Annotated in this window: 33 protein-coding genes and 1 pseudogene; 6 read left to right on the top strand and 28 right to left on the bottom strand. The window is 73.8% G+C overall.

The genetic code is table 11. From position 1 onward, the window contains the following. The first annotated feature begins 65 nt into the window (after nucleotides 1-65). Nucleotides 66-4793 carry an Lhr family ATP-dependent helicase gene (locus tag BIV57_RS14360; protein ID WP_245797666.1) on the top strand — a complete coding sequence of 1576 codons (4728 nt, stop codon included), beginning with the start codon at nucleotides 66-68 and terminating at the stop codon, nucleotides 4791-4793. An 81-nt stretch (nucleotides 4794-4874) separates the two neighbouring features. Here the strand turns inward: BIV57_RS14360 and BIV57_RS14355 are convergent, their stop codons facing one another. Continuing rightward, the gene (locus BIV57_RS14355) at nucleotides 4875-5849 is read right to left on the bottom strand and encodes an EamA family transporter (RefSeq protein WP_107409568.1); all 975 of its coding nucleotides are present in this window, start codon (nucleotides 5847-5849) and stop codon (nucleotides 4875-4877) included. Nucleotides 5850-5932: 83 nt separating this feature from the next. Here BIV57_RS14355 and BIV57_RS14350 point away from each other — a divergent pair, with 83 nt between their 5' ends. Then, a complete protein-coding gene (locus tag BIV57_RS14350) occupies nucleotides 5933-6895 on the top strand; it encodes a LysR family transcriptional regulator (protein ID WP_071657181.1) in 963 nt (320 codons plus the stop codon). A 55-nt stretch (nucleotides 6896-6950) separates the two neighbouring features. Here the strand turns inward: BIV57_RS14350 and BIV57_RS14345 are convergent, their stop codons facing one another. Together BIV57_RS14345 and BIV57_RS14340 are read right to left on the bottom strand one after the other, a co-directional pair. Continuing rightward, nucleotides 6951-7973 (bottom strand): LacI family DNA-binding transcriptional regulator, encoded by a 1023-nt coding sequence (locus BIV57_RS14345; protein ID WP_071657180.1) that lies wholly within the window; start codon nucleotides 7971-7973, stop codon nucleotides 6951-6953. 99 nt (nucleotides 7974-8072) lie between these two features. Further along, the gene (locus BIV57_RS14340; RefSeq protein ID WP_071657179.1) at nucleotides 8073-9341 is read right to left on the bottom strand and encodes a CynX/NimT family MFS transporter; all 1269 of its coding nucleotides are present in this window, start codon (nucleotides 9339-9341) and stop codon (nucleotides 8073-8075) included. Nucleotides 9342-9448: 107 nt separating this feature from the next. On the opposite strand from BIV57_RS14340, the gene BIV57_RS14335 reads away from it, so the two are divergent. Next, nucleotides 9449-10111, top strand: coding sequence for a FadR/GntR family transcriptional regulator (locus BIV57_RS14335; protein WP_071657178.1), 663 nt, complete (start codon nucleotides 9449-9451; stop codon nucleotides 10109-10111). Between the two features lie 164 nt (nucleotides 10112-10275). Here the strand turns inward: BIV57_RS14335 and BIV57_RS14330 are convergent. The 8 genes and pseudogenes from BIV57_RS14330 to BIV57_RS14295 form a co-directional block, all read right to left on the bottom strand. Further along, a pseudogene (locus BIV57_RS14330) lies at nucleotides 10276-10570 on the bottom strand (helix-turn-helix domain-containing protein); the annotation flags it as partial. A 211-nt stretch (nucleotides 10571-10781) separates the two neighbouring features. Continuing rightward, on the bottom strand, nucleotides 10782-11291 hold the full coding sequence (locus BIV57_RS14325) for a CinA family protein (protein ID WP_071657176.1): 510 nt from the start codon (nucleotides 11289-11291) through the stop codon (nucleotides 10782-10784). Continuing rightward, complete coding sequence (gene pgsA, locus BIV57_RS14320; protein WP_079170328.1) at nucleotides 11288-11914, bottom strand: CDP-diacylglycerol--glycerol-3-phosphate 3-phosphatidyltransferase; 627 nt, start codon at nucleotides 11912-11914, stop codon at nucleotides 11288-11290. Before pgsA ends, BIV57_RS14325 begins: the two co-directional genes overlap by 4 nt. Further along, entirely contained in the window at nucleotides 11911-13494 is a 1584-nt protein-coding gene (gene rimO, locus BIV57_RS14315; protein ID WP_071657175.1) for a 30S ribosomal protein S12 methylthiotransferase RimO, read from the bottom strand. Before rimO ends, pgsA begins: the two co-directional genes overlap by 4 nt. A 118-nt stretch (nucleotides 13495-13612) precedes the next feature. After that, nucleotides 13613-14464: a helix-turn-helix domain-containing protein gene (locus tag BIV57_RS14310; protein ID WP_071657174.1), complete on the bottom strand. Its 852-nt coding sequence runs from the start codon at nucleotides 14462-14464 to the stop codon at nucleotides 13613-13615. Nucleotides 14465-14634: 170 nt separating this feature from the next. Further along, nucleotides 14635-17484 (bottom strand): DNA translocase FtsK, encoded by a 2850-nt coding sequence (locus tag BIV57_RS14305; RefSeq protein ID WP_071657173.1) that lies wholly within the window; start codon nucleotides 17482-17484, stop codon nucleotides 14635-14637. 62 nt (nucleotides 17485-17546) lie between these two features. After that, on the bottom strand, nucleotides 17547-18200 hold the full coding sequence (locus BIV57_RS14300; RefSeq protein WP_071657172.1) for a response regulator: 654 nt from the start codon (nucleotides 18198-18200) through the stop codon (nucleotides 17547-17549). 179 nt (nucleotides 18201-18379) lie between these two features. Next, complete coding sequence (locus tag BIV57_RS14295; RefSeq protein WP_245797664.1) at nucleotides 18380-23824, bottom strand: HAMP domain-containing protein; 5445 nt, start codon at nucleotides 23822-23824, stop codon at nucleotides 18380-18382. Between the two features lie 457 nt (nucleotides 23825-24281). Between BIV57_RS14295 and BIV57_RS14290 the strand changes: the two genes are divergently transcribed. Both BIV57_RS14290 and BIV57_RS14285 read left to right on the top strand, forming a co-directional pair. Continuing rightward, nucleotides 24282-26948: a SpoIIE family protein phosphatase gene (locus BIV57_RS14290; protein ID WP_079170325.1), complete on the top strand. Its 2667-nt coding sequence runs from the start codon at nucleotides 24282-24284 to the stop codon at nucleotides 26946-26948. Between the two features lie 100 nt (nucleotides 26949-27048). Continuing rightward, on the top strand, nucleotides 27049-28527 hold the full coding sequence (locus tag BIV57_RS14285) for a sulfatase-like hydrolase/transferase (RefSeq protein ID WP_071657170.1): 1479 nt from the start codon (nucleotides 27049-27051) through the stop codon (nucleotides 28525-28527). A gap of 27 nt (nucleotides 28528-28554) precedes the next feature. Here BIV57_RS14285 and BIV57_RS14280 read toward each other — a convergent pair whose 3' ends face one another. The 6 genes from BIV57_RS14280 to BIV57_RS14255 form a co-directional block, all read right to left on the bottom strand. Then, the gene (locus tag BIV57_RS14280; protein ID WP_265736994.1) at nucleotides 28555-29508 is read right to left on the bottom strand and encodes a LacI family DNA-binding transcriptional regulator; all 954 of its coding nucleotides are present in this window, start codon (nucleotides 29506-29508) and stop codon (nucleotides 28555-28557) included. 91 nt (nucleotides 29509-29599) lie between these two features. Beyond that, the gene (locus BIV57_RS14275; RefSeq protein WP_336446406.1) at nucleotides 29600-31240 is read right to left on the bottom strand and encodes a glycoside hydrolase family 13 protein; all 1641 of its coding nucleotides are present in this window, start codon (nucleotides 31238-31240) and stop codon (nucleotides 29600-29602) included. 39 nt (nucleotides 31241-31279) lie between these two features. Continuing rightward, on the bottom strand, nucleotides 31280-32125 hold the full coding sequence (locus BIV57_RS14270; RefSeq protein WP_071657167.1) for a sugar ABC transporter permease: 846 nt from the start codon (nucleotides 32123-32125) through the stop codon (nucleotides 31280-31282). Then, entirely contained in the window at nucleotides 32122-33048 is a 927-nt protein-coding gene (locus tag BIV57_RS14265) for a carbohydrate ABC transporter permease (protein ID WP_071657166.1), read from the bottom strand. The genes BIV57_RS14270 and BIV57_RS14265 overlap by 4 nt, the downstream gene beginning before the upstream one ends. A 21-nt stretch (nucleotides 33049-33069) precedes the next feature. Further along, entirely contained in the window at nucleotides 33070-34362 is a 1293-nt protein-coding gene (locus BIV57_RS14260; RefSeq protein ID WP_071657165.1) for an extracellular solute-binding protein, read from the bottom strand. A 114-nt stretch (nucleotides 34363-34476) separates the two neighbouring features. After that, nucleotides 34477-36003: an alpha-amylase gene (locus tag BIV57_RS14255; RefSeq protein WP_071657164.1), complete on the bottom strand. Its 1527-nt coding sequence runs from the start codon at nucleotides 36001-36003 to the stop codon at nucleotides 34477-34479. A gap of 144 nt (nucleotides 36004-36147) precedes the next feature. Between BIV57_RS14255 and pulA the strand changes: the two genes are divergently transcribed. Beyond that, nucleotides 36148-38817, top strand: a complete 2670-nt coding sequence (gene pulA / locus BIV57_RS14250) for a pullulanase-type alpha-1,6-glucosidase (RefSeq protein ID WP_336446401.1) — start codon at nucleotides 36148-36150, stop codon at nucleotides 38815-38817. Here pulA and BIV57_RS14245 read toward each other — a convergent pair. The 11 genes from BIV57_RS14245 to BIV57_RS14195 form a co-directional block, all read right to left on the bottom strand. Next, nucleotides 38804-40270 carry an MFS transporter gene (locus BIV57_RS14245; protein ID WP_079170323.1) on the bottom strand — a complete coding sequence of 489 codons (1467 nt, stop codon included), beginning with the start codon at nucleotides 40268-40270 and terminating at the stop codon, nucleotides 38804-38806. The two genes, pulA and BIV57_RS14245, sit on opposite strands and share 14 nt — an antisense overlap. Before the next feature lie 14 nt (nucleotides 40271-40284). After that, nucleotides 40285-40473, bottom strand: a complete 189-nt coding sequence (dmpI, locus tag BIV57_RS14240) for a 4-oxalocrotonate tautomerase DmpI (protein WP_071657162.1) — start codon at nucleotides 40471-40473, stop codon at nucleotides 40285-40287. Nucleotides 40474-40663: 190 nt separating this feature from the next. Next, nucleotides 40664-41569, bottom strand: coding sequence for a LysR family transcriptional regulator (locus tag BIV57_RS14235; RefSeq protein WP_071657187.1), 906 nt, complete (start codon nucleotides 41567-41569; stop codon nucleotides 40664-40666). Between the two features lie 22 nt (nucleotides 41570-41591). Then, complete coding sequence (locus BIV57_RS14230) at nucleotides 41592-42941, bottom strand: nucleotide sugar dehydrogenase (RefSeq protein WP_079170322.1); 1350 nt, start codon at nucleotides 42939-42941, stop codon at nucleotides 41592-41594. Further along, nucleotides 42938-44053 carry a non-hydrolyzing UDP-N-acetylglucosamine 2-epimerase gene (gene wecB / locus BIV57_RS14225; RefSeq protein ID WP_071657161.1) on the bottom strand — a complete coding sequence of 372 codons (1116 nt, stop codon included), beginning with the start codon at nucleotides 44051-44053 and terminating at the stop codon, nucleotides 42938-42940. The genes BIV57_RS14230 and wecB overlap by 4 nt, the downstream gene beginning before the upstream one ends. Beyond that, entirely contained in the window at nucleotides 44050-45120 is a 1071-nt protein-coding gene (locus tag BIV57_RS14220) for a Gfo/Idh/MocA family protein (RefSeq protein WP_175548758.1), read from the bottom strand. Before BIV57_RS14220 ends, wecB begins: the two co-directional genes overlap by 4 nt. Beyond that, the gene (locus BIV57_RS14215; protein ID WP_079170321.1) at nucleotides 45117-46322 is read right to left on the bottom strand and encodes a DegT/DnrJ/EryC1/StrS family aminotransferase; all 1206 of its coding nucleotides are present in this window, start codon (nucleotides 46320-46322) and stop codon (nucleotides 45117-45119) included. The genes BIV57_RS14220 and BIV57_RS14215 overlap by 4 nt, the downstream gene beginning before the upstream one ends. Continuing rightward, nucleotides 46319-47572, bottom strand: coding sequence for a glycosyltransferase (locus BIV57_RS14210; RefSeq protein ID WP_071657160.1), 1254 nt, complete (start codon nucleotides 47570-47572; stop codon nucleotides 46319-46321). The genes BIV57_RS14215 and BIV57_RS14210 overlap by 4 nt, the downstream gene beginning before the upstream one ends. 1 nt (nucleotide 47573) lies before the next feature. Further along, nucleotides 47574-48455 (bottom strand): ABC transporter ATP-binding protein, encoded by an 882-nt coding sequence (locus BIV57_RS14205; protein WP_217651727.1) that lies wholly within the window; start codon nucleotides 48453-48455, stop codon nucleotides 47574-47576. Further along, nucleotides 48433-49314 (bottom strand): ABC transporter permease, encoded by an 882-nt coding sequence (locus tag BIV57_RS14200; protein ID WP_071657159.1) that lies wholly within the window; start codon nucleotides 49312-49314, stop codon nucleotides 48433-48435. The genes BIV57_RS14205 and BIV57_RS14200 overlap by 23 nt, the downstream gene beginning before the upstream one ends. Beyond that, entirely contained in the window at nucleotides 49311-49871 is a 561-nt protein-coding gene (locus BIV57_RS14195) for a hypothetical protein (protein WP_071657158.1), read from the bottom strand. The genes BIV57_RS14200 and BIV57_RS14195 overlap by 4 nt, the downstream gene beginning before the upstream one ends. Nucleotides 49872-49999: the final 128 nt, after the last annotated feature.

Raw genomic sequence — 49999 nt, 5'->3', positions numbered from 1 at the left:
GAGCGGGGGTGGCGGGCGCCGCACCGCGGCGGCGGGTGTCGTACCCACCCGGCACCATGGGAGGCGTGAACGCGACCGCCGCCGACGATCCCCTCGCAGGCTTCTCCGAACCGGCCCGCGCCTGGTTCACCCGCGCCTTCGCCGCCCCCACCGCGGCCCAGGCCGGCACCTGGCGCGCCGTCCGGGCCCGCTCGGACGTCCTGGTCGTCGCCCCCACCGGCTCCGGCAAGACCCTCGCCGCCTTCTTCGCCGCCCTCGACGAGCTCGCCACCACCCCGCCCCCGGCGGAGCGCCTCGCCCGCTGCCGCGTCCTCTACGTCTCCCCCCTGAAGGCCCTCGCCGTCGACGTGGAGCGCAACCTCCGCGGCCCCCTCGCCGGCCTCCGCCAGGAGTCGCTCCGCCTCGGCCTGCCCGAGCCCGAGGTGGAGGTCGGCATCCGGTCCGGCGACACCGCGCCGAAGGACCGGCGCCGCTTCCAGACGCATCCGCCCGACATCCTGATCACCACCCCCGAGTCGCTCTTCCTGCTGCTCACCTCCGCCGCCCGTGAGTCGCTGCGCGGCGTCGAGACGGTGATCCTCGACGAGGTGCACGCCGTCGCCGGCACCAAGCGCGGCGCGCACCTCGCCCTCTCCCTGGAGCGGCTCGACGAGCTGCTGCCGCGCCCGGCCCGCCGCATCGGGCTGTCCGCCACCGTCCGCCCGGTCGACGAGGTGGCCCGCTGGCTCTCCCCGCAGCGGCGGGTCGAGATCGTGCAGCCGCCCTCCGAGAAGCGGTTCGACCTCGCCGTCGAGGTCCCCGTCCAGGATCTGTCCGAGCTGGGCGGCTCCCCCGTCACCGACATCGCGCCCAACCCCGCCGACTCCGACGACCCTCGTGGCCGTGCCTCCATCTGGCCCCATGTCGAGGAGCGGGTCGTCGATCTGATCGAGGCGCACGACTCGACGATCGTCTTCGCCAACTCCCGCCGCCTCGCCGAGCGGCTCTGCAACCGGCTCAACGAGATCGTCCGCGAGCGCGCCGGCGAGACGCCGGATCCCGACCCCACGCACCTCACCCCCGCCGAGCTGATGGGCAACGCCGGGGAGGTGGCCGGCGCGCCGCCGGTGCTGGCCCGCGCCCACCACGGCTCGGTCTCCAAGGAGCAGCGCGCCGAGGTCGAGGAGGCGCTGAAGGCCGGCCGGCTGCCCGCCGTGGTCGCCACCTCCAGCCTGGAGCTGGGCATCGACATGGGCGCCGTCGACCTCGTCGTCCAGGTCGAGTCGCCGCCGTCGGTCGCCTCCGGCCTGCAGCGCGTCGGCCGCGCCGGGCACCAGGTCGGGGCCGTCTCGCGGGGCGTCGTCTTCCCCAAGTACCGGGGAGATCTCCTCCAGTCCGCCGTCGTCACCGAGCGGATGCGGGAGGGCGGCATCGAGGCGCTGCGGGTCCCCCGCAACCCGCTCGACGTGCTCGCCCAGCAGATCGTCGCGATGACGGCGATGGACGGCTGGGAGGTGCCGGCGCTGCTCGCGCTCGTCCGGCGCGCCGCGCCGTTCGCCGCGCTCCCCGAGTCGGCCTTCGAGTCGGTCCTCGACATGCTCGCCGGCCGCTACCCGTCCGACGCCTTCGCCGAGCTGCGCCCCCGCCTGGTGTGGGACCGGGTGGAGGGCACGGTCGCCGCGCGGCCCGGCGCGCAGCGCCTCGCCGTCACCTCCGGCGGCACCATCCCCGACCGCGGGCTCTTCGGGGTCTTCCTGGTCGGCGCCGACCCCAAGAAGGGGGGAGGACGCGTCGGGGAGCTCGACGAGGAGATGGTCTACGAGTCCCGCGTCGGGGACGTCTTCAGCCTGGGCACCTCCTCCTGGCGGATCGAGGACATCACCCACGACCGGGTGCTGGTCTCCCCCGCCCCCGGTGTGCCGGGCCGGCTGCCGTTCTGGCACGGCGACGCGCTGGGCCGCCCCCTCGAACTGGGCCGCGCGGTGGGCGCGTTCCTCCGCGAGATCGGCGGGCTCGGCGAGCCCGAGGCGCGGGCCCGCCTCACCGCCGCCGGCCTCGACACCTGGGCCGCCGACAACCTGCTCGCCTACGTCGGCGAGCAGCGCAAGGCCACCGGCCATGTCCCGGACGACCGCACCATCGTGGTGGAGCGCTTCCGCGACGAGCTGGGCGACTGGCGGGTCGTGGTGCACTCCCCCTTCGGCGCCCAGGTGCACGCGCCGTGGGCGCTGGCGCTCGGCGCCCGGCTGCAGGAGCGGCTGGGGATGGACGCGCAGGTCATGCACGCCGACGACGGCATCGTGCTGCGGCTGCCGGACGCCGACCTGATCGGCGATCAGGGCGGCTTCGGCGACCTCGACCTCGGCATCCCCGGGCTCGACGCCGATCTGCTGGCGGACGGCCCGCTGGCCGCGTCGCCGTCCCCGGCTCCGTCCCCACCGCCGACCGGCCCCTCGCCGAACGGTCCCTCGCCGAACGGCGACGAGGCCCCGGTCGACGCGGCCACCGTGCTCTTCGAGCCCGGCGAGGTCGAGCAACTGGTCACCGAGCAGGTCGGCTCCTCCGCGCTCTTCGCCTCCCGCTTCCGGGAGTGCGCCGCCCGCGCGCTGCTGCTGCCGCGCCGCCGCCCCGGCAAGCGCACCCCGCTGTGGCAGCAGCGCCGGCGCGCCTCCCAGCTGCTCCAGGTCGCCTCGGAGTTCGGCTCCTTCCCGATCATCATGGAGACGGTCCGCGAGTGCCTCCAGGACGTCTTCGACGTCCCCGGCCTCACCGAGCTGATGCGGGACGTCGAGCAGCGGCGGGTCCGCATCGTCGAGGTGACGACGCCCGAGCCGTCGCCCTTCGCCCAGTCGCTGCTCTTCGGCTATGTCGCGCAGTTCCTCTACGAGGGCGACACCCCGCTCGCCGAGCGCCGCGCCGCCGCCCTCTCGCTCGACTCCCGGCTGCTGGCCGAGCTGCTCGGCCAGGCCGAGCTGCGCGAGCTGCTCGACGCCGAGGTGCTGGAGCAGCTGGAGCGCGAGCTGCAGTGGCTCACCCCCGAGCGGCGGCTCAAGGACGCCGAGGGCATCGCCGACGCGCTGCGCGTGCTCGGCCCGCTGACCGGCGAGGAGTTGGCCGAGCGCGGCGCCGAGCCGGGCTGGGCCGAGAAGCTGGAGCACGCCCGGCGCGCCGTCCGGGTGCGGATCGCGGGCCGCGACCACTGGGCCGCGATCGAGGACTCCGGCCGGCTGCGGGACGCCCTGGGCACGCCACTCCCGGTGGGCGTCCCCGAGGCGTTCACCGAGCCGGTGCCCGATCCGCTCGGCGATCTGCTCACCCGGTTCGCCCGCACCCACGGCCCCTTCCCGGCCGAGCGGGCGGCGGCGCGGTTCGGGCTGGGCACCGCGGTGGCGTCCGGCGCGCTGCAGCGGCTGGCGACCACCGGACGGGTCGTCAGCGGCGAGTTCGCGCCCGGCGGCGCGGGCCTGGAGTGGTGCGACGCCGAGGTGCTGCGCCGGCTGCGGCGCCGCTCGCTGGCCGCGCTGCGCCACGAGGTGGAGCCGGTGCCGCCGCGGGCGCTCGCCGCGTTCCTGCCGCAGTGGCAGCACGTCGGCGCGGGGGCGCTGCGCGGGCTGGACGGCGTGGTCCGGGCGGTGGAGCAGCTGCAGGGCGCGGCGGTGCCGGCCTCGGCGCTGGAGAAGCTGGTGCTCCCGGCGCGGGTGCCGGGCTACCATCCGGCGCTGCTCGACGAGTTGACGGCCGCCGGCGAGGTGGTCTGGGCCGGGGCGGGCCCGCTGCCCGGCAAGGACGGCTGGGTGGCCCTCTACCCGGCGGACGCGGCCCCGCTGCTGCTTCCGGAGCCGCTGCCGCTGGAGCTGACGCCGGTGCACCGCGCGCTGCTGGAGGCGCTGCGGGGCGGGTACGGCCTCTTCTTCCGCCAGCTCGCGGGGCAGGTGGAAGACCGCGAGGCGCTGCCCGAGGCGCTGTGGGACCTCGCCTGGTCGGGCTATGTCACCAACGACACCCTGGGGCCGATGCGCGCCCTGCTGGGCTCGGGCCGCACGGCGGGGGCGACGGCGCACCGCGCACGGCGGGCGACGCCCCGGGCGCGCTACGGCGCGGGCACCGGATCCCGCCGTCCCGCGTCGTTCTCCGGTCCGCCGACGGTGGCGGGGCGCTGGTCGCTGCTGCCCCGGAGGGAGGCGGAGCCGACGGTGCGGGCGCACGCCCGGGCGCAGACGCTGCTCGACCGGCACGGCGTGGTGACGCGCGGCGCGGTCGGCGCGGAGCGGGTCCCGGGAGGTTTCGCGGGGGCGTACCGGGTGCTGTCGGCGTTCGAGGAGACGGGCCGCGCGCGGCGCGGATACGTCGTCGAGGGGCTGGGCGCGGCGCAGTTCGCGACGGACGGCGCGGTCGACCGGCTGCGCGCGGTCGCGGCGGCGCTGGAGCGGCGGTCCTCCGCGGGCGACGGGGCTGCCGAGGCGCTGGTGCTCGCGGCGGCCGACCCGGCGAACGCTTACGGCGCGGCGCTGGCGTGGCCGGAGGCGGCGGGGCACAAGCCGGGCCGCAAGGCGGGGGCGCTGGTGGTGCTGGTCGACGGCGAGCTGGTGCTCTACGTCGAGCGCGGCGGCAAGTCGCTGCTGTCCTGGTCGGAGGACGACTCGGTGGTGGGCGCCGCGGTGTCCGCTCTCGCGGGTGCGGCTCGGGCGGACGCGCTGGGCACGGTCACCGTCGAACGCGTCAACGGCGACCCGGCGTTGACGTCGCCGCTGGCCCCCGTCCTGGAGGCGGCCGGCTTCACGGCGACGCCGCGCGGCCTGCGGTTGCGTCCTTGACCGGGAGTCGCCGACGGCGCTTGCACCGGACGCACCCCGGATGCGGTGCCGGGGCTTTGGGGCGGCATCACCGAGCGAGCGTCAAGCGTTGACGCGGTCCGGCTCCGCCACGGACGTGGCCGCCGCCGGCCCGCCCGACGCCACCACCCGCGTCTCGCCGACCCCCAGCTCCTGGCGCGAGCCGGCCCGCGCCGCCCCGACCCCCGCCGCAACGATCAGCAGGATGCCGAGCGTCTGCCCGAGCCCGGGCAGCTGCGCCAGCACCACCGCGCCGACGATCGCCGCCACCGCCGGCTCCAGGCCGGCGAACGTCCCGTACACGGTCCGCGTCAGCCGCCGCAGCGCCTCCAGGTCCATCGCGTACGGCAGCAGCGGCATCAGCACCGCGATCCCCGCCGCCGAGGCGATCACCCACAGCTGCGGGTTGGCCACCACCGCCGGCGCGCCGAACGGCGCCGCCACGATCGCGCCCGAGACCATCGCCAGGGCCAGCCCGTTGACGCCGGAGAACCGCTCCCCCACCGCCTGGGTGGCCAGGATGTAGACGGCCCAGCAGCCCGCCGCCCCGGCGGCCCACAGCAGGCCGCCCAGGTCGCTCGCGCCGGACCACGGCTGAGTGAGCATCAGCAGCCCCGCCACCGCCGCCCCGAGCCACACCAGCTCGCGCCGCCGGTGCGCGGCCAGGACCGCGACCAGCAGCGGGCCGGTGAACTCGATCGCGGTCGCGGTCCCCATCGGGATCCGCGCCACCGCCTGCGAGTAGCAGAGCGTCATCCCCGCGCTGACCGCGCCCAGCAGCGCCGCGGCCGCCAGGTCCCGCCGGGTGGCGGTGCGCAGCTCGCGGCCGAGCTTCCGGAACGTGACGGCGACCAGCAGGATCGCCGCGAAGGAGATCCGCAGCCAGGCCGTGCCGGCGGGGCCCACCGCCGGGAACAGATGCACGGCGAGGGCCGAGCCCACCTGCAGGGTGAGCATCCCGGCGATCATGTACATGGCGCCGGAGGAGTTCCTGCTGCGGGGCAGGCGAAGCTGGGGGAAGTAGGTCAGGGGGGCCATGCATCTATTAGTGCCACGTGAATCAGTTTCCGTCCACGAGCCAAAAGTGGAGTGATCTTTCACTTCGGGTGGACAATGGAGGGATGCAGCCCGAGCACCACGGAGAGCTTGATCTGACCCGGCTCCGCCTGCTGGTGGAGCTGAGCCGGTTGGGCACCATGAGCGCGGTCGCCGAGGCGACCGGCTACCGCACCTCGGCGGTGTCCAAGCACCTGGCGGTGCTGGAGCGCGAGGTGGGCCGCAAGCTGCTGGTTCCGGACGGGCGGCGGGTCCGGCTCACTCCGGCGGGACGCCGGCTCGTCCAGCACGGCCTCGGCATCCTCGCCGCGGTGGACGCCGCCGAGGCCGAGCTGCGCGGCGACGCGGAGCCCGCCGGCCTGGTGCGGATCGGGGCGTTCGCCACCGGTGTGGAGACGGTGCTGGTGGCCGCGCTGCACTCGCTGGCGCAGGAGGTGCCGGGCGTGGAGGCGCACGTCTTCGAGCACGAGCCGGACGAGACGTACTCGCTGCTGCTGGACGGACGGGCGGAGGTCGGGCTGGTCTACGAGTACCGGCTGGCGCCGCGGACGCCGCCGGAGGGCGTGGAGGTCGAGCCGCTCTGGGAGGAGCCGTTCCTGCTGGCCGTCCCGGAGGGGCTGCCGGAGCGGGTCGGGCTCCCGGACGGCCCGCTGGAGGTGGGACGGCTGGCCGCGCTCGCGGACGTCGAGTGGATCGCCAACTCCCGCGGGACGGACGACGACGAGGTGGTGCAGCGGCTCTGCGCGCTGGCCGGTTTCACGCCGCGGATCGCGCACCGGGTGGACGCGCTGACGCTGGTGCAGTCGCTGGTGGGGGCCGGCCTGGGGATCGGCCTGCTGCCGCGGCTGTCGGCGCGGCCGGAGCGGGCGGGGGTGGAGCTCCGCGCGCTGGAGGGCGTCCCGGCGACCCGGCGGGCGCTGCTGGCGCACCGCCAGGGCCAGGGCGGCTGGCCGCCGATCGCCGCGGTCGAGGAGCACATCCGCAGGGCGGTGGAGCGCACGGTCGAGCTGGTGCTGAGCACGGACTGAGCGGGCCTGTTGGTGCCGCGGCCCGTAGTGCTTCACTCGCGCGGTTCCCCGCGCCTCACCCGGACGTCGAGCGCCGCACCACCAGCTCCGGCTCGTACACCACCCGCTGGTGGTGGTGCTCGGGCGCCGTCGCCGGGTCGGTCTCCTCGATCAGCAGCCGCGCGGCCGTGCGGCCGATCAGGCGGGCCGGCTGGCGCACCGAGGAGAGCGGCACCGCGGCCGCCGCCGCGAACTCGATGTCGTCGTAGCCGACGATCGCCATGTCGTCCGGCACCCGCACGCCCCGCTCCACCATCACCTGCAGCACCCCCAGCGCCAGCAGGTCGTTCGCGCAGAACACCGCCGTCGGCCAGGCCTGCGCCGCGCCGGAGAGCAGCGCGTGCGCCGCCGCCCGGCCCTCGGCCACCGTCAGCGCGCCGCGCTCCTCGACGCGCACCGCGTCCTCGTCCAGGCCCGCCTCCGCCGCCGCGGCCCGCGCCCCGCGCAGCCGGTCCGCGCACTGCGCCATCCGCAGCGGCCCGGTGACGTAGCCGATCCTGCGGTGCCCCAGCCCGAAGAGGTGCGCCGCCGCGAGCGAGCCGCCCGTCACGTCGTCGACCGACACCGAGCAGGCCCGGTCCGCCGGCACCAGCCGGTCGACCAGCACATGCGGGATGCCGTGCCGGGAGAACCCGGAGAGCACCGCGAGCGCCGCGTCCCCCTCCGTCGCCGGGGTGATCAGCACGCCGCGCACCCGCTGCTCCGCGAAGAGCGACAGATACGCGGCCTCCTCCTCCGGATCCTGGTCGCTGTTGCAGAACATCACGCCCAGGCCCTGCTCGCGGGCCTCCCGCTCGGCGCCGTGCGCGACGTCCACGAAGAACGGGTTGGTCATGTCGAGCACCAGCAGGGCGATCACCCTGCTCTGTCCGGCGCGCAGCTGACGGGCCGTCTCGCTGCGGACGTACCCCAACTCGCGGATCGCCGCCCGCACCCGCTCGCGGGTGCTCTCGGAGACCAGCGAGGGGCGGTTGACGACGTTGGAGACCGTGCCGATCGACACGCCCGCGCGCCGTGCCACGTCCTTGATGCTCACCATCGGCCGACTCCTTCACGTCCGGCGCGCCTCGCCCGGCAGCCGGAGTCTAACCGGGCCCGCCTGGATCGATTCAATGGTCCGGAGCAGCCGTGCGGAGCGCTACGCCAACTCGTCGTCCACATACCTGTTGCGGGCCGCGAGCAGCCCGAACACGCACTGCGGCAGCATCAGCGCGGCGAGCACGGCGAGCGGCACCCCCCAGCCGCCCGTCGCGGAGTAGAGCGCGCCCGTCAGCAGCGGCAGCGGCACCGAGATCAGGTAGCCGGTGCTCTGCGCGAAGGACGAGAGCCGGGCCACCCCTTCGCCGGTGCGCGCCCGCATCCCGATCATCATCAGGGCCAGCGGGAAGCAGGAGTTGAGCGCCCCCATCAGGATCGCCCACAGCAGCGGCGCCGAGGCCGGGGCGAAGGCGATCCCCGCGTACGCCGCCAGCCCGGCCGCGATCAGCACCACCACGATGGGGCGCTGGTCCTTCAGCCGCCCGGCCACCGCCGGGATCACGAACGACATCGGCACGCCGACCAGCTGGGTGATCGCCAGCAGGTTGCCGGACATGGTCGCCGAGACGTCGGCGTCCCGGAACATCTGCGGCATCCACCCCATCGAGGTGTAGGCCGCGCCGCCCTGGATGCCGAAGAAGGCCGCCACCCACCAGGCCGTGGGGCTGCGCCAGATGCCGGCGCCGGCCCGCTGCGCCGGCGCGGTCCGCGCCGCGGCGGGCGACGTCCCCCGGCCGCGCAGCGCCAGCACCGCCGCCCAGGCCGCCACCGCGAGCACCGCGAGGACCGCCCAGGCGGCCAGCGCCGGGCGCCAGCCGCCGCCGAGTGCCCGCTCCAGCGGGACGGCGGCCGCCGCGGCCAGCGCGGTGCCGCCGGCCAGCGACATCGAGTAGACGCCGGTCATCAGCGCGACCCGGTCCGGGAACTCGTCCTTCACCAGTGCGGGCAGCAGCACATTGGAGACCGCGATCCCGGCCATCGCCAGCATCGTCGAGGCGAGGAACGCGCCCGTCCCGCCGGAGAAGGCGCGCAGCACCAGCCCCGCGGCGAGCGCGGCCATCGCCGCCACCAGCACGGTGTTCCGCCCGATCCGCCGGGCGATCAGCGGGCCCAGGCTGCCGAAGACCGCGAAGCAGACCACCGGCAGCGAGGTGAGCAACCCCGCTATGGTGCCGCTCATGTGGAGGTCGTCGCGGATCTCGGCGAGCAGCGGCCCGGTGCCGGAGACGGCCGGGCGCAGGTTCAGGGCCACCAGCACCACGCCGACGCCGACCAGCCAGCCGGCCCGCCGGCGCGTGCCGCCGCGGTCCGCGCCGTGCGGCGCCGCGGTGTGCGCCGTGCTGCTGGTGGAGATGTCGGCCGATGCCATGAGTGGTCCTGCTCCTTCGCGTTCCGCCGGTGTCGCTGTCGCCCCGCTTCCGCGAGCCGAAGGCACCATCATAGAATCATGGGACGAATTGACGGAAGGAGCCGCCGATGCCGCTCAGCTCACCAGAGCGCTCCCGCCTGGCCGACCAGGTGATCGCGCAGCTGCGGGCGCAGATCACCTCCGGCGAGTGGCCGGTCGGCAGCCGGATCCCCACCGAGCCGGAGCTGGTGGAGCAGCTGGGAGTGGCCAGGAACACCATCCGCGAGGCAGTGCGGGCGCTGGCCCACGCGGGCCTGCTGGACATCCGTCAGGGTTCGGGCACCTACGTCCGCGCCACCAGTGAACTGGCCGGAATGATGCGGCTGCGGTTCGCCGGGGCCGAACGCGATGCCGTCGCCGAGCTGCGGCTCGTCCTGGAGGCGAGCGCCGCCCGGTTCGCGGCGGCGCGCCGCACCGAGCGCGAGGCGCGGCAGCTGCGGACGGCGCTGGAGCGCCGCGAGCGCGCCTGGGAGTCCGGCGACGCCGAGCTGTTCGTGGCCACCGACGCGGCGCTGCACCATGCGGTGGTCGCCGCCGCGCACAACGCTCCTCTGGAGCAGATGTACGCGGACCTCGGCGAGGTGCTGCGGGACTACCTCCGCAGGGAGACGGGCCCCGAGCTGCGGGAGGAGCACTACGCGGACCACGCCTCGCTGATCGACGCGATCGTGGCCGGCGACGGCGAGGCGGCGGCGCGGGCCGCGGCGACGGCCATGCGAATGGACGCCTGAGCGTCGCTCGGCCCGGACGCGAAGAACCCCGCGCCGGTCAAGGACGCGGGGTTCCGGCGCGGCCGGGGATCAGGCCGCGAAGACGTCGACGGGCTCGGGGCGGTCGGAGTCGTGGTGGGTGACGGACGGGATGGTGTCCAGCAGCGGCGTCCGCGGGACGGAGGCCCCGGGGCCGCGGACGGGCTCGCGCACCGGCTCGGTGGCGATGGCCTCGCTGCGGGCCAGCTCGGCGAGGGCGAAGTCGTCGCTGACCTCGCGCATCACCATCGACATGTTGACATCGAGTGCGTCGCAGATGGAGTTCAGCAGCTCAGAGGAGGCTTCCTTCTGGCCGCGCTCCACCTCGGAGAGGTAGCCGAGCGAGACGCGTGCCGCGGCGGAGACCTCGCGAAGGGTGCGGCCCTGGCGCTGTCGCTGCCGACGCAGCACGTCACCCAGCAGGCGACGGAGCAGAATCATCGGTGGCTCCTTCCCGAAGGCCGTCGTCTTCTCGTTGTCTGTGTGAATGCCCGTGAGGCGATGTCCACAGGTTTCACCGTACCCGGCCGAGCTCGATCGCGGACCTGGACCAAGGTCGTGTTCACTCTGGGCTGCAAGGCACCGCCTCGCAGCCGTTCACCCTCAATCATCCCCTCACTCCCGTTCCGAACAACATGACGAACCGATTCGGCTATTCCTGATTCGCTTGAGGTTCACGGGGGTTGACGAGGGCCACCGCGAGATCGAGGACCGCGGAGACGGTCGCGGCGCGGATCGCGGCCCGGTCGCCGGAGAGGGCCAGCTCCCGCACCCGGGCGCCTTCCGGGCCGTCCACGGCGACGAAGACGGTGCCCACCGGACGGCCGTCCTGCGGCTCGGGGCCGGCCACGCCGGTGGTGGCGAGGCCCACATCGGCGGCCATCACCCGGCGCACCCCGGCCGCCATCGCGGCCGCCACCCCGGGGTGGACGGCGCCCTCCCGGGCCAGCAGCGCGGCGTCCACGCCCAGCACCGCGGCCTTGCGGTCGGTGGCATAGGCGGTGACGGAGCCGCGGAAGGCGTGCGAGGCGCCCGGGACGGCGGTGAGCGCGGCGGCCACCAGCCCGCCGGTGAGCGACTCGGCGCAGGCCAGGGTGAGGCCCCGCTCCCGGGCGAGCCGGATCAGCTCGGCGGCCGGGTCGGCGCCGGCGGCGGCGGTCATGACGCCGCCCCGTCCGAGGCGCCCAGCCGGAGCATGCCGCGCAGGTAGTCGAGGCCGGTGAGGACGGTGAGGACCACCGCGACACCCATCACCCAGGCGCGGGCGGTGGCCAGCGGGCCGGTGAGGATCAAGGTGTACATCGCGATGGCCATGCCCTGGGCGAGGGTCTTGGCCTTGCCGCCCCGGTTCGCGGCGATCACCTTGCGCTTGCGGACGGCCATCCGGCCGAAGGTGATGCCGACCTCGCGGACCAGGATCACCACGGTGATCCACCAGGGCAGGTCGCCCACCGAGGAGAGCCCGATCAGCGCCGCCCCCACGATGGTCTTGTCGGCGATCGGGTCGGCGAGCTTGCCGAAGTCGGTGATGAGGTTGCGCTGGCGGGCCAGCTTGCCGTCCATCAGATCGGTGATCAGCGCCACGGAGAACGCGCAGAAGGCGAAGGACCGCCACACCGGGTCGTGCCCGCCGTTGTGCAGCAGCAGCGCCAGGTAGGCCGGCACCAGCACCAGCCGCACCATCGTCAGCACATTGGCGATGTTCCACAGCCCGACGGGCTCGACTCCGCCCTCGCGACCGTCCCGCTGCCCGCTCGTCCGACGGGCGTCCGTGGCCACGGTCATCCCCCGACCTTGAGTTCCGATGCTTCGGCGATCAGGTCGACGCCCTCGGTGCCGGTGACGACCGCGTCCACCAGGTCGCCCACCGCGAGGCCGGCGAGCACCTCGGCGGGGCCGGTGAGCAGCACGGCGCCGTCGGTCTCCGGGGCCTGGTGGGCGGCACGGCCCTCGATCCGGCCCTCCTCGCCGTCCTCGGCCGGCTCGATCGCCTCGACCAGGACGCGGACCTTCTCGCCGATCCGCTCCTCGGCGCGCTGCGCGGTGAGCTCCTCGGCGAGCCGGCCGATCCGGGCGGCGCGCTCGGCGACAACGTCGTCCGGCAGCTTGCGGTCCAGGCCGGCCGCCTCGGTGCCCTCCTCGTCGGAGTAGCCGAAGACGCCGATGGCGTCGAGGCGGGCGTTGGTCAGGAACCGCTCCAGCTCGGCGACGTCCGCCTCGGTCTCGCCGGGGAAGCCGACGATGAAGTTGGAGCGGACGCCGGCCTCGGGGGCCACCTCGCGGATGCGCTTCAGCAGGTCGAGGAAGGCGTCGGTGTCGCCGAAGCGGCGCATCCGGCGCAGCACGGGCCCGGAGGAGTGCTGGAAGGAGAGGTCGAAGTAGGGGGCGATCCCCGGGGTGGCGGCGAGCGCGGCGATCAGGTCGGGGCGCATCTCGGCGGGCTGCAGGTAGCTGAGGCGCACCCGCTCCACGCCGTCGAGCGCGGCGATCTCCGGCAGCAGCGTCTCCAGCAGCCGGATATCGCCGAGGTCCTTGCCGTAGGAGGTGTTGTTCTCGCTGACGAGGACGATCTCCCTGACGTCCTGCCCGGCCAGCCAGCGGGCCTCGTTGAGGACGTCGCTGGGGCGGCGGGAGAGGAAGGAGCCGCGGAAGGAGGGGATGGCGCAGAAGGAGCAGCGCCGGTCGCAGCCGGAGGCGAGCTTCACGGAGGCGACGGGGCCGGAGCCGAGGCGGCGGCGGAGCGCGCGCGGGCCCGAGGCGGGGGCGACGCCGTCCGGCAGGTCGTCGAGCTCAGGGGCGGACTTCAGCTCGCCGAGCTCGTCGGCGGCGGCGAGCTTGGCGCTGGCCGCCGCGGCGGGGTCGTGCACGGTGGCGGCCGCGGCGGCGTGGCCCGGGACCGCGGCGGCGCCGGGCGCGGCGGCGGCGTCCTGGCGGGCGGCCGGGGAGAGCGGCAGCAGCTTGCGGCGGTCGCGCGGGACGTGCGAGGTGTGCGCGCCGCCGGAGAGGATGGTCTGCAGGCGGTCGGCGATGTCGGCGTAGTCGTCGAAGCCGAGGACCGCGTCCGCCTCGGGGAGCGAGTCGGCGAGCTCCTTGCCGTAGCGCTCGGCCATGCAGCCGACGGCGACGACGGCCTGGGTGCGGCCGCCGTCCTCCTTCAGGTCGGCGGCCTCCAGGAGGGCGTCGACGGAGTCCTTCTTGGCGGACTCGACGAAGCCGCAGGTGTTGACGACGGCGACGTCGGCCTCGGCGGCGTCCTCGACGAGGCGCCAGCCGTCCGCCTCCAGACGCCCGGCCAGCTCCTCCGAGTCCACCTCGTTTCGGGCGCAGCCGAGGGTGACGAGGGCTACGGTGCGGGGTTCGGGCATGGCGTCAAGGTTACCGGGCGGGGAGGTCGCGATCGGTCGGCGCCCCGAAGGGGCGCGGGGAACCGCGCGAGCGACCGGAGGCGGCCGCGGGCCGGCCGGCCGCCGCGCCGAACGGCGGTCAGCCGAGTGTCGGGTTGCCCTTGGTGAAGTCGAGCCGCCGGATCTGGCCGGCGGAGCCGGCCGTGCCGAGCTCCTTGCCGTTGACGGTGAGCTTGACCGCGCCCGCGTTGCCGAGCATCACCTTGAGCTCGTCGGGGTCGGTGAAGGTCTTCGTCCGGCCGGAGTCGAGCACCTGGCGGTAGACGGTGTTGCCCTGGCTGTCCGTCACCTGGACCCAGCTCTTGTCGCTGTCGGAGGAGGTGAGCGTCACCGTGACGCGGTCCGCCGGGGCCGCGGCGACCGCGCTGCGGCTCGGCGTGGGGCTCGGCTTCGCCGGGTGGGAGGCCGGCCGCGCCGACGGGGTGCGGACCTGAGCGGCCTGCGTGCCGCTGCCGCCGGTCTTGCCGCCGTGGCCGTTGACGAGGCTGATGCCGACGAAGGCGACCACCGCGACGATCGCGGCGACCATCGCCGCCGCCCAGTTGGGACGGCGCCGCTCGGGGCGGATGCCCTCCTTCTCGAACAGCTGCATCGGCCCGGCGAGCGAGGGCGCCCCGCCGTGCTCGTCGTCGTACTGGGCGACCAGCGCGTCGCCGTCCGCGCCGACCGCGTGGGCGATGGCGCGGATGTGGCCGCGGGCGTAGACGCCGCCGCCGCAGAGCGAGTAGTCGTCCTGCTCGATGGCGAGGATCAGGGGTGCCCGGATGCTGGTGGCCTGCCCGACCTGGTCGACCGTGAGGCCGGCGTCCGCGCGGGCGCGGGCCAGGACGGTGCCGACGGAGGGTCTGGCGGTCGCGCCGCCGGGGGCCTCGGCGCCCTCGCGGGGCTCGCCGGGCCCGCTGCCGTTCTGGGGAGTGCTGCCCATGGTCACGGAAATGGGGCCTTTCGCCTGCAACCGCCTGCCTGGACAACCAGTGTAGGGGCCCCGGGGGACAGTGTTTCAACCCGGCGGAGGCCATCTGGTGGATCGTCAGCCGAGCGTTACGGAGGGGTTGTCGGGATGTGTCCCCCGTTGCCGGACGGACACGTTCCGACGGCCCGTCAGGCGCCCTGCAGCTCGGCGAGGACCCGGTCCAGCTCCTCGGGCTTGACGAGCACGTCGCGGGCCTTGGAGCCCTCGCTGGGGCCGACGATCTTGCGGGTCTCCATCAGGTCCATCAGCCGGCCGGCCTTGGCGAAGCCGACCCGCAGCTTGCGCTGCAGCATCGAGGTGGAGCCGAACTGGGTGGTGACGACCTGCTCGATGGCCTGCAGCAGCAGCTGCATGTCCTCGCCGATCTCCGGGTCGATGTCCCGCTGCGGCTTCTGCTCGACGACCACGTCGCTGCGGTAGTGCGGGGTGAGCTGCTTCTTGCAGTGCTCGACGACGTTCTGGATCTCTTCTTCGGAGATGTAGGCGCCCTGCAGCCGGGTCGGCTTGTTGGCGCCCATCGGGAGGAAGAGCCCGTCGCCCTTGCCGACCAGCTTCTCGGCGCCGGCCTGGTCGAGGATGACCCGGCTGTCGGCGAGCGAGGAGGTGGAGAAGGCGAGGCGGGAGGGGACGTTGGCCTTGATGAGGCCGGTGACGACGTCGACGCTGGGGCGCTGGGTGGCCAGGACCAGGTGGATTCCGGCCGCGCGGGCCAGCTGGGTGATGCGGACGATGGAGTCCTCGACGTCCCGCGGGGCGACCATCATCAGGTCGGCGAGCTCGTCGACAATCACCAGCAGATAGGGGTACGGGGCGAGCTCGCGTTCGGATCCCGGGGGCAGTTCCAGCTTGCCGGTGCGGACCGCCTTGTTGAAGTCGTCGATGTGGCGGAAGCCGAAGGCGGCGAGGTCGTCGTAGCGCATGTCCATCTCGCGGACGACCCACTGCAGCGCCTCGGCGGCCTTCTTCGGATTGGTGATGATCGGCGTGATCAGGTGCGGGATGCCCTGGTAGGCGGTGAGCTCGACGCGCTTGGGGTCGACCAGCACCATCCGGACCTCGTCCGGGGTGGCGCGCATCAGCACCGAGGTGATGAGGCTGTTGATGCAGGAGGACTTTCCGGCGCCGGTGGCGCCGGCGACCAGCACGTGCGGCATGGTCGCCACGTTGTGGGCGACGTAGCCGCCCTCCACGTCCTTGCCGAGCGCCACCACCATGGGGTGCGGGTTGCCGGTGGCGGCGGCGGAGCGCAGCACGTCGCCGAGGTTGACCATCTCCCGGTCGGTGTTGGGGATCTCCACGCCGACCGCGGACTTGCCCGGGATGGGGCTGATGATGCGGACGTCCGCGCTGGCGACGGCGTAGGCGATGTTCTTGGTGAGCGCGATGACGCGCTCCACCTTGACGCCGGGGCCGAGCTCGACGACGTAGCGGGTGACGGTCGGGCCGCGGGTGAAGCCGGTGACGTCGGCGTCCACCTTGAACTCGTCGAAGACCTGCCGGAGGGCGGCGACGACGTGCTCGTTGGCCTGGCTGGCGACCTTGCCCGGGGTGCCCTTGGCGAGCAGCTTTATGGGCGGCAGCGAGTAGGCGAGGTCCTCGGCGAGGCTGAGCTGCTCGTTGCGGGCGGGCAGCGGGGCGGGGTCGGCGGAGTCCGGGGCCGGGCCGGAGGGCGCGGCGTCCTCGGGCGCCCCGCCGTCGCCGGGCTTGCCGAAGTCGACGGGGTGCTCGGCGGAGCGGGACGGCTCGACGTCGCCGCCGCGGGCGGCGCGGACGCCGGAGAGGCCGGCGAGCGACTGGGACGGCGGGACGCCGTGCAGCACGGCGCCGTCAAGGGCGGCGGCGGCCGCCGCGGCGACGTCCTGGGTGGCCAGCTCCCGCATGCCGGGCCGGGGTTGGGCGTCCGGCCCGGCATCCGGGCCGGGCTCGTGCTCGGCGCCGTCCTCGGCGGCCGGCTTGCGGCGGAAGCGGGCGCGGCGCGGGCCGGGCTCCTCGTCGGCGGGCGGCTCCGGCCGCGCAGGGGCGTCGGGGTCGCCGCCGGCGGCCCGGAGGGCGTCCTCCTCGGTGGACTGGGTGGAGGCGCGGCGGCGGCGCCGCGGGCGGGGCGGGGCGGCCTCGTCGGCCTCGTCCTCTTCGTCGTCGAAGGCGTCCTCGTCGAACGGGCTTCCGCGGTACGCCTGTTCGGCCGGGGCCTCGCCGAGGCCGACGGCGGCGAGCAGCTGACGGGTGCGGCGCGGCACGGTGTTGACGGGGGTGGCGGTGACGACCAGCAGGCCGAAGACGGCGAGCAGGATCAGCAGCGGCCAGGTGAGGACCTTGCCGACCAGGGAGAAGAGCGGGGTGGAGACGGCCCAGCCGAGGTAGCCGCCGGCCTGCCGGATGCGCGCCACGCCCTCGCCCCGCGAGGGGGCGCCGCTGGCGAGGTGCACCATGCCGGCGACGCCGAGGGTGAGCGCGGTGGCGCCGATGGCGATCCGGCCGTTGGCCTCGGGGGTGCCGGGGTGGCGCATCAGATGGATCGCCACGGCGGCGATGCCGAGCGGGACGAGGACGTCCAGCCGTCCGAACCCTCCCGTTATCACCGAGGTGACGGCCTCGCCGAGGTAGCCGGACGGGGCCGACCAGGTGCCGACGGCGGCGATCAGCGCGAGGCCGAGGAGGCCGAGCGCGAGGCCGTCCTTGCGGTGGTCGGGGTGGAGGTTCTTGGCGCCCTTGCCGAAGCCGCGGAAGACGGCGCCGACGGCGTGGGCGAGGCCGAGCCAGAGGCCGCCGATCAGCTTGAAGAGGAGCGGCTGGGGCGGTGGGGGCGGGGGCGTGCGGCGGCGGCTCGCGGCCTTTTTGGCGGGAGCCTTCTTCGCGGGCGCCTTCTTGGCCGCCGGGGCCTTCTTGGCGGCGGCCTTCTTCGCGGGGGGCTTGGGCTTGCTGCCGGACGTCCGGGGGCGAGTGGTGCGCTTGCCGCTTCCTGTCGTCCGTGTGGCCATGGAATCGAGGGTACCCGTCGGGAGGTTGACGGTACCTCAACCACTCTCGGTGCGTTACAAGGTCACGGCTCGTCAGGAGAGGCCGGGGGCTTGCCGTTGCCGGGGTCGAGCGCCTCGAGCGCCCGGCGCAGACCGGTGAGCTTGCGCTCCAGATGGCGGGCCGTCGCCGTGGCCGCGGCGTCGCCGCCCTCCTCGACCTGCTTGGTGAGCGCGTCGGCCGACTCCTCGACCGCGGCCAGCCGCGTCGACAGCTCGCCGATCACCCCGGACGGGCCCTCCGCCCGGTCGAGCTGCGCCCGCAGCATCGACGCCTGCTCGCGCAGCTGGCAGTTCTTCACCCACAGATCGACGAAGACCGACACCTTCGCGCGCAGCACCCACGGGTCGAACGGCTTGGAGATGTAGTCGACCGCGCCCGCGGCATAGCCGCGGAAGGTGTGGTGCGGACCGTGGTTGATGGCGGTGAGGAAGATGATCGGGATGTCCCGGGTGCGGTCGCGCCGCTTGATGTGCGCCGCGGTCTCGAAGCCGTCCATGCCGGGCATCTGCACATCGAGCAGGATCACCGCGAAGTCGTCGGTGAGCAGCGCCTTCAGCGCCTCCTCGCCGGATGCGGCCCGCACCAGCGTCTGGTCGAGCGCGGAGAGGATCGCCTCCAGCGCCAGCAGGTTTTCCGGCCGGTCGTCGACCAGGAGGATCTTGGCCTTCTGCACCACGGCCCTGCCTCCTCACCGCCGGTGCGCCCCGTAGCGCAACGCACGCCGCCATCGTCGAGTACTGCATCATGTCACCGCGCACCCCGCGGCCGTACCCCTCGGGAACGGCCGGGAATGCACACAGGTTCCCCGTTGTCCGTTCCTATCATGCACGGCCGGGCAGGGTGTCCGACGGCCCGTCATTCACCGTTCAGCCAGCGCTCCATCACCTCGAACAAGTGGTCGGTGTCGACCGGCTTGGTGACATAGTCGGAGGCGCCCGCCTCCAGGCTCTTCTCCCGGTCGCCCTTCATCGCCTTGGCGGTGAGCGCGATGATCGGCAGCGTCCGGTACTGCGGCATCCGCCGGATCGCGGCCATCGTGGCGTAGCCGTCCATCTCCGGCATCATGATGTCCATCAGCACCAGGGCGACCCCGGTCTCGGCGTCCGCCTGCTGGAGCATCTCGATGCCCTCCCGGCCGTTCTCCGCGCACAGCACGTCCAGGCCGTGCTGCTCCAGGACGCTGGTGAGCGCGTAGACGTTGCGGATGTCGTCGTCCACGATCAGCACCTTGGCGCCGGACATCCGCGCGGCCACCGCCTTGGCGGCCGGCGTCGCCGCCGCGCTGCGGGCGGCGGGCACGGAGGCCGGCAGGGCCGGCGCGTACGGCGCCTCGGCGGGCGCGTCCGGCTCGGGCGAGGCGGGCAGCACCGGGGCCCCCACCGCGCCGCCCGCCGGGAGCGCCTCCTGCGGCAGCGCCGCGTGGGCGCCGCTGACGTGCTCCTCGCGGCGGCGGTCGGCGTTGCGCCGTACCTCCTGCGTCCAGTGCTCGACCGGGCTCTCGTCGGCGGCGTCCGGCAGCGGCGCGACGGCGCCGGCCGGCAGGCCCGCGGGGACGACACCGACCGGGATCGCGCGCCCGGCGCGGCCCGAGGGGCTGCCGCTGAGCGGGAGGAAGAGGCTGAAGGTGGAGCCGCGGCCGGGGGACGTCTCGACGTGCACCTCGCCGCCGAGCAGCCGGGCGTACTCCTGGCTGATCGACAGCCCCAGCCCGGTGCCGCCGTACTTGCGGCTGGTGCCGCCGTCGGCCTGCTTGAACGGCTCGAAGATGACGTCCAGCTTCTCCGACTCGATGCCGATGCCGGTGTCGGTGACCGCGAAGGCGATCAGCGGGTCGTCGGCCGAGCCGATCGCGCCGCTCTCCAGCATCGCCTCGCGGACCGCCGAGGGGACGTGCGCGGCGCGGCGGATGACCAGTTCGACGGAGCCGCCGGAGTCGGTGAACTTCACCGCGTTGGAGAGCAGGTTGCGCAGCACCTGCTGGAGGCGCTGCTCGTCGGTGTGGAAGGTGGCCGGCAGGTCGGCGGCCACCGACACCTTGAACTCCAGGCCCTTCTCCATGGTGAGCGGCCGGAAGGTGGCCTCCACGTAGTCGACGAGCTGGACCAGGGCGATGCGCGAGGGGCGCACGTCCATCCGCCCGGCCTCCACCTTGGAGATGTCCAGGATGTCGTTGATCAGCTGGAGCAGGTCGGAGCCGGCCGAGTGGATGGTCTCGGCGAACTCCACCTGCTTCGGCGAGAGGTTGCGGTCCGCGTTGTCGGCGAGCAGCTTGGCCAGGATGAGCAGCGAGTTGAGCGGGGTGCGCAGCTCGTGCGACATGTTGGCGAGGAACTCGCTCTTGTACTGGGAGGCGAGGGCGAGCTGGCCGGCGCGCTCCTCCAGGACCTGCTTGGCCTCCTCGATCTCGGTGTTCTTGATCTCGATGTCGCGGTTCTGCCGGGCCAGCAGCGCGGCGCGCTCCTCGAGTTCGGCGTTGGCGCGCTGCAGCGCGGCCTGCCGCGACTCCAGCTCGTCGGAGCGCTCCTGGAGCTCCTCGGCGAGCCGGCGCGACTCGGTGAGCAGCCGCTCGGTCTGGATGTTGACGCTGATGGTGTTGAGCGTCACCGCGATCAGCTCGGCGATCTGGTCGAGCAGCTCCTGGTGGACGCGGGAGATGGCGTTGAAGGAGGCGAGCTCGATGACGCCGAGGATGCGTCCCTCGAAGAGCACCGGGACGACGACGATGTTGGCGGGCGGCGCCTCGCCGAGCCCGGAGGAGATCGTCAGATAGCCGGACGGCGCCTGCTGCACCAGGATCTGCTTCTTCTCCACGGCGGCCTGGCCGATGAGGCCCTCGCCGGGGACGAAGACCTGGCGGCGCGAGTCGCGCGAGTGGCCGTAGGAGCCGACGAGTTCGAGGACCCAGTTCTCGATCTCCTCGCCGGTGCGCTCCTCGCCGTCCGCGGTCTCTCCGACCGCGCCGTCCTCGGGCCGGGCCACGTAGAAGGCGCCCTGCTGGGCGGAGACCACCGGGGTGAGCTCGCTCATCACCAGCTGGGCGACGCCCTCCAGGTCGCGGCGGCCCTGCAGCAGGCTGGAGATGCGGGCCAGGTTGGTCTTGCGCCAGTCGGTCTCCTGGTTGGCCCGGGTGGTCTCCCGCAGGTTGACGATCATCTGGTTGATGTTGTCCTTCAGCTCGGCGAGTTCGCCGGAGGCGTCCACGTCGATGGAGAGGGACAGATCGCCGCGGGTGACCGCGATGGCCACCTGGGCGATGGCGCGCATCTGGCGGGTGAGGTTGCCGGCCAGCTCGTTGACGTTGTCGGTGAGGTCCTTCCAGGTGCCGTCGACGCCGCGGACCCGGGCCTGGCCGCCGAGGCGGCCCTCCACCCCGACCTCGCGGGCGACGCGGGTGACCTCGGAGGCGAACGCGGACAGCTGGTCGACCATGGTGTTCAGGGTGGTCTTGAGCTCCAGCATCTCGCCCTGGACCTCGACGTCGATCTTCTTGGTGAGGTCTCCCTGGGCGACCGCCTTGGTCACCATCGAGATGTTGCGCACCTGGCTGGTGAGGTTCCCGGCCATCTGGTTGACGCTCACCGTCAGGTCGCGCCAGGAGCCGGCGGCGCCGGGCACCTGGGCCTGGCCGCCCAGCCGTCCCTCGGTGCCCACCTCGCGGGCCACCCGGGTCACCTCGACGAGGAACGAGGAGAGCGTGTCGACCATGGTGTTGATGGTGTCGGCGAGCCCGGCGATCTCGCCCTGCGCCTCGATGGTGATCTTCTTGGAGAGGTCGCCGTCGGCGACCGCGGTGGCCACCTGGGCGATGGACCGCACCTGGTTGGTGAGGTTGGACGCCATCAGGTTGACGTTCTCCGTCAGGTCCTTCCACGTCCCGGAGATGCCGGGGACGTGCGCCTGGCCGCCCAACTGGCCCTCGGTGCCCACCTCGCGGGCCACCCGGGTCACCTCGTCGGCGAACGCGGAGAGCTGGTCGACGGTGGTGTTGATGGTCGTCATCAGGGCGAGGATCTCGCCCTTGGCGTCGATGGTGATCTTCTTGGAGAGGTCGCCCTCGGCGATGGCGGTGGTGACGTCCGCGATGGAGCGCACCTGGTTGGTGAGGTTGGACGCCATCAGGTTGACGTTCTCGGTGAGGTCCTTCCACGTCCCCGAGACGCCCTTGACGTCGGCCTGGCCGCCGAGTTGGCCCTCGGTGCCCACCTCACGGGCGACCAGGGTGACCTGGTCGGCGAAGGAGGAGAGCTGGTCGACCATGGTGTTGAGGGTGTTCTTGAGCTCCCTGATCTCGCCCTTGGCGTCGACGGTGATCTTCTGGGAGAGGTCGCCGCGGGCCACCGCGGTGGCCACCTGGGCGATGTTGCGGACCTGCGCGGTGAGGTTGCCCGCCATGTAGTTGACGGAGTCGGTGAGTTCGCGCCACACCCCGGCGACGCCGGGCACCACGGCCTGGCCGCCCAGCTGGCCCTCGGTGCCCACCTCGCGGGCGACGCGGGTCACCTCGTCGGCGAACGAGGAGAGCTGATCGACCATCGTGTTGATGGTCGACTTCAGCTCCTGCATCTCGCCGCGCGCCTCGACGGTGATCTTCTGCGAGAGGTCGCCCTCCGCGATGGCGGTCGTCACCTGGGCGATGTTGCGCACCTGGGCGGTGAGGTTGCCGGCCATGTAGTTGACGGAGTCCGTCAGATCGCGCCAGACGCCGGCCACCCCGGGCACCTTGGCCTGCCCGCCGAGGCGCCCCTCGGTGCCCACGTCCCGGGCCATCCGGGTCACCTGGGCGGCGAACGAGGAGAGCTGGTCGACCATCGTGTTGACGGTGTTCTTCAGCTGCAGCATCTCGCCGGCCACGTCCACGGTGACCTTGCGGGAGAGATCGCCGTTGGCCACCGCGGTGGTGACCATGCCGATGTCGCGGACCTGCCCGGTGAGGTTGTCGAACGCGGTGTTGACGGAGTCGGTGAGGTCCTTCCAGGTGCCGGCGGCGCCCGGGACGTGCGCCTGCCCGCCCAGCTGCCCCTCGGCGCCGACCTCGCGGGCGACGCGGGTGACCTCGGAGGCGAACGAGGAGAGCTGGTCGACCATCGTGTTGACGGTGTTCTTCAGCTGCAGCATCTCGCCGGCCACGTCCACGGTGACCTTCTGCGACATGTCGCCGTCCGCCACCGCGGTGGTGACCTGGGCGATGTCGCGGACCTGCGCGGTGAGGTTGCGGAAGGCGGTGTTCACCGAGTCGGTGAGGTCCTTCCAGATGCCGGCCGCGCCGGGCACCTGCGCCTGCCCGCCCAGCTGGCCCTCGGCGCCGACCTCGCGGGCGACGCGGGTCACCTCGCCGCCGAAGGTGCGCAGCGTCTCCGTCATCGCATTGATCGTTTCTGCAAGCTGCGCGACCTCGCCGCGCGCGCTCACCGTGATCTTCTGCGAGAGGTCCCCGTTGGCCACCGCGGTGGTGACCTGGGCGATGTCGCGGACCTGCGCGGTGAGGTTTCCGGCCATGAAGTTGACCGAATCCGTGAGGTCCTTCCAGGTGCCGGCGACGCCCGGCACCTCCGCCTGCCCGCCCAGCTGCCCCTCGGTGCCCACCTCGCGCGAGACGCGGGTGACCTCCGAGGCGAACGCGGAGAGCTGGTCGACCATGGTGTTGACGGTGTTCTTCAACTCCGCCATCTCGCCGGCCACATGGACCGTCACCTTGCGCGACAGATCGCCCTTGGCGACCGCCGTCGTCACCAGCGCGATGTCCCGCACCTGCGAGGTGAGGCGCATCGCCATCATGTTGACGGAGTCGGTGAGGTCCTTCCAGCTCCCGGCGACGCCGCGGACCTTGGCCTGGCCGCCGAGCTTGCCCTCGGTGCCGACCTCGCTGGCGACCCGCGTCACCTCGTCGGTGAAGTCCGAGAGCTGGTCGACGAGGCCGTTGACGGTGCGGCCCACCTTGAGGAACTCGCCGCGCAGCGGGCGCTCGGCGCCGTCCGCGGCGGCGGGGCGCAGCTCCATCCGCTCGCCCAGGTCGCCCTCGGAGACGGCCTCCAGCACCCGGCCCACCTCGGAGAGCGGGCGGGCGAGGTCCTCGACGAGCTCGTTGGCGGCCGCCACCGAGGAGGCCCAGGTGCCCTCCAGGGGGCCGAGGTCGAGGCGCTCGGTGAGCTTGCCCTCGCGGCCCACCACCCGGCGGACCCGGGACAGCTCGCCGGCGAGATGCTGATTACGCTCCGCAACCTGGTTGTAGACGGCCGACACCTCGGCGAGCAATCCGTCGCCGTAGACCGGCAGACGCCGCCGGAAGTTGCCGTCGCGCATCGCTTCCAGGGCCGCCAGGAGCTTGTTGAGCTGGGCGGCTTCCGACGGAGGCGAGTCCGTCGACCGACCGGTGGAATGCCCGTTCGAGCGCGTGCTGCCCGGAGCCGAGCGTCGTGGTGCACCCGAAGTCACTGCCATTCCTCTCGCACGGTGGGTAGCGGATTCCACAGTGTTCCACCTTGCCGTGGGCTCCGTGTGGAGACTCTCCCCGAAGAAGACTTCCCCGCAAGCTAGTGTGGTCAGCCCCGCACGCCGAACTGGTATATGCGCCCCTTCAGGGGGTTTGGCGGAGCGCATGGACAGCGGTGCGGGCGTCCGGCCGGTCCGGCGGCCCGGAACGCCCCGGGCCTTCGGGGAGTTGTGCCGGTGCGCACGGGGAACGTCCTATCGTGATCGGCGCGGCAGCGGTGGCAAGGAGGGGGGCCGCACCACCGCGGGGAGCGTCCCCCTGCATCCGATGCTGCCATCTACCCCCGGCCTACGACAACGACGAGGTGAACCAGTGATCACCGCTCGGGCCAGCGCGACGTTCGGGCCGGTCGGCCGCTCGGTCGCGGCCGCGCGCGCGTTCGTTCGCGACACTCTGGCCGGCTGGGGCGTGGAGGAGCTCACCGACGACGCCGTGGTGCTCACCAGCGAGCTGGTCACCAACGCCGTGGTGCACGCCGGCACCACGGCCGAGGTGCTCTGCCTGCGCACGGCCGGCGAGCGCGACGGGGTGCGGATCGAGGTCGCCGACCTCTATCCCAAGCGCCGGCTGCAGATGCCCGGCCACCCCGACAGCGGGGGCGCGGCGCCGATGGACGACCCGGAGCGGGAGGGCGGCCGCGGGCTGCTGCTCTGCTCGACGCTCTCCAGCCGCTGGGGCGTGGAGTACTCCCCGGACCGCAAGCACGTGTGGTTCCTGCTGCAGCTGCCGGAGCGCCCGGCGGGCACCCGCGCGGCGGGGCCCGCGCTGCCGGACGAGCGGCTGCCGGCCGCGCCGGAGGAGGTGAAGGTGGCGGTCGTCCAGGTGGACGCGGACGGCACCGTCACCGGCTGGAACCCGGACGCCGACCAGATGTTCGGCCATCCCGCGAAGGACGTGGCGGGCCGGCCCTTCAGCGAGCTGGTGGCCTGGCCGCAGTCGCCGGGGATCTCGCTCGGCCTCGACGAGGCGCTCAAGCTCTCGCGCTGGGAGGGCACTTACGGCGTTCGCGACATTACCGGACGAATCATTCGCGTCTACGGCTCCCATCTGCGCGTGAGAGACACCACAGGACGGCCGTTCACCGTGGCGCTGCTGGTGCGCGAGGCGGAGCGCGCGGTGCTCTCCGGGGGCGCGCGCCCCCGCCCGTCCACCGGCGCGCACCCCGGGACGCCCGCGAAGAGCGGCGCCGCCGCCCACCCCCTGGACGTCGGCGACCTGCTCGACGGCGCCCCGCCCGAGGACCTCGACGGCCTGCTGCAGCGCACCGTGGAGCGGGCCCGCGACGCCCTCGACGGCGACGCCTCCTTCCTGCTGCTCGCCACCGATGACGAGACCGAGCTGGAGGTGCGCGCCACCACCGGCCTGACCGGCTCGCGGCAGCGCTTCGCCCGCGTCCCCGTCGAGACCGGCACGCTGCGCTACGGCAACACCCGGATGCCGGCCGTCCACGACGACCTCGCCGAGGCGCCCGGCGCGGTGCCGATGCTCACCGGCTCGGGGATGCGCTCGCTCGTCACCGTCCCGCTCAAGGTCGAGGGCCGGCTCACCGGCTCGCTCGGGGTGGCCGCCGAGTCCGCGCACCGCTACACCAACGAGGACGCGCTGCGGCTGCAGTTCGCCGCGGACCGGGTGGCACTCGCGGTGGAGAGCGCCCGGCTGACCGAGCTGGAGCGGCTGCGCCGCGACTCGCTCTCCTTCCTGGTGGAGGCCTCCGACCTGCTCGCCGGCACCCTGGAGCGGGACCAGACGCTGGCGCTGATGGCCCAGATGACGGTGCCCACGCTGGCCAGCTGGTGCGCCGTCTACACCACCGACGAGCACGCCCAGCAGGCCGCGCTGGAGTACGTGCTGCACGAGGACGAGGACCGCATCGACGGGCTGCGCGCCCTGCTGGAGCGGGTCGGCCCGCCCACCCCCGACCCCGTCCCCGGCCCGCGGATCTGGATGGCGCCGGCGCAGGAGGCGCGCCGGGTGACGGCCCGCTACGGCGCCGACAGCCCGGTCTCCGCGCTCACCGCGGATGCGGTCACCGGCGAGACGGTGGTGCTGCCGCTGCTCGCCCGCAACCGCGTCATCGGGCTGCTCGCGCTGGGCCGGGCGGCGGACGAGCGGATCCGGCAGGAGGTGCTGGAGCTGGCCGACGAGCTGTCCCGGCGGGCGGCGCTGGCGCTGGACAACTCCCGCCTCTACTCGGAGCGCACCGCGATCAGCCAGGCGCTGCAGCGCAGCCTGCTGCCGCCGGAGCTGCCGCGGGTGCCGGGCGTCGAGGTCGAGGTGATCTACCGGGCGGCCGGGCAGGGCAACGAGGTCGGCGGCGACTTCTACGACCTCTTCGAGATCAGCCCCGGCAAGTGGGGCATGGCGATCGGCGACGTCTGCGGGACGGGCCCGGAGGCGGCGGCGGTCACCGGGCTCGCCCGGCACGCGCTGCGGCTGCTGGCGCGGGAGGGCCTGACGGGCCCTCAGGTGCTGGAGCGGCTCAACGCGGCGATCCTGGACGAGGGTTCGCGCAGCCGCTTCCTGACGCTGCTCTACGGCGAGCTGGAGCTGCTGCCCAGCGGGCACGCCGAGCTGAAGACCGTCTGCGCGGGGCATCCGCTGCCGCTGCTGCTCGGCGTCGACGGGCGGGTGGCGTCCGCGGCGCATCCGCAGCCGCTGCTGGGGGTGATGGACGACCTGGAGCTGCACGAGGAGATGGTGGTGCTCTCCCCCGGCGACGTCCTGCTGTGCGTCACGGACGGGGTGACGGAGCGCCGGGAGGGCACCCGGATGCTGGGCGACGACGGCCTGGAGCGCGTCCTCGCCGGCTGCGTCGGCCTGACGGCCGGCGGGGTGGCGGCCCGCGTCGAGCGCGCGGTGGAGCGGTTCGCGGCGGAGCCGCCGTCGGACGACATGGCGATCCTGGTGCTGCGGATGGAGGACGCGCGGGGGTAGCGTCGGCGGCCGCTCTCCGGCCGCGGGCGGCAGAAACGTCCAACAACGCGCGGCGCTTGTCCATGGTCAACTGCGCGGCGGCGCGCCCAGACTGGGTGCCATGCCCAAACAGACCGTGCTGCTGATGACCGACTCCACCCGCTGGGACATGCTCAACTGCTACCGGCAGACCGGGATCCGCACCCCGCACCTGGATCGCCTCGCGGAGACCGGCACCCGCTTCGAGCGCGCCTACACCTGCCAGCCGGTCTGCGCCCCCGCGCGGTCCGCCCTGTTCACCGGCACCTGGCCGCACTCCAACGGCGTCTGGGCCAACAACCTCGCCCCCGGGCTCGACCACCCCACCGTCGGGCAGCGCCTCGCCGACGCCGGCGTCGCCGCCGCGTACATCGGCAAGTGGCACCTGGACGGCACCGACTACTTCGGCAACGGTCGCTGCCCCGACGGCTGGGACGCCGACTACTGGTACGACATGCGCCGCTACCTCGAGGAGCTCGGCGAGGACGAGCGCGTCGCCTCCCGCGCGCCCGGGACCGAGGTCACCGCCGGCTTCACCTACGCCCACCGCTGCTCGGACCGCGCCGTCGACTACATCGAGGCGCACGCCGACGAGGACTTCCTGCTCGTCGTCTCCTACGACGAGCCGCACGACCCGGGCCTCACGCCCGCCGAGTACGCCGAGATGTACGCGGACTTCGGCTTCCCCGTCGACGAAAGCGTCCACGACACGCTGGAGGGCAAGCCGGAGCACCAGCGGGTCTGGGCGGGCGACCGGATCGACGAGGACCGCACCGGCATCCGGCTCCGCAACCCCTTCCTCTTCTCCGGCCAGACCTTCGTGGACGCCGAGATCGGCCGCGTCCTCGACGCGGTCGACGCGCACGCGCCCGGCGCGACGGTCGTCTACACCTCCGACCACGGCGACGCGCTCGGCGCACACCGGCTCACCGCCAAGGGCCCGGTGATGTACGACGAGATCGCCCGGGTGCCGCTGCTGGTGCGGCGGCCGGGGGTGACCGAGCCGGGCAGCGTCAACCCGCATCCCGCGTCGCACATCGACATGACGCCGTCGATCCTGGAGTGGGCGGGGGTGGAGGTGCCGGAGTTCCTGCCGGGCGCCCCGCTGACGCCGGCGCTGGCCGACGCGGACGGGCGGGTCGCGGACGAGGTGTTCGTGGAGTTCGGCCGCTACGAGGTGGACCACGACGGCTTCGGCGGGTTCCAGCCGATGCGGGGCGTCTTCGACGGGCGCTACAAGCTGGTCGTCAACCTGCTGTCGGGGGACGAGCTGTACGCCATGGCGGAGGACCCGGACGAGCTGCGGAACCTCATCGAGGACGAGGCCCACGCGGCGGCGCGGGACGCGCTCCACGACCGCCTGCTGGCCTGGATGGACGAGACGCGCGACCCCTTCCGTGGGTACTACTGGGCGCGCCGCCCCTGGCGCACCGACGCCCCGGCGGCCAGCTGGGCCGGCTCCGGAATGACCCGCCAGCGCCGCGACGACCCGCGCTACCAGCCGCGGATGCTCGACTACGCGACGGGGCTGGAGATGACCGACCACACGCGCGTCAAGTAGCGGTCCGCCGTGCCCGGGCGCCGCGGCCTACCCGGGGACGGCGGCGGTCGAGCCCCGGACCACCAGCTCGGGGAGGAAGACGAACTCGCCGGCGACGCCCTCGAAGAGGGCGCGGACGGCGGCCTGGCCCATCGCGGCGACCGGTTGGCGGATGGTGGTCAGCGGCGGGTCGGTGTAGGCGATCAGCGGGGAGTCGTCGAAGCCGACCACGCTGACGTCCCCCGGGACGGTGCGTCCCATCGCGCGCACCGCCCGGACCGCGCCGAGCGCCATCAGGTCGGACGCGCAGACCACTGCCGTGCACCCCGCGTCCTCCACCAGCTCGCGCGCCGCCGCCTGCCCGCCCTCGACGCTGAAGAGCGACGCCGCCACCGCCGCCTCGTCCGCGGCCGTCCCCAACTCGGCCACCGCGGCGAGGAATCCCTCGATCTTGCGGGCGACCGGCACATACCGCCGCGGCCCGCACGCCAGCCCGATGCGGCGGTGGCCGAGCGCCGCGAGGTGCCGCACCGCCAGCCGCATCGCGCCCCGGTCGTCCGGGGAGACGCAGGGCGCCCGCACCTCCTGCGCGAACCCGTTGACGAGGACGAACGGCACGCCCTGCGCGCTGAGCCGGTGGTAGCGCTCCCGATCCGCCGTCAGATCGGCGTGCAGCCCGGAGACGAAGACGATCCCGGCGACGTCCCGCGCCACCAGCATCTCCACCAGCTCGTCCTCGGTGGAGCCGCCGGGGGTCTGGGTGGCGAGCACCGGAGTGTAGCCGCGGCGGGTCAGGCCCTGCCCGATGACCTGCGCGAAGGCCGGGAAGATGGGGTTGTCCAGCTCGGGGGTGACCATCCCGACCAGCCCCTCGCTGCGCCGCCGCAGCCGCACCGGCCGCTCGTAGCCGAGCAGGTCCAGCGCGGCGAGCACCGACTCGCGGGTGCCGGCCGAGACGCCCGGCCTGCCGTTGAGCACCCGGCTGACGGTGGCCTCGCTCACCCCGGCCTGCACCGCGATGTCCGCGAGCCGGGCCGTCGACGGTGGTGACTGCGGTGACGGCAGTGACGGAGGTGACGGAGGCGACGCCACCTCAGACCGCCCACCAGGCGCAGCAGTCCGCCGGCAGCAGCGTGCCGCCGTCGGACCCCCGCACCGGCTCACCGCCGCCGGAGAGCAGCAGCTCGGCGCCGTCCGGGACGTCCAGCAGCGCGGCCGCTCCCCCGGTGTTCGCGGCGACCAGAACGGCCGGGCCGACGGCCCCCGCCGCCGTCCGACGGGCCATCAGCACCCCCTCCGGCGCGCCGTCCACCCACTCCAGCGCCCCCTCCCCCAGCTGCGGAAGCCCGCGCCGCAGCCGCAGCGCCGCCCGGTACAGCTCCAGCGTCGAACCGGGGTCGCCGTCCTGCGCGGCGACCGACAGCTTGGCCCACTCCGCGGGCTGCGGCAGCCAGCTGGCCGCACCCGGGCCGAAGCCGTACGACGCGGTCGTCCCCGACCAGGGCAGCGGCACCCGGCAGCCGTCCCGCAGCCCCTCCTGGCCGGAGCCCGCGCCGGCGCTGCCGCTGCGGCCGAAGGCCGGGTCCTGCCGCACCCCGTCCGGCAGGTCGACGACCTCGGGCAGGCCCAGCTCCTCGCCCTGGTACAGGTACGCCGAGCCGGGCAGCGCCAGCATCAGCAGCGTGGCCGCGCGGGCCCGGTCCAGGCCGCCGCCCAGCCGGGTGCGGTGCCGCACCACGTCGTGGTTGGACAGCACCCAGGTGGCCGGCGCGCCGACCTCGCCGGTCGCGGCGAGCGAGTCGTCGACGGCCGCCCGGAGCGCGTCCGCGTCCCAGGGGGTCGTCAGATAGGAGAAGTTGAAGGCCTGGTGGAGCTCGTCGGGCCGCACATAGCGGGCGACGCGCTGCTGGCTGGGCGCCCAGGCCTCGGCGACGGCGATCCGGTCCGGGCCGTACTCCTCCAGGATCTTCCGCCACTCGCGGTACACCGCGTGCACGCCGTCCTGGTCGAAGTAGGGGGTGGGGCGCACCCCGAGCAGCTTCACCTGGTCGCGCGCGGCGACGCCGACGTCCGGCAGGCCGGGGGCCTTGACGAGGCCGTGCGCGACGTCCACCCGGAAGCCGTCCACGCCCAGGTCGAGCCAGAAGCGCAGCACCGCGCGGAACTCCTCGCGGACGTCCTCGCAGTCCCAGTCGAAGTCCGGCTGCTCGGGGGCGAACAGGTGCAGGTACCACTGGCCGGGACGGCCGTCGGGGCCGGTGGTGCGGGTCCAGGCGGGTCCGCCGAAGACCGACTCCCAGTCGTTGGGCGGCAGATCGCCGCCCGGTCCGCGGCCGTCGCGGAAGTGGAAGCGGGCGCGCGCCGCCGAGCCGGGCTCCGCCTCCAGCGCCTCCAGGAACCAGGCGTGCCGGTCCGAGCAGTGGTTGGGGACGAGGTCGGTGATGACGCGCAGCCCGAGTTCGTGCGCGTCCCCGATCAGCGCCGCGGCGTCGTCCAGGGTGCCGAACACCGGGTCGACGGCCCGGTAGTCGGCGACGTCGTAGCCGGCGTCGGCCTGCGGGGAGGCGTAGAACGGCGAGAGCCAGACGGCGTCGACACCGAGCTCCGCCAGGTGCGGCAGGCGGGCGCGGATGCCGGGCAGGTCACCGGTGCCGTCGCCGTCCGAGTCGGCGAAGCTGCGCGGGTACACCTGGTAGATGACGGCGTCGCGCCACCACGGGGACTCGATCGTCACGGAGCTGCTTCCTTGTTCGTGTCGCACGTCGGTCGGGGATCAGGACTTGGTGCCGCCGGCCACCAGGCCGGAGACCATGTGCCGCTGGACGAGGAGGTAGACCACGGCGGCGGGGATGGTGATGATCACGGCGGCGGCGGTCATCAGCGCCCAGTCGGGGCGCTGCGCCTCGGCGAAGGTGCCGATGCCGACGGCGAGGGTGAAGTGGTCGGCGGAGAGGAACTGCGAGGCGTAGGCGACCTCGGCCCAGGCCGTCATGAAGTTGAAGAACGCGGTGACGGCGAGGCCGGGGCGGGCCAGCGGCAGCACGATCCGGTAGAAGGTGCCGAACGGGGTGAGCCCGTCCATCTGCCCGGCCTCGTCGAGGCTGACCGGGATGGTGTCGAAGTACCCCTTGAGCATCCAGGCGCAGAACGGCACCGAGATGGTGCTGTAGACGAGGATCATGCCGGGGAAGCTGTCCAGCAGCCCGAGGTCGGTCATCAGCCGGTAGAGCGGCACGATGAGCACGATCATCGGGAACATCTGGGTGATGAGGAAGGACCACATCAGCGGCCGGCGCCCGGGGAAGCGCATCCGCGAGACGGCGTAGCCGGTGGTGGCGGCGAGGAAGACGCCGACCGCCGTCGTCCCGCCCGCGATGATCACGGTGTTGAGGAACCACTTGGGGAAGTCGGAGCGGAACAGCACGTCCGCGTAGTTGCCCAGGGTGCCGTGCGAGAGCACCTGCCCGGGGCTGGCCCACGCCCCGGAGGGGCCGAAGGAGAGGTAGAGCAGCCACAGCACCGGGAAGACGGCGCACAGGCTCGCCACCGCCAGCGTCAGATGGAGGGCGGCGCTCGCGCCGGGGCCGCGCGAGTTGCGGGAACGCTTGCGTGCGGTCACAGCTGCTCCTCCTTCAGCTGACGGCGGCCGTAGAAGATCGAGAACCCCAGCAGGATGAGCAGCACCACGATGCCGTAGGTGGAGCCCATCGAGTAGTTCGCCACCCCGTTGAAGACCAGGTTGTAGCCGTAGGTGACGAGGATGTCGGTGCTGCCGGTGGTGTTCTGGCCGAGCAGCAGGTAGATCACGTTGAACATGTTGAACGTCCAGATGGTGCCGAGCAGGATCACCGTCGAGCTGACGGGCCGCAGCGACGGCAGCGTGATGCTGCGGAACCGCTGCCACGGCGAGGCCCCGTCCATCTCGCCGGCCTCGTGCAGCTCGGCGGGGATGGACTGCAGCCCGCCGAGCAGCGCCACGACCATGAACGGCACGCCCAGCCAGACGTTGACGATGATGACCGCGACCTTCTGCGCGGTCTCGCCGTCCAGCCACGCCTGGCCGGGGATGCCGACCAGCCCGATGATCCGGTTGAAGACGCCGTACTGGCCGTTGAGCATCAGCCGCCAGGCGTAGACCCCGATGAAGTTGGGGACGGCCCACGGCAGGATCAGCGCCAGCCGGTAGAAGATCTTGCCGCGGATCGGGCGGTTGAGGAGAACGGCCAGGCCGACGCCGATGCCGTAGGTGAAGGCCACGCACCCGACCGTCCAGACGATCGTCCAGACCAGCCGCGGGTAGAAGTGGCCGTCGGCCCCGGAGAGCACCTGCCAGTAGTTGTGCAGGCCGACCAGGTGGAACGTCGCCGGGATGTGGTTGGCCCCGATGTTCTTCGCGACGTTCGCCTCGTTGGCGTCGGTGAACGACAGGAAGAGGCCGTAGAGCAGGGGGTAGAGCACCAGGACGGCGATGACGACGACCACCGGGCCGACCATCGCCCAGGCGTACCAGTGCCGCTCCCAGGATCGCCTCAGGCGTTGCATGGCTCGTTCAACTCCCCGCGGTCACTTGGCGATCGTGAAGTCGCTCGGGAGCAGCTTCTTGAACTCGGCGGCGGAGTGGTCCAGTCCGGCCTGCGGCGACTCCTGGCCCTGGAGGATCTTGGTGTAGTCCTGGCCCAGCGGCGTGAAGAGGCTGCCGACCTGCGGGAGCGCGACGCGCGCCCGGGCCGTGGGGAGCACGGCCTGGAAGCCGGCGATGCTCGGCTGCTTCAGCACGGTGGGGGTGTAGGCGGACGTGCGGCCGGGAAGGGTGCCGTTCTTCTCGGCGATGAACGCCTCGCTCGCCGAGCTCGTCATGAACTTGGTGAACAGGTAGGACGCGTCCAGGTGCTTGGAGCCCGCGTAGACGACGAGGTCGTGGCCGCCGGTGGGCGCCTGGCCCTTGCCGGTGGAACCGGCCGGGACGGGGGCGATGCCGAGGTTGGCCTTGTCGGTGAAGGCGGAGCCGCTGTAGTCGTCCGCGGTGGACCACGGGCCCTGGATGACCATGCCGACCTTGCCGGTCTTGAACATCGCCTGCATGTTGTTGTACGAGTTCGCGAAGTCGATCTTCGCGCTGGCCTCGTCGGCGACCTTCTTGGCGGTGGTGGCGGCCTTCACCGCGGCCGGCGAGTTGACGGTGATCTGCTTCTTCGCCGGGTCGGCCAGGTCCGCGCCCTCGCCGAAGAGGAAGGGCAGCATGAAGTACGGGTCGGGGTTGAGGTAGGTGCCGTCGACGCCGGCCCTGGCCTTGAGCTGCTTGGCGTCGGCGATGAACGCGTCCCAGGTGGTCGGCGGCTTGGCGATGCCGGCCTTCTTGAACAGCGCCTTGTTGTAGAGCAGGCCCAGGGTGTCGGTGACCTGCGGGATGCCGTAGGTGGCGCCCTTGTACTGGGTGGTGCCCCAGGCGCCCGGCGCGAAGTCGCCCTTGTCGCTGAGCGCGGCGGTGCCGTCCAGCTTCTGGGCGTAGCCGAGGGAGGCGTACTCCGATATCAGCCCGACGTCGGTGCGGACCACGTCCGGGGCGCCCTTGCCGCTCTGGGCGGCGGACTTGAACTTCGCCTCCACGCTGGCGAAGGCGACGTTCTGGTACTGCACCTTGATCTTGGGGTACTTCGCCTCGAACTGCTTGATGAGGGCCTTGTAGGCGGGCGCCTCGTTCTTGGCGTCCGAGGTGTCCCAGTAGGTGATCGTGCCGGAGACCTGGCCGGGGTTCTTGGCGGCGGTGGATCCGGCGCCGCTGCCGCTGCTGCCGCAGGCGGTGGCGGTGAGGGCCAGGGCGGAGAGGGTGGCCGCGGCGATCAGGGCGCGTCTCATGGTCGTCGTCCTCCGGGTGAGGGTTGCACAGCGGTGGGCAAGCGGGAACGTAACAGCCTTGCAAGCTCTTTCGAAAGAGCTTGCAAGGCTGTTGCCGCCTCTGTGTCCCTTCCGTTACCGGCGCGTTGCGGCCGGCCCCGCGGTGTCGAAGGCCACCGCGCCCTTGGCCGGAACGGTCAGCGTGGCCGATCCGCCGGAGACCGTGGCCTTGGTGGCACAGTCGTCGACGACGTTGCAGTAGGTGCCGTCGGCGAGGCCGGTGGAGAAGGTCTCGGTCGCGGCCGAGCCGGAGTTGTTGAGCGCCATGAACCCGGCGGAGCCGCGCCCGAAGCCGATGACGTCGCCGCTCGGCGCCTGCCAGTGCGTCACCGCCGCCCCCTTGACGGCGTTGTGGAAGCCGACCATGCCGGTGACAGACGTCCTGCGGTCCATGCAGTACCAGGCGGAGGAGGAGCAGTCGGTGGCGGTGACGGTGCCGTCCGCGTTGTCCGGCGGCGCGTCGTCGCTGTTCTGCCAGGCGAAGCTGGAGTAGACCTGCGGGGTGCCGTAGTCCCAGCCCAGCAGGAAGAGCGTCGCCAGGTCGTCGGTGGCGCCGTCCTTCCAGCTCAGCGTGGAGCCGTTGCGCTCGGTGTCGTGGTTGGCGACGAACGACACGGCCTTGTCGGACGGGTTCATCCCGCCCCAGGTCGCCCCGAAGGTCTGCAGGTCGGAGATGCTGCCCTGGAACTTCTGCTTGAGGTAGACCCCGGTCTGGAAGTCCAGCACGTCGCCGCTGCCGTAGTAGTCGGACGGCTGCACGGCCTCGCCGGCGCCGTAGGAGATCTCCTGGTAGATGTACGGCGCGCCGTTCAGGCGGGACTCGATGGCGGCCAGGTCGGCCTCCGGGATGTGCTTGGCGGCGTCCACCCGGAAGCCGTCCACCCCGTCCGCGATCAGCGAGTTGAGGTAGCCGGCGATCGTGGCGCGCACCGTGTCCGACTCGGTCCGCAGGTCGGAGAGGCCCAGCAGCTCGCAGTTGTGCACGTTGTACGCGTTGGAGGTGTAGTCGCCCTGGTGGATGGTGTCGTCGGAGTTGGAGCAGTCGCCCGGGTAGTGGTGGAAGTCGCCGTTCTGGTAGAGCCCGGGGTAGGTGTACTTGTCGGTGGTGGCGGTGCCGGCGTAGCCGGTGGCGCTGCCCTGCCCGGTCATGTGGTTGATCACGGCGTCGGCGTAGACCTTCACCCCGGCGCCGTGGCACGCCGAGACCATCGCCCTCAGCTGCGCCTCGGTGCCGAACCGGCTGTCCAGGCGGTAGCTGACGGGCTGGTAGACGTCCCACCAGGGGTGGCCGGCGGCGCTGTCGTCGAAGGACTCCTCGGGTGGCGAGACCTGGACGGCGCCGTAGCCGGCCGGGCCGAGCACGGTGGTGCACTCGGAGGCTACCGACGTCCAGTTCCAGCCGAAGAGGTTGGCGATGACGTCGTGCTGCCCGGCGGGCGCGGCGCGGTGGCCGGCTGGCGCCGCGCGGTGGCCGGACGGGGCCGCGCGGTGGGCCGGGGCGGCGGCGCTGCCGGCCGGAGCCAGCGCCAGGCCGGCGCCGGCGAGGACGGCGGCGGACGCCGCGGCGATCAGCGGTCTGCGCAGGTGTGCGGCTCTGTGCATGAGGGTTCGCTTTCTGCTCGGATCCGATTCCGCGTCAGGAGCCTGGTCGCGCTGAGGAGTTCACGTCAACCCCAGTGTTGAAATTTCTTTCTTCTTCTTGCAGATCTCTTGCTGATGCCCGGCACCCGGACTACCGTCCCCGCCGTGCAGACTCCCGCGAGACACCTGGGCCGCCGCCGCTTCCTCGCCGCGACCGCCGCCACCGGAGCGGCGCTCGTCGCCGCCCGGACCGCCTCGGCCTCCGACCCGGCCCCCGTCGACCCGGCGCACGCCCGCGCGCTGTGGATCGACGCCGGCACCGTCGCCTGGCAGGTCTCCCCCGGCGCCGGCGGCACCCGGCTGCGCTCCCTGACCGGCGGCCCCGTCCTCCGACTCGCCCTCGACGCGGCGGGTCTGACGGACGCCCAGCTGCGGCGCTTCCCGTACCTCAAGGGCTGTGCCGCCTTCACCGTCGACCCCCGCGACCGTGCGCTGGCCCCCGACGCGCTGCGCGGCGGGCTGCTCGCCGAGGCGCTGGACGCCTCCGGCGCCGCCGTCGCCGCCACCGGCGTCCAGACCGCCGGGGTCCTCGACGACCTCTACGCCGAGGCCGCCGCCGCGACCCCGCTCGGCCCGGTCTTCGACGCCGCCGGCCGGCCCGCCCTCGCCGTCTGGGCGCCCACCGCCGCCGACGTCCGCCTCGAACTCGACGGCAGCGACCGGCCGATGCGCCGTGACGACGCCACCGGCATCTGGTCGATCGCCGGACCGGCCGGCTGGCGCGGCAAGCCCTACCGCTACGCCGTCACCGTCTGGGCGCCGAGCACCCGGGCGATGGTCACCAACCGGGTCACCGACCCCTACTCCCTCGGCCTCACCGCCGACTCCGCGCGCTCCCTGCTGATCGACCTGGACGACCCCGCCCTGCAACCGCCCGGCTGGCACGGGCTGCGCAAGCCGGCCGCCGTCCCGCTGCGCTCCGCGCAGATCCAGGAGCTGCACATCCGCGACCACTCGGCGGAGGACGCCACCGTCCCCGCCGAACTGCGCGGCGGCTATGCGGCGTTCGCCGCCCAGGGCTCGGCCGGGACGCGGCACCTCGCCGCCCTCGCCGCGGCCGGCGCCACCCATGTCCACCTCCAGCCGGCCTTCGACTTCGCCTCCGTCCCCGAACTCCCCGCCGAGCAGCAGCAGCCCGCCGGCGATCTCGCCTCCTACCCGCCCGACTCCGACCGGCAGCAGGCCGCGATCGCCGCCGTCGCCGACCGGGACGCCTTCAACTGGGGCTACGACCCCTGGCACTACACCGTCCCCGAGGGCTCCTACTCCTCCGACCCCGACGGCCCCGTCCGCACCCGCGAGTTCCGCGCCATGGTCGCCGGGCTCAACCGAGCCGGGCTGCGCGCCGTGATGGACGTCGTCTACAACCACACCGACGCCTCGGGCCAGGACGCCAAGTCCGTGCTGGACCGCATCGTCCCCGGCTACTACCACCGGCTGCTCGCCGACGGCAGCATCGCGGGGGACGCCACCGGCGCCCCCACCGACACCGCCCCCGAGAACGCCATGATGGGCCGGCTCGTCGTCGACTCCGTCGTCACCTGGGCCCGCGCCTACAAGGTCGACGGCTTCCGCTTCGACCTGATGGGCTTCCACCCCAAGGCCAACCTGCTCGCCGTGCGGGCCGCCCTCGACGCGCTGACGCCCGAAAAGGACGGCATCGACGGCAAGGCGGTCGTCGTCTACGGCGAGGGCTGGAACTTCGGAGCGGCCGGCAACGACGCCCGCTTCGTCCAGGCCACCCAGGCGCACATGGCCGGCACCGGCATCGCCACCTTCTCCGACCGGGCCCGGGACGCGGTGCGCGGCGGCAGCCCCTTCGACGCCGACCCCGGCATCCAGGGCTTCGGCTCCGGCCTCTTCACCGACCCCAACTCCTCGACGTCCAACGGCTCGGCGGACGAGCAGCGGGCCCGGCTGCTGCACTACCAGGACCTGATCAAGGTGGGCCTCACCGGCAACCTGGCCGGCTACGCCTTCACCGATTCCTCGGGGCGCCGCACCACCGGCGCCGGCGTCGACTACAACGGCTCCCCGGCCGGCTACGCCGCCGCCCCCGGCGACGCGCTCGCCTACGTCGACTGCCACGACAACGAGGCGCTCTACGACGCCCTCGCCTACAAGCTGCCGCAGGCCGCCTCCCCCGCGGACCGGGCCCGGATGCAGGTGGTGGCGCTCGCCACCGCCGTCCTCTCGCAGGGCCCGGCGCTGCAGCTGGCCGGCAGCGACCTGCTGCGCTCCAAGTCCCTCGACAAGAACTCCTACAACTCCGGCGACTGGTTCAACGCCGTGCACTGGACGGCCTCCCCGGCCGCCAACGGCTTCGGACGGGGCCTGCCGCAGGCCGCCGACAACCAGTCCCGCTGGCCCTACGCCCGGCCGCTGCTCGCCGACCCCCGGCTGAAGCCGACCTGGCAGGTGATGGCCGCCGCCTCGGCCGCCTACCGCGACCTGCTGCGCATCCGCACCGCCGAGCCCGCCTTCCACCTGGCCACCGCCGAACAGGTGCAGCAGCAGCTGGAGTTCCCGCTCTCCGGGACGGCCGCCGAGCTGCCCGGCGCCATCACCTTCCGCCTCGCCGACCTGGTGGTGGTCCTCAACGCCGGTCCCGCGGCCGTCCGCCAGGTCCTCCCGGGGGCGGCCGGCGCCCGCTTCCGCCTCCACCCCGGACAGGCCGAAGGCGCCGACCCGGTGGTGAAGGCCGCTGCCTTCACCCCGTCCGTCGGCGCCTTCTCGGTACCGGCCCGCACCGCGGCGGTCTTTACGCGGCGCTGACCGGGGCCCGCCGGCCGCGCCCCAGCCCGACCGCGACCGCGGCGGACCCGGCGAGCACCACGGCGGCGTCCACCAGCAGCGCGGTGTGCAGCCCGGACGCCCCCGCGCCCGCCGCCGTGGCCACCGCGCTCAGCACCGGGATGCCGACCGTGACGCCGACCTGCTGGGTCATCGACGCCAGCCCGGTGGCCAGGCCCTGCTCGGCCGCCGGCAGGCCGGAGGTCGCGGTGACCATGTAGCCGACGATCGCCGACACATGCCCGAACCCGCCCGCGGTGGAGGCGGCCAGCAGCACCAGCAGCGCCCCCGTCCCGCCGTGCGAGCCGGTCAGCGCCAGCGCCGCCGTCGACACCGCCTGCAGCGCCAGCCCCCCGGCGAGCACCGCCCGGTTGCCGAACCGCCCGATCAGCCGCGGCGCGACCATCCCGCCGACGATGCACATCCCGCCCAGGCCGCAGAAGGTCAGCCCGGTCTCCATCGGGTTCTGCCCCAGCACCTTCTGCAGGTAGAGGGTGAGCAGGAAGCAGACGCCGGACTCCATCGCGAAGGTGACCAGCCCGCCCAGGTTGCCGTACTTGACGGTCCGCCGGGCGAGCACCCGGACGGGGGCGAGCGGGGCGGCGGAGCGCAGCTCGATCAGCCAGAACGCGGCCAGCAGGACCACCGCCGCGCCGAGCGCGACCAGCGTCCACGGGCTGCCCCAGCCGTACTGCGCGGCCGACGTCACCCCGAAGACCAGGGCCAGCAGCCCGGTGGTGACGGTGGCCGCCCCGGGCAGGTCCAGCCGCACCCGGGCTCCCCGGCTCTCCGCGACCAGCGCGGGGACGGCGGCCAGGATCACCGCCGCGACCGGGATGTTGACGAAGAAGGCCCACCGCCAGGAGAGCAGGTCCGTCAGCAGCCCGCCGCACAGCGCGCCGACGACGAAACCCGAGCCCAGCACCGTGCCGTTGAGCCCGAGCGCGCGGTCGCGCAGCGGCCCCTCGGGCATGGACGCGGTCAGCAGCGCCAGCGCCGCGGGCGTCGCCGCGGCGGCGGCGAGGCCCTGCACGACCCGGGCGGCCAGCAGCACCGCGGGCTCCTGGGCGATCCCGCCGACCAGCGAGCCGGCCGCCAGCAGGGCCATCCCGACGATCAGCATCCGGCGGCGGCCCAGCAGGTCCCCGAGCCGCCCGAAGAGCAGCGCGAAGCCGGCCGAGGGCAGCATCATCGCGGTGGTGACCCACTGGAGGTCCACGGTCGCCATGTGCAGGCCCCGCCCGATGGCGGGGAGGGCGACGTTGAGGATGGAGAAGTCCACCGAGATCATGAACTGCGACCCCAGCAGCAGCACGAGCACGAGCCGCTGACGCGACGTCATCCTCGGCAGGGCGGCCGGCGCGGCGCCGGCGGTTCCGGCGGTCTCGGCAGTCTCGGCGGTCTCGGCGGTCTCGGCGACAGAGAGGGTTGCCATGGTTGCCCGCCCCCTCAGCGCTTCGTCTCGGCGACGAGGCGGCCCGCGACGGCGAAGCTGTCGGTGGGCGTCTCCTGGATCCACACCTGCACGGTGTCCGCGGGGATCTTGTACGCGTCCACGAACGCGTCGGTGATCCGCGCGACCAGCTCCCGCTTCGACTCGACGTCCCGGGGGCCCTGCTGCACGGTGACGATGGGCATCGCTCGCTCCTTCGAAGTGGACGGCTTGTTCCGCCGACACCCACTTCATCGCGCGCGGCCCCCCGCACCCAGCCCCACAATCAGCACGCAGCCATCACCAACCGAGATCGCCCCACCCAGCCTGCCGGCTACCGGCGGCGCCCTCACCGCCCCCGCCCCGGGCGGGGTGCCGGGCTCAGGGCGGCGAACCCTACGCCGCGCCCACCGCGCGACACGCGGCGACCAGCGGCGCCACCCGCTCCCGCGAACCGCCGCCACGAATCGCCAGCACCGCCGGCAGCCCCAGCCCCTCCCCCGCCACCGGCCGAAACGCCACCCGCCCGCCCGGCAGCTGCGACGCGTGCGCGGCGTACAGCACCGTCCACCCCGCCCGCCCCGCCCCGAACGCCGCCAGCGTGTCCTGCAACGCCGTCCGCGCAGGACCCGGCACCGGCTCGAACCCCGCGTCCCGGCACGCCTCCACCACCAGGTCCACCAACGGCGGATTCTCCCGGCGCGCCGTCAGATACAGCGGCTGGTCCGCAAGCTCGCGCAGCGCCACCGCCTCCGCGTCGGCCAGCGGATGCCGCCCGGAGAACGCCACCACCAGCTCGTCCCGCCACACCGGCAGCAACCGCACGCCCTCCGGCGCGTCCCCCTCCTCCACGCCCCGCGCGAACGCCGCGTCCAGCTCCCCGGACGCCACCCGCGCCAGCCGCTCCGCCGTCGGCACCGCCACCAGCTCCAGCTGCACCGCCGGATCGTTGCGCTCCAGCACGTCCAGCAGCTCGTCCAGCCGCTCCCCCATGCCCGTGCTGGTCCCCACCCGCAGCGGGCGCCCGCCCTCCGCGCCGGAGCGCGCGAACCCGGCCGCCACCTCCATCGCGGCCCGCTCGGCGTCCAGCACGGCCCGCGCCGCGGGCAGGAACGCCTCCCCGGCGGACGTCAGCCGGACGTGCCGCGGCGAGCGGTCGAACAGGTCGAACCGCAGCTCGCGTTCGAGGCGCCGCACCTGCTGGCTCACCGCCGACTGCACGATCATCAGCCGTTCCGCGGCCCGCCCGAAGTGCAGTTCCTCGGCGACCGTCACGAAATACCGCAGTTGGCGAAGCTCCACCCGGCGATCATAGGACCGCGCGTCAAGCGACTCCGGCGCCCGCGCCCACCCCGGCGCCCACCCCGGCACCCGCACCCGCACCCGCACCCGCACCCAGCACCACCCGTGCCACGCCCGGCGCGCGCCACCGCTCGGGGTCCGTCACCCGGCGGCCGTCCACCAGCACCCGCACCCCCGGCAGGTCCGCCGGGCACAGCGAGGCGTACTCGACATGGTCCGCCTGGACGATCACCGCGTCGGCCGGCGCCCCAGCCCGGTGCGGGGTGAGGCCCAGCGCGGTCAGCTCCGCGTCCGAGTACAGCGGGTCGGCGACCGTCGGCACCGCGCCGCGCGCCCGCAGCGCCGCCACCGTCGGGAACACCCCCGAGCAGGCCGTCTCCTTCACCCCGCCGCGGTAGGCCGCGCCCAGCACCAGCACCCGCGCCCCGGTCAGGGACGCGCCGCAGGTCTCGCCGTACGCCGCGGCGAGCCGCTCCACCGCGTAGCCCGGCATCCCCTCGTTGGCCTCGCGCGCCGAGCGGACCACCGTGGCGCCCGGGTCGTTCCACAGGTACATCCGCGGGTACACCGGGATGCAGTGGCCGCCGACCGCGATGCCCGGCCGATGGATGTGGCTGTAGGGCTGGGTGTTGCAGGCGTCGATGACCTGCTCCACGTCCACCCCGAGGGTGTCCGCGTACCGCGCGAACTGGTTGGCCAGCGCGATGTTGACATCCCGATAGGTCGTCTCGGCGAGCTTGGCGAGCTCCGCCGCCTCCGCCGAGCCCAGGTCGCGCACGCCCACGCCCTCGTCGAAGTCGAGGACGGCCTGGTAGAAGGCGACGCCGTGCCGCGCGGAGTCCGCGTCCACGCCGCCGACCAGCTTGGGGTAGCGGCGCAGATCCGCGAAGACCCGCCCGGTGAGCACCCGCTCGGGGCTGAAGACCAGCGAGAACTCATCGGCGGCGAGGCCCGATCCGGCGGCCAGCATCGGCGCGAAGCGGCCCCGGGTGGTGCCCACCGGCAGCGTCGTCTCGTAGGCGACCAGCGTGCCGACCCGCAGCCCGCGGGCGACGGCCGCGGTGGCCGCGTCCATGGCCCGGAAGTCCGGCACGCCGTCCCCGTCGACCAGCAGCGGGACGACGATCACCACCGCGTCGGCGGCGGCGGCCGCGGCCGCGGTGTCGACGGTGGCGGTGAGCAGGCCCTCCGTCACCGCCCGCTTGAGCGCCACGTCCAGCCCGGCCTCGCCGGGGAACGGCTCGCGGCCCTCGCCGACCAGCCGCACCACCTCCGGGGAGATGTCGGCGCCGACCACCCGGTGGCCGCGCGAGGCGTACTGGACGGCCAGCGGCAGCCCGATCTTGCCCAGTCCGACGACGCACACCCTCATGCCCGCACCACCATCCCCGGCTCCGCGCCGGCCCGCGTATCGACATGTTCCTCAAGCGTCCTGACGGCCCGCTCGGCCGCCCGGCCCTCGCCGAAGGGCGTCCCGCGCTCCGCGGACGGGGCCGGCCGCAGCACGGTCGCGGCGAAGACCGCGTCCGCCGCGGGCTGCTCGACCAGCACGTTCCAGCCGCCGGCCAGCGACTCCGGCCACTCGGTGGTGCTCCGCAGCGTGGTGCACGGACGCCCCAGCAGGTACGCCTCCTTCTGCAGCCCGCCCGAGTCGGTGACCACCGCCGCCGCCCCCAGCACCTCGGCGACCAGCGCCGCGTACGGCAGCGGCTCGCCCAACCGGATCGCGCCCCTGCGCAGCTCGATCCCGAACTCCCGGGCCCGGGCCAGCAGCCGCGGGTGCGCCGGCAGGGCGACCGGGACGGGCAGCGAGGCCAGCGCGTCCACGAGGGCGGCCAGCCGCGCGGGGTCGTCGGTGTTCTCGGCGCGGTGCACGGTGGCCAGCAGATAGGGGCGGGCGGGGTCGATGCCGTCCGGCAGCCCGCGGGGCGCGGTGCCCCGCACCCGCTCGGCGACGCGCAGGCAGACGTCCACCATGACGTCCCCGACCAGCACCGTCCGCGCCGCCAGCCCCTCCCCCTCCAGCAGCGCGACGGCCGCGGGGGTGGGGGCGAGCAGCAGATCGGCGCAGTGGTCGGTGAGGACGCGGTTGTGCTCCTCCGGCATGCGCCGGTCGTAGGAGCGCAGCCCGGCCTCCAGATGCGCGGTGGGGATGCCCTGCTTCACCGCGCTCAGGGCGCCGGCCACCGTGGAGTTGGTGTCCCCGTAGACCAGCACCCAGTCGGGGCGCAGCTCCTTGAGGACGGGATCCAGCTTGGCCAGCACCGCCCCGGTCTGCACCCCGTGCGTGCCCGACCCGACGCCGAGGCGCACATCCGGCTCGGGGATGCCGAGCCCCTCGAAGAACACGTCCGACAGGTTCGCGTCGTAGTGCTGCCCGGTGTGCACGATCACGTGCTCGTGCCCGGTCCCCGCGAACGCGTCGGCCACCGCGGCCAGCTTCACCAGCTGCGGCCTGGCCCCGACAATGCTGACGACCCTCATCCTCGGCCCACTTCCTCTCGCCCGGTCAGGAGCGCGGGGCTCTGCTGATACGCGGCTCCGCCGCGGGGCGCGAGCGAGTCACGCGTGCCCGAGACCTTGGTGGCGGCGATGACCCCCTCGGCGACCTCCACCGCCCGCAGCCCCTGACGCAGCGTCACCACGCCCTCGGTGACGCCGGTCCGCACGGCCTCGCAGAACCCCTCCAGCTCCACCACCAGGGGTTCGCGCTTCTGCAGCGCGTACCGCACCATGTCCCCCTCGCTCACACCGCGGAAGGCCGACAGCGCCTCCCACTGGGTCGGCACCGACCCGTTCGCGTAGTACGTCAGGTCCGCCGTCAGCGTGTCCGCGACGAGGCAGCCCCGGTCGCCCGTCACGATCACCACCCGCTCCTTCAGCGGGCTCAGCCAGTTGACCAGGTGGTTGGCCACCGTCCCGTCGGACAGCTCGCCGACGACCGCCACCAGATCCTCGTGCTCGCGCCCGCTGCGGTGCGCCGCGCGGGCCGCGACCCAGGTGTACTCCTGGCCCGTCACCCACGCCGTCAGGTCGATGTCGTGGGTGGCCAGGTCCTTCACCACGCCCACGTCCGCGATCCGGTTGGGGAACGGGCCCTGGCGGCGCGTCACCACCTGGAAGACCGTCCCCAGCTCGCCCGCCTCCAGCCGGGCCCGCAGCGCCCGCAGCGCGGGATTGCAGCGCTCGATGTGGCCGACCGCGCCCACCACGCCCGCCGCCTCGAACGCGTCCACCAGCCGCCGCGCCGCCGGCGCCTCGTGCGCCAGCGGCTTCTCGATCAGCGCCGGGACGCCGGCCGCGGCCAGCTCCAACCCGACCCGCTCATGGAGGAAGGTGGGGCAGGCGACCACCGCGCAGTCGATCCCGGCGGCGATCATCTCGCGCACCGAGCCGACCACCGGCACCCCGGCCGGCAGCACCCCGTGGACGTCGCCGGCCGGGTCGGCGACCGCCGCCAGCCGCGCCCCGTCCAGCCGGCCCACCACCCGGGCGTGGTTGCGTCCCATCGCGCCGAGCCCGACCAGCCCGACCCTCAGCACCTCGCTCACGACCGCACCCCGGCACCCGAGCCGAACCCGCACAGCGCGTTGGCCGCGCCGACCACCCGGCGCAGCTCCTCGTCGCTCAGCGACGGATGCACCGGCAGCGACAGCACCTCGGCCGCCGCGCGCTCCGTCTCCGGCAGCTCCCACGTGCGGCTCGCGGCCGCCTCCGCGAAGGACGGCAGCCGGTGGATCGGCACCGGGTAGTAGACGGCCCCGCCCACCCCGCGCCGCTCCAACTGCGCGGCGAACGCGTCCCGGTCGGCCCGCCCGTTGCCCGGCACCCGCACCGTGTACTGGTGGTAGACGTGCTCGACGCCCGCGGCCACCGGCGGCACCACCACCCCGCGCAGCCCGGCGTCCAGCGTCTTGGCGTTGCGGCGGCGGCGCTTGGTCCACTCCTCCAGCCGGCGCAGCTGGACGCGGCCCACCGCGGCGTTGACGTCCGTCATCCGCAGGTTGGCGCCCACCACCTCGTTGCGGTAGCGCTGCTCCATGCCCTGGTTGCGGAAGAGCCGCAGCCGGCGGGTGAGCTCGCGGTCCTCGGTGACGGCCATGCCGCCCTCCAGCGCGTGCATGTTCTTCGTCGGGTAGAAGCTGAAGCACCCGGCCGTCCCGAAGGTGCCCACCGGACGGCCGTGCAGGGTGGCGCCGTGCGCCTGGCAGGCGTCCTCGACGACCGCCAGGCCGTGCCGCTCGGCGACCCGCCCGATGCCGGCCATGTCGGCCGGGTGCCCGTACAGGTGCACCGGCATCACCGCGGCGGTGCGCGGCCCGACCGCGGCCGCCACCGCCTCCGGGTCCAGGCAGAAGCTGCCCGGGTCGATGTCGGCGAAGACCGGCTCGGCGCCGACCAGCCGCACCGCGTTGGCGCTCGCCGCGAAGGAGAACGACGGGACGATCACCTCGTCGCCGGGACCGATCCCCATGCAGTGCAGCACCGCGTAGAGCGCGGACGTGCCGGAGTTGACGGCGACGCAGTGCCGCCCGCCGACCAGCGCGCCGAACTCCGCCTCGAACGCGGCCACCTCGGGCCCCTGGACCACCCGGCCGCTGCGCATCACCCGGACCACGGCGGCCACCTCCTCGCTGCCGATCACCGGGGCAGCGGCCGCGACCGGCCGCTCCCCGGGAACGTCGCTGCCGGTACTGGTGCCGGTGCCGGCGCCGGTACGCGCCCGCCCGGACTCCGCCTCCTCGACGGTCATCGCGCCTCCGCCTCCTCACGCCCCCGCTTGGCCTTCTCCGAACCCCGTCCGCGCCGTCCCGGCCGCGCCGCGCCCCGTCGCGCGGGCCACCGCGGGCCGCCGCCCGGCGGTCCCTGGTGACGCATCAGCCAGGCGACCTCGCGGGCGAGTTCGTCGTACGGGCTCTCCGCGCCGCGCTGCCCGGCCGACCAGCTGAGCGCCGCGCCGCGGGCCCGGACATGGTCGCCGCGGCCGGGGCCGGCCCAGTGCCGGAGCACCTCGGCGACGTCCGCCCGCCCGGCCGGTTCGGCGGAGCCGTCCGGCACCACCGCGCCCGCCCCGGTGGACCGCACCAGCTCCGCCGCCCGCGGCAGATCCGTCGTCACCACCGGCAGCCCGCACGCCAGGTACTCGTAGACCTTGGACGGCACCGCCGCCCGGAACGCCCGCGTCGGCTCCAGCAGCGACAGCCCGGTCCACGCGCCGGCGGCCAGCCGCCAGGCACGCTCCGGGGGCATCCGCCCGTGGAAGCGCACCCGCGCCGCCGCCGGGTCCTCCGTCCGCCAGCGCTGCACCGCCGCCCGGTCGCGCGGATGCACCGGTCCGACCACGTCCAGCTCCCAGCCGGGCGCCGCCGCGACCGCGCCGAGCATCGCGAAGAGCCCGCGGCTGGCCCGCACATCGCCGACGTACAGCGCCCGAGGCACCGGGCCGGGCGGCGCGGGCACCGGCAGCATCGCGAAGTCCGGCAGATTGCGGATCACCAGGCGGCGGTTGGCCACCGCCGGCGGCACCTGCTGGTCGGCGACGACGGTCAGGTCGGCGCCCCGGCTCAGGCCGGTGGCCACCCGGGCCAGCAGCCGCGCGGGCGGGCCGGCCGGGCCGCGCGCCCAGTCGCGGTCGTCCAGCAGCGCCAGATAGTCCTCGTGGACGTCGACCACCAGCAGGTTGCCGCGCCGCGCCGCCCGCGTCAGCCGGGCGCCCGGCACCAGGTCCGGATCGAGGGTGAGCACCACCCGGCCGCGCGTCAGACCGGGCAGCCGCAGCGCGTTGACGCCCCGTCTGGCCAGCCCGGACGCCCGCACCGGGCGGAACGCCACCCCGGCGGGCGCGTCCTCCGGCCCGCCCCGGGCGATCACCTCGACCCGCAGGCCGGCCCGGCGCAGCGCCGCGCAGTGCCGGTGCAGCCGCGCGTCCGCCACATGGTGGCCGCTGCTCACCACCGAGACGTCCACCCCGCCGCCCGGGTCCACCACCGAAGTCGCACTCATGTCACACGTCCTCCATGACGACCGGCTCCTCGCCGACCTCCTGGAACCTGAGGTACTCGGCGGTGACCTCCTCGGGATCACCCAGTGCCACCGCGCGGCCCCGGTGCATCCACAGCACCTCGCTGCACAACTCGCGCAGCGTGCCCATCGCATGGCTGACCAGCAGGATCGTGCGGGCCTGCGCCACCAGCTCGCCGATCTTGTCGTAGGACTTGCGCTTGAACTTGGCGTCGCCGGCCGACAGCGCCTCGTCGATGAGGAGCACCTCGGGGTCCATGTGCGTGGACACCGCGAACGCCAGCCGCCCGTACATCCCGGACGAATAGGTCTTCATCGGCATGTCGATGAACTCGCCGAGGTCGGCCCAGGCGGCGATCTGCTCGTAGCGCTCGGCGATCTGGCGGCGCGTCATCCCCGCCGCCAGCCCGCCCAGCACCACGTTCTCCCGGCCGCTGAGGTTGCCGTTGAAGCCGACGCCCAGCGCCAGCAGCGTGCTGATCCGGCCGTTCACCTCGATCCGCCCCTGGCTGGGCGGCAGGATCCCGGCCACCGCGCGCATCAGCGTCGACTTGCCGGCGCCGTTGGCGCCGATGATGCCGAGCACCGTGCCGTGCTCCACGTCCAGGTCGACGCCGCGCACCGCGAGCACCTCGCGGAACCCGCGGTCCTTGGCGGTCGCGCCGCGGCGCAGCGCGGAGGCGCGGGCCATCCGCATGGCGCGGTGGCGCAGCGTGTTGGCCCGCGGATCGACGGGCGTCCGGTACGTCACGTGCAGGCCGCGGACGCGGACCGACCAGCGCCCCGGGTCGGAGGGCTCCTCCAGGCCGGCGGCCGCCAGGTCCAGGTCCTCTCGGCTCACCTCAAAGGCGGACAGAGAACTCACGCTCCCTCCACATGAACAGCACCGTCCCGAGCAGGAACGTGCCGATGCCCCAGCAGGCCCCCTGCAGCAGCCACTCCGGCCGGCCGGCCTTCCCCTCGACCAGCGCGTCGCCCCACATCCCGAGCATCGGCGACAGCGGATTCATCGCGATCAGCTCCGCCTTCGGCCCCGAGCGGTTCAGCTGGGTCTCCAGCTGCCACAGCACCGGCGAGAGGAAGAGCCAGATACGCGTCAGATACGGCAGCACATTCGCGAAGTCCCGGAAGTACACCTGCGCGGTCGCGCAGATGAAGGAGAGCCCGGACGCGAAGAGCGCCACGCACACGAAAGCGGGAACGGCCAGCCAGCTCGCCCAGGTGAAGTGCTCGTGCTTGACGAAATGGACGACGAAGAACACCAGCAGCGACGGCAGGAACCGGAAGAACGCGATGACGATCTGCGTGATCGGCAGCAGCAGCCGCGGGAACGAGCTGTTCATGATGAGCCGGCTGCTCCCGATCACCGACCCGGCGCCCTGGCTCATGCACCCGGCGAGGAAGTTGAACAGGAACAGCCCGGCGAGCAGCTGCGGGAAATACGTCGCCGCATGCTTTCCACCGCTGAGGATGTCCACGAGCAGGTAGTAGACAAATCCGGTGAGCAGCGGGTTGAGAACAAGCCACAATTGTCCGAACAACGTGGTGTAGTTCTGTGCCTTCAGCGTCGAGCGGGCCATCTCGACGACGAACTGGCGGCGGCGCCACAACTCCTCGAGATAGACCCGCGGATTGGGCATTCCGGCCCGCTGCGCCTCGAAGACATGCTGCTGCCGCGCCCCGCCCGCACTCCCCGGGACCGCCGCCTCGGACGACACCGTCATGGCGCCGCCACCTCCTCCCCGTCCTGGGCCTGGGCGACCACCGGCAGGTGGTCCCACACCGACCTGTCGAACTCGAGCGTCGCGACGAGGCGCGGGCTCTGCCGCGCCAGGTGCCAGGCGATCGGCACGGCGTGGCTGTCGCACGCCACCACCCGCTCGAACCGCGCCGGATCGAGCGCGGGGGCGAGCCGGGTGTGCGCCACCCGCCACAGCAGATAGGGGCGGACGACGCGGTAGCCGCGGACGAACACCCCCAGATGGAACGCGTCCGCCGCCCGGCGGTGGGCGCGTTCCAGCACCCCGACGGCGATCTCGGCGGTCCGGCCGTGCCGGGGGTGCCGGCCCAGCGGACGCAGCAGGTCGATCGCCTTGCCGGGGGCGCGGTAGACCAGCACCCGCTCGCCGCGCGGCAGCGGGTGCCGGCCCTCGCCCTCCCGCAGGGTGTGCACGGTCACCGAGGGATGCAGCCCCAGGTCCCGCCACACCTGCTGATTCACCGTCAGCACCTCAACGGGCACCCCGCGCTCCACCAGGAACCCCGCATGGTTCTTCACCACCCGGGCCCGCGTCCCCCCCAAGGCCACCAACAACACCCGTCCCTGATGAGCCGACGGCTCCCGACCGCGACGCACCAACGGGCCCTTCACCGACCCCACCCCGGGCGGGGTGCCGGGGTGCAGAGGCG

The organism is Mangrovactinospora gilvigrisea, from assembly GCF_001879105.1.
Classification (GTDB): Bacteria; Actinomycetota; Actinomycetes; order Streptomycetales; family Streptomycetaceae; genus Mangrovactinospora; species Mangrovactinospora gilvigrisea.
The sequence above is the reverse complement of the archived record's forward strand: the minus strand, read 5'-3'. Positions and strand labels throughout refer to the sequence as shown.

Coding starts and splice junctions, on each gene's coding strand:
- BIV57_RS14335 (WP_071657178.1), top strand. CDS start 9,449: ATGCCGCTCAGCTCACCAGAGCGCTCCCGCCTGGCCGACCAGGTGATC.
- BIV57_RS14210 (WP_071657160.1), bottom strand. CDS start 47,572: ATGAGTGCGACTTCGGTGGTGGACCCGGGCGGCGGGGTGGACGTCTCG.
- BIV57_RS14265 (WP_071657166.1), bottom strand. CDS start 33,048: ATGCAACGCCTGAGGCGATCCTGGGAGCGGCACTGGTACGCCTGGGCG.
- BIV57_RS14345 (WP_071657180.1), bottom strand. CDS start 7,973: ATGGTGAGCATCAAGGACGTGGCACGGCGCGCGGGCGTGTCGATCGGC.
- BIV57_RS14260 (WP_071657165.1), bottom strand. CDS start 34,362: ATGAGACGCGCCCTGATCGCCGCGGCCACCCTCTCCGCCCTGGCCCTC.
- BIV57_RS14295 (WP_245797664.1), bottom strand. CDS start 23,824: ATGCGCGACGGCAACTTCCGGCGGCGTCTGCCGGTCTACGGCGACGGA.
- rimO (WP_071657175.1), bottom strand. CDS start 13,494: ATGCCCGAACCCCGCACCGTAGCCCTCGTCACCCTCGGCTGCGCCCGA.
- BIV57_RS14245 (WP_079170323.1), bottom strand. CDS start 40,270: ATGGCAACCCTCTCTGTCGCCGAGACCGCCGAGACCGCCGAGACTGCC.
- BIV57_RS14200 (WP_071657159.1), bottom strand. CDS start 49,314: ATGACGGTGTCGTCCGAGGCGGCGGTCCCGGGGAGTGCGGGCGGGGCG.
- BIV57_RS14340 (WP_071657179.1), bottom strand. CDS start 9,341: ATGGCATCGGCCGACATCTCCACCAGCAGCACGGCGCACACCGCGGCG.
- BIV57_RS14255 (WP_071657164.1), bottom strand. CDS start 36,003: ATGCACAGAGCCGCACACCTGCGCAGACCGCTGATCGCCGCGGCGTCC.
- BIV57_RS14215 (WP_079170321.1), bottom strand. CDS start 46,322: ATGACCGTCGAGGAGGCGGAGTCCGGGCGGGCGCGTACCGGCGCCGGC.
- BIV57_RS14305 (WP_071657173.1), bottom strand. CDS start 17,484: ATGGCCACACGGACGACAGGAAGCGGCAAGCGCACCACTCGCCCCCGG.
- BIV57_RS14350 (WP_071657181.1), top strand. CDS start 5,933: ATGCAGCCCGAGCACCACGGAGAGCTTGATCTGACCCGGCTCCGCCTG.
- BIV57_RS14285 (WP_071657170.1), top strand. CDS start 27,049: ATGCCCAAACAGACCGTGCTGCTGATGACCGACTCCACCCGCTGGGAC.
- wecB (WP_071657161.1), bottom strand. CDS start 44,053: ATGAGGGTCGTCAGCATTGTCGGGGCCAGGCCGCAGCTGGTGAAGCTG.
- BIV57_RS14355 (WP_107409568.1), bottom strand. CDS start 5,849: ATGGCCCCCCTGACCTACTTCCCCCAGCTTCGCCTGCCCCGCAGCAGG.
- pgsA (WP_079170328.1), bottom strand. CDS start 11,914: ATGACCGTGGCCACGGACGCCCGTCGGACGAGCGGGCAGCGGGACGGT.
- BIV57_RS14290 (WP_079170325.1), top strand. CDS start 24,282: ATGCTGCCATCTACCCCCGGCCTACGACAACGACGAGGTGAACCAGTG.
- BIV57_RS14325 (WP_071657176.1), bottom strand. CDS start 11,291: ATGACCGCCGCCGCCGGCGCCGACCCGGCCGCCGAGCTGATCCGGCTC.
- dmpI (WP_071657162.1), bottom strand. CDS start 40,473: ATGCCCATCGTCACCGTGCAGCAGGGCCCCCGGGACGTCGAGTCGAAG.
- BIV57_RS14230 (WP_079170322.1), bottom strand. CDS start 42,941: ATGAGGGTGTGCGTCGTCGGACTGGGCAAGATCGGGCTGCCGCTGGCC.